50 protein-coding genes, 1 tRNA gene and 1 pseudogene (2 of these 52 cut by a window edge) are annotated in these 56,891 nt (G+C 68.5%); 28 read left to right on the top strand and 24 right to left on the bottom strand.

Annotated features, from left to right (window positions below; genetic code table 11):
* Positions 1-269, bottom strand: the 5' end (the start) of a protein-coding gene (locus M9917_RS06435) for a cobalt-precorrin-6A reductase (RefSeq protein WP_297251950.1). 496 nt of this gene lie to the left of the window's left edge; the window shows 269 of its 765 coding nt (coding positions 1-269); it begins with the start codon at positions 267-269; its stop codon lies beyond the left edge, outside the window.
* Here M9917_RS06435 and cbiE point away from each other — a divergent pair.
* The 5 genes from cbiE to selD all read left to right on the top strand — a co-directional run bounded on the left by cbiE (position 268) and on the right by selD (position 5,108).
* Complete coding sequence (gene cbiE / locus M9917_RS06430) at positions 268-1,515, top strand: precorrin-6y C5,15-methyltransferase (decarboxylating) subunit CbiE (RefSeq protein ID WP_297251948.1); 1,248 nt, start codon at positions 268-270, stop codon at positions 1,513-1,515. The two genes, M9917_RS06435 and cbiE, sit on opposite strands and share 2 nt — an antisense overlap.
* Complete coding sequence (locus M9917_RS06425; protein ID WP_297251946.1) at positions 1,512-1,904, top strand: cobalamin biosynthesis protein; 393 nt, start codon at positions 1,512-1,514, stop codon at positions 1,902-1,904. Before cbiE ends, M9917_RS06425 begins: the two co-directional genes overlap by 4 nt.
* Complete coding sequence (cobM, locus tag M9917_RS06420) at positions 1,901-2,665, top strand: precorrin-4 C(11)-methyltransferase (RefSeq protein WP_297251944.1); 765 nt, start codon at positions 1,901-1,903, stop codon at positions 2,663-2,665. The genes M9917_RS06425 and cobM overlap by 4 nt, the downstream gene beginning before the upstream one ends.
* The gene (locus tag M9917_RS06415) at positions 2,662-3,987 is read left to right on the top strand and encodes a cobyrinate a,c-diamide synthase (RefSeq protein ID WP_297251942.1); all 1,326 of its coding nucleotides are present in this window, start codon (positions 2,662-2,664) and stop codon (positions 3,985-3,987) included. The genes cobM and M9917_RS06415 overlap by 4 nt, the downstream gene beginning before the upstream one ends.
* Before the next feature lie 62 nt (positions 3,988-4,049).
* Positions 4,050-5,108 (top strand): selenide, water dikinase SelD, encoded by a 1,059-nt coding sequence (gene selD, locus M9917_RS06410; RefSeq protein WP_297251940.1) that lies wholly within the window; start codon positions 4,050-4,052, stop codon positions 5,106-5,108.
* A gap of 5 nt (positions 5,109-5,113) precedes the next feature.
* On the opposite strand, the gene M9917_RS06405 is transcribed toward selD, so the two are convergent.
* The 11 genes from M9917_RS06405 to M9917_RS06355 all read right to left on the bottom strand — a co-directional run bounded on the left by M9917_RS06405 (position 5,114) and on the right by M9917_RS06355 (position 19,760).
* Positions 5,114-5,209 (bottom strand) — tRNA-Sec (locus tag M9917_RS06405).
* Between the two features lie 4 nt (positions 5,210-5,213).
* Positions 5,214-7,127: a selenocysteine-specific translation elongation factor gene (gene selB, locus M9917_RS06400; RefSeq protein ID WP_297251938.1), complete on the bottom strand. Its 1,914-nt coding sequence runs from the start codon at positions 7,125-7,127 to the stop codon at positions 5,214-5,216.
* On the bottom strand, positions 7,124-8,512 hold the full coding sequence (gene selA, locus M9917_RS06395) for an L-seryl-tRNA(Sec) selenium transferase (protein ID WP_297251936.1): 1,389 nt from the start codon (positions 8,510-8,512) through the stop codon (positions 7,124-7,126). The genes selB and selA overlap by 4 nt, the downstream gene beginning before the upstream one ends.
* Complete coding sequence (gene fdhE / locus M9917_RS06390; protein WP_297251919.1) at positions 8,512-9,423, bottom strand: formate dehydrogenase accessory protein FdhE; 912 nt, start codon at positions 9,421-9,423, stop codon at positions 8,512-8,514. The genes selA and fdhE overlap by 1 nt, the downstream gene beginning before the upstream one ends.
* Before the next feature lie 51 nt (positions 9,424-9,474).
* On the bottom strand, positions 9,475-10,158 hold the full coding sequence (locus tag M9917_RS06385) for a formate dehydrogenase subunit gamma (protein WP_297251918.1): 684 nt from the start codon (positions 10,156-10,158) through the stop codon (positions 9,475-9,477).
* Complete coding sequence (gene fdxH, locus M9917_RS06380; protein ID WP_297251916.1) at positions 10,151-11,149, bottom strand: formate dehydrogenase subunit beta; 999 nt, start codon at positions 11,147-11,149, stop codon at positions 10,151-10,153. Before fdxH ends, M9917_RS06385 begins: the two co-directional genes overlap by 8 nt.
* The gene (fdnG, locus tag M9917_RS06375; RefSeq protein WP_297251914.1) at positions 11,146-14,226 is read right to left on the bottom strand and encodes a formate dehydrogenase-N subunit alpha; all 3,081 of its coding nucleotides are present in this window, start codon (positions 14,224-14,226) and stop codon (positions 11,146-11,148) included. Before fdnG ends, fdxH begins: the two co-directional genes overlap by 4 nt.
* Before the next feature lie 211 nt (positions 14,227-14,437).
* Positions 14,438-15,283 (bottom strand): ABC transporter permease, encoded by an 846-nt coding sequence (locus tag M9917_RS06370; RefSeq protein ID WP_297254747.1) that lies wholly within the window; start codon positions 15,281-15,283, stop codon positions 14,438-14,440.
* 41 nt (positions 15,284-15,324) lie between these two features.
* Entirely contained in the window at positions 15,325-16,266 is a 942-nt protein-coding gene (locus M9917_RS06365; protein WP_297251912.1) for an ABC transporter permease, read from the bottom strand.
* Between the two features lie 103 nt (positions 16,267-16,369).
* The gene (locus M9917_RS06360; protein WP_297251910.1) at positions 16,370-17,887 is read right to left on the bottom strand and encodes an ABC transporter substrate-binding protein; all 1,518 of its coding nucleotides are present in this window, start codon (positions 17,885-17,887) and stop codon (positions 16,370-16,372) included.
* Positions 17,888-17,927: 40 nt separating this feature from the next.
* Positions 17,928-19,760 carry a gamma-glutamyltransferase family protein gene (locus M9917_RS06355; protein WP_297251908.1) on the bottom strand — a complete coding sequence of 611 codons (1,833 nt, stop codon included), beginning with the start codon at positions 19,758-19,760 and terminating at the stop codon, positions 17,928-17,930.
* 101 nt (positions 19,761-19,861) lie between these two features.
* Here M9917_RS06355 and M9917_RS06350 point away from each other — a divergent pair, with 101 nt between their 5' ends.
* The 4 genes from M9917_RS06350 (at position 19,862) to M9917_RS06335 (ending at position 23,546) form a co-directional block, all read left to right on the top strand.
* Positions 19,862-20,281 carry a YybH family protein gene (locus M9917_RS06350; protein WP_297251906.1) on the top strand — a complete coding sequence of 140 codons (420 nt, stop codon included), beginning with the start codon at positions 19,862-19,864 and terminating at the stop codon, positions 20,279-20,281.
* A 166-nt stretch (positions 20,282-20,447) separates the two neighbouring features.
* A complete protein-coding gene (locus M9917_RS06345) occupies positions 20,448-21,764 on the top strand; it encodes an ABC transporter substrate-binding protein (protein WP_297251904.1) in 1,317 nt (438 codons plus the stop codon).
* Between the two features lie 25 nt (positions 21,765-21,789).
* Positions 21,790-22,725 (top strand): carbohydrate ABC transporter permease, encoded by a 936-nt coding sequence (locus M9917_RS06340; RefSeq protein ID WP_297251902.1) that lies wholly within the window; start codon positions 21,790-21,792, stop codon positions 22,723-22,725.
* Complete coding sequence (locus M9917_RS06335; protein ID WP_297251901.1) at positions 22,722-23,546, top strand: carbohydrate ABC transporter permease; 825 nt, start codon at positions 22,722-22,724, stop codon at positions 23,544-23,546. The genes M9917_RS06340 and M9917_RS06335 overlap by 4 nt, the downstream gene beginning before the upstream one ends.
* 12 nt (positions 23,547-23,558) lie before the next feature.
* On the opposite strand, the gene M9917_RS06330 is transcribed toward M9917_RS06335, so the two are convergent.
* On the bottom strand, positions 23,559-24,149 hold the full coding sequence (locus M9917_RS06330) for a hypothetical protein (RefSeq protein ID WP_297251899.1): 591 nt from the start codon (positions 24,147-24,149) through the stop codon (positions 23,559-23,561).
* Between the two features lie 245 nt (positions 24,150-24,394).
* Here M9917_RS06330 and M9917_RS06325 point away from each other — a divergent pair, with 245 nt between their 5' ends.
* The 3 genes from M9917_RS06325 to M9917_RS06315 are packed head-to-tail and all read left to right on the top strand — an operon-like array spanning position 24,395 to position 27,906.
* Positions 24,395-25,042: a cupin domain-containing protein gene (locus M9917_RS06325; protein ID WP_465246333.1), complete on the top strand. Its 648-nt coding sequence runs from the start codon at positions 24,395-24,397 to the stop codon at positions 25,040-25,042.
* Between the two features lie 4 nt (positions 25,043-25,046).
* Positions 25,047-26,117: a Gfo/Idh/MocA family protein gene (locus M9917_RS06320; RefSeq protein WP_297251895.1), complete on the top strand. Its 1,071-nt coding sequence runs from the start codon at positions 25,047-25,049 to the stop codon at positions 26,115-26,117.
* Positions 26,080-27,906, top strand: coding sequence for a phosphoenolpyruvate hydrolase family protein (locus tag M9917_RS06315; RefSeq protein WP_297251893.1), 1,827 nt, complete (start codon positions 26,080-26,082; stop codon positions 27,904-27,906). The genes M9917_RS06320 and M9917_RS06315 overlap by 38 nt, the downstream gene beginning before the upstream one ends.
* A 9-nt stretch (positions 27,907-27,915) precedes the next feature.
* Here M9917_RS06315 and M9917_RS06310 read toward each other — a convergent pair whose 3' ends face one another.
* The 9 genes from M9917_RS06310 to M9917_RS06270 all read right to left on the bottom strand — a co-directional run bounded on the left by M9917_RS06310 (position 27,916) and on the right by M9917_RS06270 (position 37,202).
* Positions 27,916-28,359, bottom strand: coding sequence for an SRPBCC family protein (locus M9917_RS06310; protein WP_297251891.1), 444 nt, complete (start codon positions 28,357-28,359; stop codon positions 27,916-27,918).
* Positions 28,360-28,393: 34 nt separating this feature from the next.
* Positions 28,394-29,233, bottom strand: a complete 840-nt coding sequence (locus M9917_RS06305) for a phosphoenolpyruvate hydrolase family protein (RefSeq protein WP_297251889.1) — start codon at positions 29,231-29,233, stop codon at positions 28,394-28,396.
* 3 nt (positions 29,234-29,236) lie between these two features.
* On the bottom strand, positions 29,237-30,445 hold the full coding sequence (locus M9917_RS06300) for a Tm-1-like ATP-binding domain-containing protein (RefSeq protein WP_297251888.1): 1,209 nt from the start codon (positions 30,443-30,445) through the stop codon (positions 29,237-29,239).
* 9 nt (positions 30,446-30,454) lie between these two features.
* Positions 30,455-31,177, bottom strand: coding sequence for a ThuA domain-containing protein (locus M9917_RS06295; RefSeq protein ID WP_297251886.1), 723 nt, complete (start codon positions 31,175-31,177; stop codon positions 30,455-30,457).
* A gap of 31 nt (positions 31,178-31,208) precedes the next feature.
* Entirely contained in the window at positions 31,209-32,057 is an 849-nt protein-coding gene (locus M9917_RS06290; protein ID WP_297251884.1) for a carbohydrate ABC transporter permease, read from the bottom strand.
* Positions 32,054-32,941 carry a carbohydrate ABC transporter permease gene (locus tag M9917_RS06285; RefSeq protein ID WP_297251882.1) on the bottom strand — a complete coding sequence of 296 codons (888 nt, stop codon included), beginning with the start codon at positions 32,939-32,941 and terminating at the stop codon, positions 32,054-32,056. Before M9917_RS06285 ends, M9917_RS06290 begins: the two co-directional genes overlap by 4 nt.
* Before the next feature lie 68 nt (positions 32,942-33,009).
* Positions 33,010-34,194 carry an ABC transporter substrate-binding protein gene (locus tag M9917_RS06280; protein ID WP_297251880.1) on the bottom strand — a complete coding sequence of 395 codons (1,185 nt, stop codon included), beginning with the start codon at positions 34,192-34,194 and terminating at the stop codon, positions 33,010-33,012.
* A 430-nt stretch (positions 34,195-34,624) separates the two neighbouring features.
* Positions 34,625-35,773 (bottom strand): ABC transporter substrate-binding protein, encoded by a 1,149-nt coding sequence (locus tag M9917_RS06275; RefSeq protein WP_297251878.1) that lies wholly within the window; start codon positions 35,771-35,773, stop codon positions 34,625-34,627.
* A 22-nt stretch (positions 35,774-35,795) separates the two neighbouring features.
* Entirely contained in the window at positions 35,796-37,202 is a 1,407-nt protein-coding gene (locus M9917_RS06270; RefSeq protein WP_297251876.1) for an FAD-dependent oxidoreductase, read from the bottom strand.
* A gap of 477 nt (positions 37,203-37,679) precedes the next feature.
* Here M9917_RS06270 and M9917_RS06265 point away from each other — a divergent pair, with 477 nt between their 5' ends.
* Genes M9917_RS06265 through prpB form a run of 11 tightly spaced genes read left to right on the top strand, consistent with a single transcriptional unit; the run spans position 37,680 to position 50,646 of the window.
* Complete coding sequence (locus tag M9917_RS06265) at positions 37,680-38,360, top strand: isochorismatase family protein (protein ID WP_297251874.1); 681 nt, start codon at positions 37,680-37,682, stop codon at positions 38,358-38,360.
* Positions 38,361-38,394: 34 nt separating this feature from the next.
* On the top strand, positions 38,395-39,549 hold the full coding sequence (locus tag M9917_RS06260) for an ABC transporter substrate-binding protein (protein WP_297251871.1): 1,155 nt from the start codon (positions 38,395-38,397) through the stop codon (positions 39,547-39,549).
* A gap of 40 nt (positions 39,550-39,589) precedes the next feature.
* Positions 39,590-40,525: a branched-chain amino acid ABC transporter permease gene (locus M9917_RS06255; RefSeq protein WP_297251869.1), complete on the top strand. Its 936-nt coding sequence runs from the start codon at positions 39,590-39,592 to the stop codon at positions 40,523-40,525.
* A 5-nt stretch (positions 40,526-40,530) separates the two neighbouring features.
* The gene (locus M9917_RS06250; RefSeq protein WP_297251867.1) at positions 40,531-41,427 is read left to right on the top strand and encodes a branched-chain amino acid ABC transporter permease; all 897 of its coding nucleotides are present in this window, start codon (positions 40,531-40,533) and stop codon (positions 41,425-41,427) included.
* On the top strand, positions 41,411-42,169 hold the full coding sequence (locus M9917_RS06245; protein ID WP_297251865.1) for an ABC transporter ATP-binding protein: 759 nt from the start codon (positions 41,411-41,413) through the stop codon (positions 42,167-42,169). The genes M9917_RS06250 and M9917_RS06245 overlap by 17 nt, the downstream gene beginning before the upstream one ends.
* A gap of 3 nt (positions 42,170-42,172) precedes the next feature.
* Entirely contained in the window at positions 42,173-42,856 is a 684-nt protein-coding gene (locus M9917_RS06240) for an ABC transporter ATP-binding protein (protein WP_297251863.1), read from the top strand.
* Positions 42,856-44,250: an MmgE/PrpD family protein gene (locus M9917_RS06235; protein WP_297251862.1), complete on the top strand. Its 1,395-nt coding sequence runs from the start codon at positions 42,856-42,858 to the stop codon at positions 44,248-44,250. Before M9917_RS06240 ends, M9917_RS06235 begins: the two co-directional genes overlap by 1 nt.
* Positions 44,247-45,626 (top strand): MmgE/PrpD family protein, encoded by a 1,380-nt coding sequence (locus tag M9917_RS06230; protein WP_297251859.1) that lies wholly within the window; start codon positions 44,247-44,249, stop codon positions 45,624-45,626. The genes M9917_RS06235 and M9917_RS06230 overlap by 4 nt, the downstream gene beginning before the upstream one ends.
* Before the next feature lie 5 nt (positions 45,627-45,631).
* Positions 45,632-47,032, top strand: coding sequence for a dihydroorotase (locus M9917_RS06225; RefSeq protein WP_297251857.1), 1,401 nt, complete (start codon positions 45,632-45,634; stop codon positions 47,030-47,032).
* A 1-nt stretch (position 47,033) separates the two neighbouring features.
* Complete coding sequence (gene acnA / locus M9917_RS06220) at positions 47,034-49,721, top strand: aconitate hydratase AcnA (RefSeq protein WP_297251855.1); 2,688 nt, start codon at positions 47,034-47,036, stop codon at positions 49,719-49,721.
* Positions 49,722-49,737: 16 nt separating this feature from the next.
* Positions 49,738-50,646: a methylisocitrate lyase gene (prpB, locus tag M9917_RS06215; RefSeq protein WP_297251853.1), complete on the top strand. Its 909-nt coding sequence runs from the start codon at positions 49,738-49,740 to the stop codon at positions 50,644-50,646.
* Between the two features lie 63 nt (positions 50,647-50,709).
* Here the strand turns inward: prpB and M9917_RS06210 are convergent, their stop codons facing one another.
* Entirely contained in the window at positions 50,710-51,813 is a 1,104-nt protein-coding gene (locus M9917_RS06210) for a LysR family transcriptional regulator (protein WP_297254745.1), read from the bottom strand.
* Between the two features lie 211 nt (positions 51,814-52,024).
* On the opposite strand from M9917_RS06210, the gene M9917_RS06205 reads away from it, so the two are divergent.
* From M9917_RS06205 to M9917_RS06185, 5 genes and pseudogenes are all read left to right on the top strand, one after another.
* Entirely contained in the window at positions 52,025-52,828 is an 804-nt protein-coding gene (locus M9917_RS06205) for an alpha/beta fold hydrolase (RefSeq protein WP_297251852.1), read from the top strand.
* Positions 52,829-52,869: 41 nt separating this feature from the next.
* Complete coding sequence (locus M9917_RS06200) at positions 52,870-54,042, top strand: CapA family protein (protein ID WP_297251850.1); 1,173 nt, start codon at positions 52,870-52,872, stop codon at positions 54,040-54,042.
* A gap of 249 nt (positions 54,043-54,291) precedes the next feature.
* Positions 54,292-54,897, top strand: a complete 606-nt coding sequence (locus M9917_RS06195) for a PLP-dependent transferase (RefSeq protein WP_297251848.1) — start codon at positions 54,292-54,294, stop codon at positions 54,895-54,897.
* A gap of 1 nt (position 54,898) precedes the next feature.
* Positions 54,899-55,366, top strand: a complete 468-nt coding sequence (locus M9917_RS06190) for a PAS domain-containing protein (RefSeq protein ID WP_297251846.1) — start codon at positions 54,899-54,901, stop codon at positions 55,364-55,366.
* Between the two features lie 61 nt (positions 55,367-55,427).
* Positions 55,428-55,550 (top strand): annotated as a pseudogene (locus M9917_RS06185) (TlpA family protein disulfide reductase); the annotation flags it as partial.
* A 62-nt stretch (positions 55,551-55,612) separates the two neighbouring features.
* On the opposite strand, the gene ctaD reads toward M9917_RS06185, so the two are convergent.
* Positions 55,613-56,891, bottom strand: partial view of a cytochrome c oxidase subunit I gene (gene ctaD, locus M9917_RS06180; protein ID WP_297251844.1) — the 3' portion only. 335 nt of this gene lie beyond the right edge of the window; 1,279 of the gene's 1,614 nt are visible here — the last part of the coding sequence; its start codon lies off the right edge, out of view; the stop codon is at positions 55,613-55,615.

Raw genomic sequence — 56,891 nt, 5'->3', positions numbered from 1 at the left:
GCCTTGCAGGCATGCTCGGCGTTGAACGGCATCACCGCGGCGAAGGGATGGGTCGCGTCGATCACGGCGACGATGCCTTCCTCGACCAGGTAGCGCCGCAAGCCCTCGACGCCGCCGAAGCCGCCGACCCGTACCGGCAGATTCGTCGGACGGGGATCGACGGTATGCCCCGCCAGCGAGATAATGGCGCGGATATCCGGCGCCTGCTCGGCGAGGAGTTGATCGAGCGCGACCGCCTCGCTCGTTCCGCCAAGGATGAGGACCGTCATGACGACACTGTTGCGTGAATCGGATGCGCTGTCGAGCCGGCAGGATGGCCCCTGGCTCACGCTTGTCGGCCTCGGCGAGGACGGCCCCGCGGGCTTGAGCCGCGAGGCGCTCGCGGCTCTGAACGAGGCCGAGATCGTCTTCGGCGGCGAGCGCCATATCGCGCTGGTCGGGGCCGTTCCGGGCGAACTGCGCCCCTGGCCGCAGCCCTTCCGCAATGCCCTGCCGCAGATCCTGAAGGAGCGCGGCCGCAAGATCTGCGTGCTCGCGACCAGCGACCCGTTCCATTACGGCATCGGCAACAGCCTGAGCCGGGCGATTGCGGCCGACGAGATGCGGGTCATCCCGCAGATCTCCTCCTTCGCGATGGCCTGCACGCGGATGCGCTGGCCGCAGGAGGACTGCGCGCTCGTCTCGCTGCACGGGCGCACACTCTACCGGATCGTGCCGCATCTCCAGCCCGGGGCGCGCATCCTCGCTTTGTCCTGGGACGAGACCACGCCGCGCGCCGTCGCGGAATTGATGACCGCGCGCGGCCTCGGCACGAGCCGTATCACCGTGCTCGAGGCGCTGGGCGGGCCGCAGGAGCGCATCCGCGAAACGCGCGCCGACGCCTTCGCGCTCGACGACGTGGTGCCGCTCAACCTGATCGCGGTCGAGGTCGCGGCGAACCGCGATTCCCGTATCCTGCCGCTGGCGCCGGGGCTCGACGAGGAGTGGTTCGCCCATGACGGGCAGATCACCAAGTCGGAGATCCGCGCCGTCACCCTTTCGGCGCTGGCGCCGCGCGGCGGCGAAACGCTCTGGGATGTCGGCGCCGGCTCCGGTTCCGTCGCCGTCGAATGGTGCCAGCGCCATCCGCGCAACCGGGCCGTCGCCTTCGAGGCGAAGCCGGAACGCGCCGAGCGGATCGCCCGCAACAAGCTCGAGCTCGGCGGGCTTACCGTCGAGGTCGCAGGCGAAGCGCCGGCCGGCTTCGTCGGGCGCGCGGCGCCGGACGCCATCTTCATCGGCGGCGGATTGACCGGGGAAGGGCTGTTCGAGGCCGCCTGGGCGGCGCTGAAGCCGGGCGGGCGGCTCGTCGCAAACGTCGTCACCATCGAGGGCGAGGCGAAGCTCGCCGCGCTCCATGCCGCGCATGGCGGCTCGCTGCGGCGGATTGCGATCGACCGCCTCGCCCCCGTCGGCGGCAAGCATGGCTGGCGCCCGGCGATGCCGGTGACGCAATGGCGGGTCGAGAAGCCTTGAGCGCCGGCCGCCTCGTCGCCGGCATCGGCATCAGGCCCGGCACCGGCGCCGCCGACATCCTCGCCTGCCTCGACGCGGCGCTGGCAGGCGCCGGGATCGCCGGCGAGGCGACGCCGCTTTTCGCGACGCTGGCGAGCCGCGCCGGCGAGGCCGGCATCGTCGCGGCGGCGGCCGCACGCGCGGCCGGGATCGTCGCCGTCCCCGACGAGGCGCTGAAGGGCTTCGAGGCTGCCTGCGCCACCCGCTCGACCCGGATCGCCGCGCTCTACGGCGTCGGCTCGGTGGCGGAAGCCGCCGCACTCGCCGCCGCCGGGCCGGGCGGCAGGCTGCTGCAGCCGCGCATCGCGAGCGGGCGCGTAACCTGCGCGCTGGCGCGGAGCGTCGCATGACCGTCCATTTCATCGGCGCCGGCCCCGGCGCGCCCGATCTCATCACGCTGCGCGGTCGCGATCTCATCGCCGCCTGCCCGGTCTGCCTCTATGCCGGGTCGCTGATTCCCGGCGCCATGCTCGGCTGGTGCCCGCCGGGCGCGCGCATCGTCGACACCGCCCCGCTCGATCTCGACGCGATCGTCGCCGAGATGGAAACGGCGCATCGCGCCGGGCAGGAGGTGGCGCGGCTGCATTCCGGCGACCTCTCGATCTGGAGCGCCTGCGGAGAGCAGATGCGCCGGCTCGACCGGCTCGCCATTCCCTACACGGTGACGCCGGGCGTGCCGGCCTTCGCCGCCGCCGCCGCCGCGCTGAAGCGCGAGCTCACCTTGCCGGGCGTGGCGCAATCGCTGGTGCTGACGCGCACCTCCGGCCGCGCCTCGGCCATGCCGGAGAAGGAGAGGCTCGCGACCTTCGCGGCGTCGGGCGCGACGCTCGCCATCCACCTTTCGATCCATGTCGTCGAGCAGGTCGTGGCGGAGCTGACGCCGTTCTACGGCGTGGATTGCCCGGTCGCGGTGGTGTTCCGCGCGACATGGCCGGACGAGACCATCCTGCAAGGCACGCTCGCGACGATCGCCGCGCAGGTGCGGGAAAGCGCGCTGGAGCGGACGGCGCTGATCCTGGTCGGGCCGGCGCTGGCGGCCACGGATTTCGGCGAGAGCGCGCTCTATGCCATCGACTACGACCGCCGCTTCCGGCCGCGCGGTGGCCGATGAGCGCGCGCGGGCTTCTCGTCGCCGCGCCGCGCTCGGGCTCCGGCAAGACCACGGTCACGCTCGGGCTGCAACGGGCGCTCACCCGGCGCGGGCTCACCGTGCGCGGGCTGAAATGCGGGCCGGACTATATCGACCCGGCCTTCCACGCCGCCGCGACGGGAGCGCCGAGCGCCAATCTCGACAGCTATGCGATGTCGGACGGGCTCATCGCGCGGATCGCCGGCGAGGCGGCCCGTGCCGCCGACATCGTCGTCGCGGAAGGCTCGATGGGGCTGTTCGACGCCGTGCCGGGCGAAATCGGCCATACCGGCGCCAGCGCCGACATCGCCGCGGCGACGGGCTGGCCGGCCCTCCTCGTCATCGATGTCTCCGGGCAGGCGCAATCGGCGGCGGCGGTCGCGCTCGGCTGCAGGGCCTACGATCCGCGCATCCGCATCGCCGGCGTGATCCTCAACAAGGTCGCCAGCGCCCGCCACGAGCGGCTGGTGCGGCAGGGCATGGAGCGGATCGCCCTGCCCGTCCTCGGCGCGCTGCCGCGCGAGGCGAGCCTGATCCTGCCCGAGCGCCATCTCGGGCTGGTCCAGGCGGGTGAGACCGCCGATCTCCACGCGCGGCTCGATGCCCTGGCCGAGGCCGTCGCCGCCGCCGTCGATCTCGACGCGGTCATCGCTGCGGCTGGCGAGACGCAGCTTCCGGCCGCTGCCGGCGGCGATGCCCCGCCCCTGCCGCCTCCCGCACGGCGGATCGCCATCGCCCGCGACGCGGCCTTCTCCTTCGTCTACCCGCATGTCGAGGCGGGATGGCGCGCCGCCGGCGCCACCCTGGTGCCGTTCTCGCCGCTGAAGGACGAGCCCCCGCCCGAGGATTGCGACGCCTGCTGGCTGCCGGGCGGCTATCCCGAGCTGCATGCGGGCACGATCGCGGCGGCCGGGCGCTTCCTGACGGGCCTGCGCGCCTTCGCGCAGTCCCGGCCGGTGCATGGCGAATGCGGCGGCTACATGGTTCTCGGGCAGCGCCTGACCGACGCCGATGGCGTCGCCCACGCCATGGCGGGGCTGCTCTCGGTCGAGACCTCCTTCGCCAAACGCAAGATGAATCTCGGCTATCGCCGCGCCGTGCTGGAGGCCGACGGGCCGCTCGGCCCGGCCGGCACGGTGCTGACCGGGCACGAGTTCCACTATGCCAGCATCGCCGCGCAAGGGGCGGACCCGCCCTTCGCGGTGGTGACCGATGCGCATGGCGCGGCACCAGCCCCGGCCGGCAGCCGGCGCGGGCGGGTGACGGGCTCGTTCTTCCACGCCATCGCGGTCGCGAGCGCCTGAATCGTGCCAAAAAGCCCGGTGCATGTCATAAGCAGGCTGACGGCTCAGGAGCGTGAAGACAGATGACGTCCCATTCGGTCGAAGGTCCCGAACCCCGGTTGACCTCGCTCTCCCATGGCGGCGGCTGCGGCTGCAAGATCGCGCCCGGCGTCCTGGAAGCCATCCTGCGCAATGCGACGGCGCTGCCGGTGCCGCCGGAGCTCCTGGTCGGGACGGAGACGGCGGACGATGCCGCGGTCTACCGGCTGAACGACCGGCAGGCGGTCGTCGCGACCACCGATTTCTTCATGCCGATCGTCGACGACCCCCGCGATTTCGGCCGCATCGCCGCGACCAACGCCATCAGCGACGTCTATGCCATGGGCGGCACGCCGCTTTTCGCGCTGGCGATCGTCGGCATGCCGATCAACCGGATCTCGACGACGACGATCGGACGGATCCTCGACGGCGGCATCGAGGCCTGCAAGGCGGCCGGCATTCCGGTCGCCGGCGGCCACACGATCGATTCCGTCGAGGCGATCTACGGGCTCGTCGCCATCGGGCTGGTGAATCCGGCCGCGCTGAAGCGCAATTCCGGCGCTGAGGTCGGCGACAGGCTGATCCTCGGCAAGCCGCTCGGCGTCGGCGTCTATTCGGCCGCGCTGAAGAAGGGCGCGCTGTCGCCGGAGGCCTACGCCGCGATGATCGCCACCACGACGCGCCTCAACACGCCGGGGCCGGAGCTCGCCCGCCTTCCCGGCGTCCATGCCATGACCGACGTGACCGGCTTCGGCCTCGCCGGCCATGCGCTGGAGATGGCGCGCGGCTCGGGCTGCGCGATCCGTATCGCGCTTGCGTCTCTGCCGGCGCTCGCGGAGGCAAGGCAGCTGATCGGCGAGGGCCATGTCACCGGCGCTTCTGCGCGGAACTGGGCGAGCTATGGCGAACGCGTTGCGCTCGGACGCGCCGGAGCGGACGAGCAGGCGCTGCTGACCGACCCCCAGACCAGCGGCGGCCTCCTGGTCGCCTGCGCGCCGGACAGCACCGAGGCCGTGCTCGCCTGCTTCCGCCGCCACGGCTTCGCGGACGCCGCCATCGTCGGATCGGCGGTCGAGGGCGATGGAACGCTGGAGATCATGTAGCTGGATGGCGGAAGGGAATGGGAGTCGAACCCACCCGGGACAGGCTCGCTGCCCCAACCGGATTTGAAGTCCGGCCGCCCCACCGGGGACGATTCCCTTCCGCGTTCAGCCGGCGCCCGGATCGACGAACAGGTCGATGCGATGCGGGTTTATGCGGCGCAGGTCGCCGCGGCGCAAGGTCACGCCGAGGCGGTCGAAGAAATCGAGGATCTCGATCGCGACCTTGCGGCCGTTCTCGACGCGGTCGCGGAAGGCGGGCGCGGTGAACCAGCCATCCTCGGCCTGCGCCGCGATGGCGAGGATGATGCCCGCCATCTCGCGCGTCACCTCGCGCGCGAAGAAATGATCATGCGCGATCTGGTCGGTCAGCCCGAGCTTTTGCGCGAGCTTCAACACCCGCCGCACGATCTTCTCGTCGACGCCGAGCGCCGTGGCGAAATCGCGCACGCGCGGCGGCCGGAAGCGCGTTTCCCCCAACAGGCGGGGATGGATGCGATCGAACAGCGCCTGGTCCTGCGGCGTCAGCTGAACCGCATGGCCGGGCAGGCGCAGGAAGGCGCCGTCGAGCGCGATGCGCCCGGCCTCCGCCTCCTGCCGCAGCAGCGCGAGGAAGGCGGCGCCCGGCAGGCGTGGCGTCAGCCCGAGCCTGAGCTTCTCGCGCCCGAGCCCGGCGAGGTCGGGATTATCGGCGTGGAACTCCCCGAGCCTGGTGAGAAGCGCCTGCCGCAGGCCCCGCATCTGCCCGACGCCGACCGCCCAGCCGGCGAGCCGCTCGGCCCCGGCCTCGCGGCAAAGCGCGGCCTCCCCCGCCGCCGGCAGGCAGCGGTCGCGCAGGAAGGCCGCAAGCTCCACCGGCCCGACCGCGAGCTGGCCCCGCAACGCCGCGACCGGATCGGGGCTGCCGGCGGCCTTAAGCAGCGCGAGCCGCTCCGGCGTGCCGCGCCGGCGCGCCGGCGCGCGCAGATCGAGGAAGCGGCCGCCGCCGATGGTGCGCGAGGCCGATACGTCGCGCAGGATGAAGCGGTCGCCGACGGCAGCCGCGATCGGCCGGTCGAGCACGAGCTGGACCAGCCCGGTCTCACCGGGCCCGATCGCCGGCCCGAGCGGCACGATGCGGGCCCCGGCCTCGACGGCATGGGCATGCAGCCGCGCCGGGAACCATGTGCCGATCGGCTTCGGCTCGCCGGCCAGCACATCAAGCCTTGCATCGATGCGCACGGTCGGCGCGTGCAGGGCAGGGTCGAGGACCACGTCGCCGCGCGCGATCGCCTCCTTGGTCACGCCCTCGCCGGCGAGGTTGAGGGCGCAGCGCTGGCCGGCATGGCCGCTCTCCGACGCCTTGTTCTGCGCGTGGATGGCACGCAGCCGGGCCGTGAGGCCGGACGGGCTGACGACGACATGGTCGCCGACGCGCGCCGCGCCGCCGAGCACCGTCCCCGTCACCACCGTCCCGACCCCGCCGAGCGTGAAGCTGCGGTCGACGGCGAGCCGGAACAGCCGCTCGCGCTCCGGCCGCGCGACGCCTGCGGCCTCGGCGCGCAGCAGGGCGGAAAGTTCGGCGATACCCTCGCCGGTCAGGGCCGAAACCGGGACGATCCGCACAGCAGCGAGGCCGGAGCCGGCGAGCAGGGCGCGGATCTCGGCCTCTACCGCGAGGCGGCGATCGGCATCGGCCAGGTCGACCTTGGTCATCGCCACGACGCCGCGCTTCAGGCCCAGCAGGTCGAGGATCGCCAGATGCTCGCGCGTCTGCGGCATCACCCCGTCATCGGCCGCGACGACGAGAAGCGCGAGGTCGATGCCGGCCGCGCCCGCCAGCATGGTGTGGACCAGCCGCTCATGGCCCGGCACGTCGACGAACCCGATGCTCTCGCCGCCGAGATCGGCATAGGCGAAGCCGAGATCGATGGTGATGCCGCGCGCCTTCTCCTCGGCCAGCCGGTCGGCATCGACACCGGTCAGCGCCTTCACCAGCGCCGTCTTGCCATGGTCGATATGGCCGGCGGTCCCGACGATCATAGGCCGGCCAGCGCGTCGGTGAGATCGCCGTCGCGCTCCAGGCAGCGCAGGTCGAGGATCAGCGCGCCGGCATGGATGCGCCCGACGACGGGCCTGTCCAGGCGCCTGAGCCGCGCCGACAGCCGCTCGGGCGCATCGCCGCCGGCGCCGGACAGGCTGAGGCCGGCCGAGGGGATCGTGTCGGTCGGCAGCGCGCCGGAACCGACCTGGCTCGCGCAATCGCAGGCTTCGGCCGCAAAGCCATGCGGCCGCAGCAGGGCGTCGACCGGCGCGGCGAGCCGCTCGGCCTGGGCCCGGATCTCGGCCTGCGGGCGCGCCAGCAGGCGCAGCGTCGGCAGGCGCTCGGGCAGGCGCTGCGGGTCCCGATAGAGCCGCAAGGTCGCTTCCAGCGCGGCGATGCGGATCTTGTCGAGCCGCAAGGCGCGCTTCATCGGGTTGCGGTCGATCGCGGCGATCAGATCGCGCCGCCCGACGATGAAGCCGGCCTGCGGCCCGCCCAGGAGCTTGTCGCCGGAGAAGGTCACGAGGTCGGCGCCCTCGGTCACCGCCTCGGCGACGGTCGGCTCGCGGCGCAGGCCGTGGTCCGACAGGTCGGCGAGCGAGCCGGAGCCGAGATCGTTGAGCAGCGGCAGGCCGGCCTTGCGGGCGATGGCCGCAAGCTCCGGCGCGCGCACCTCCGCGGTGAAGCCCTCGATGCGGTAGTTGGAGGTATGGACCTTGAGGATCACCCCGGTCTCGGGCGTGATCGCATCGGCATAGTCGCGCGGATGGGTGCGGTTGGTCGTGCCGACCTCGACGAGCCGCGCGCCTGCCCGCGCCATGATGTCGGGCATGCGGAAGGCGCCGCCGATCTCGATCAGCTCGCCGCGCGAGACAATGGCCTCGCGCCCCGCCGCCAGCGTGTTCAGCGCGATCAGCACGGCGGCGGCGTTGTTGTTGACGACGGTGGCGTCCTCGGCACCGGTGAGCTCGCACAGAAGCCCGCGCAGATGGTCGTCGCGCTGGCCGCGCCCGCCGCCGTCGAGGTCGAACTCCAGCGCCAGCGGGTTCGCCATGGCGATCGCGGCGGCGCGGATCGCCTCCTCGGCCAGGACGGCGCGGCCGAGATTGGTGTGCAGCACGGTGCCGGTCAGGTTCAGCACCGGGCGCAAGCTGCTCTGCCTTCCCGCCGCGAGATCGGCGGCGAGCTGCCCGGCCAGACCGGCGGCGAGGGCTGCCCCGTCCTCCCCGGCGCGGATCGCGGCGCGGGCGTCGTCGAGGCGCGCCCGGAGCGCGGCAAGCGTCGGGCCGCGGCCGTAGATGGCGGCGAGCCCCCTGCCGGCTTCGGAGAGCAGGAACTGGTCGGCGGAGGGCAGCGCGCGGAAGCCTGGAACCGGGCGGGTCATCAATAGCCCGCGAGATAGAGGTTGACGCCGCCGCGCACCACCCCGGTTTCCTTCATCAGAGCGTCGAGCCCGAGGCTGCCGACATCGTCGGCGACCGGGTCGAGCGTCGGGTTCTTCTCCTCGCGCAGGATCTTCACCCAGTGATTGCAGTCGGAGCAGACCTCGGCCTTGACGGTGGCGTCGACCGTCTCGACCGAGCGGTAGCTGATCGCCTTGGTCGAGCCGCAGCACAGGCATTTGATGCGGACCTCGTTCCAGCGCGTGGCGCAGCAGGAGCAGGTGGCATAGCGCAGGTTCTCGATGCCCATCGTGCCGGTGACCGATGAGGTGACGGGGCGCCCGCCGCAAGCCGGGCAGACACCGGTCCGGACCGGAACGAGCGCGTCGGGATCGAGCGTCGCGGCGAGCCTGGCGAGATGGACCTGAACGGCCGCACCGGCGAAGAGATGCACGGCGGCGCTGTCCTCAGGGATCACGTCGGCCAGCAGGTTGTCGAAAAGCCAGAGACGGTCGTCCTCGCCGGCCGCGCCGAGCGCCTCCAGCGCCAGCCGCGCCGGCTCCGGCATGTCGATCTCGCCGGCGCCGTCGCAGAGCGCGGTCAGCGTGGCCGCAAGCAGCGGATCGGCCGCCAGCGGCGCGCGGTCGATCGGCGGCATGCCGCCGGCCGCGGCGAGCCGGAGCGTATCGGCTGCGACCGGCTCGACGGGCGGCAGGGTCGCGCAAAGCCTGGCCTGCAGCATCGACAGCCTGCCGAGAAAGGCGAGATAGGGCGCAAGCCGGCTGGTCTCGGCGAGGAAGGCGAAGCGGCGCGCCCGCGTCTGGAACAGCTTGACCGGCTCGGGCGGGAAGGCGAATCGCGCCCTGGGCACGCCGCCAATCAGCGAGGGATCGGGTTGCAGGGTCGCAGACATGGCTTCTCCGGGCCGACCGGCCACTTCGCGCCCTGTTGAAAGGCGGCAGGCTTATTTTGGTTGGCTCGGGCTCGCGCGTCCAGCCAGTTCCCTGAGCCATTTGCGATGATGCTTCCAGGCCCAGCCGCCGGTGACGGTGCCGCGCGTCATCGCGCTGATCGTGCCGCGCGTCCAGAAGACGGCGTAGACATGGGCGATGAAGATCAGGCAGACGCCGACGGCCGCCGTCGCATGCACCGCCACGGCGATGCGCCGCGTCGGGATCGAGACGATATCCGGGAAATATTCCTGCCAGATCATGATTCCCGTGGCGATCAGCACGACGATCAGCACGGACATGCCCCAGAACACGACCTTCTGGCCGGCATTGTATTTGCCGAGCTCCGGCAGCTTCTCCTCGTCGCCCCTGAGCAGGTCGCCGATATGGCGGCTCCAGGTCACGTCCTCGGGGCGCGGCAGGTTGAGCCGCCACATCTGCAGGAACAGCAGGAAGAAGCTCAAGAACATCGCCACGCCGACGATCGGATGCAGCCAGCGCGTCGCCTGCCCCCCGCCGAACAGCCCGGTCAGGAAGAACAGCCAGGGATGGAACAGCGAGAAGCCCGAGACCAGCAGCACGATCATGCAGATCGCCGTCACCCAGTGGTTGGCCCGGGTGAAGCCGCGATAACGGCTCACCACCACCGGCTCCCTGGAGACGATCCTGTCGCCGGGCGCTGCGTATCGCTCAGGCATCGGGCTGCTCCCGGCCAGCGGCGGGCCGGTCCTCCGCACGCTCGACCAGCTCCTCGGCCTCCTGCTCGTCATGCTCCGACACGGTATTGGCCTTGCCGAACAGGCCGTTGAGCACCGCGCCCGCGGCCGCCAGGCCGACGGCCGCCAGACCCACCGCCTTGGCCGGGCCCTTCCAGCCCTGGACCACCGGCGAGATCCGCGGATCGTCCGGCAGGCCGGAATAGAGCGACGGCCTGTCGGCGTGATGCAGCACATACATCACATGCGTCCCGCCGACCCCTTGCGGGTCGTAGAGACCGGCCTTGTCGTAACCGCGCGACTTCAGATCCTCGATGCGCTCGGCGGCGTGGGCCTTCATGTCCTCCTTCGTGCCGAAGACGATCGCCTGCGTCGGGCAGGCCTTGGCGCAGGCCGGCCCCTGGCCGACGGCGACGCGGTCCGAGCAGAGCGTGCATTTCTTCGCGACATGCGCGGTTTTCGAGATGCGCGGGATGTCGAACGGGCAGCCGGCGACGCAATAGCCGCAGCCGATGCAGTTCTCCGAGATGAAATCGACGATGCCGTTGGAATACTGCACGATCGCGCCGGGCGACGGGCAGGCCTCGAGGCAGCCGGGATCGGCGCAATGCATGCAGCCGTCCTTGCGGATCAGCCATTCCAGATCGTTGGTCGCGGGGTTCTCGAATTCCGAAAACCGCATCAGCGTGAACATGTCCGGCGTCAGGTCGTGCGGGTTCTCGTAGACCCCGACGTTCCATTCGATCTCCGGATGCGTGTCGTTCCATTCGATGCAGGCGCTCTGGCAGGCCTTGCAGCCGATGCATTTGGAGACGTCGATCAGCTTGGCGACCTCGGCCAGCGCGCGCTCGGGCGCCGGCACGGCTGCCGTCGCCGAGACCCGCACGACGTCGCCGGGCAGGAGGTTGGAGGCAAGCGGCTGGACCGGAGGGTTCGCCGCCGCCGTCACGGGCTCCGGCGCTCGTTGCGTCATGACACCGCCTCCCCGGCCGCTTCGATGTTCACGAGATAGGCCTTGAACTCCGGCGTGTTGATATTGGCGTCGCCGACGAATGGCCCCAGCGTGTTCGAGCCGAAGCCCTTGCGCGCCGCGCCCTTGAAGCCCCAGTGGATCGGGATGCCGACGACATGGACCGGCTTGCCGTTGCAGATCAGCGGCCTGATCCGCTTTGTGACCACGGCCTTGGCCCAGACCTGGCCGCGGCTCGACCACACCCGCACCCGGCCGCCCTTGACGATGCCCTTCTCCGCCGCCAGCTGCTCGCTGATCTCGACGAAGAACTCGGGCTGGTTCACGGCATTCACCCGGTTGTGCTTGGTCCAGTAGTGGAAGTGCTCGGTCAGCCGGTACGAGGTCGCGACATAGGGGTAGTCGGCGCTGGAGCCGAGGCCCGCCAGATCGTCCGGGAATATCCGCGCCACCGGATTGCCCTTCATCTTCGGGTTGAACGGATTGGCGACCGGGCTTTCGAACGGCTCCATATGGGTCGGGAACGGCCCGTCCCGCATCAGCCGCCGCGAGAACAGCCGGCTCGTGCCTTCGGGATTCATGATGAACGGCCCGACCTCGCGCGGCTTGGCGTTCGGCGCGATGTCCGGCACGTCGACGCCGGCCCATTTCGCGCCGTCCCAGGCGATCAGCTTGCGGCTGGGGTCCCAGGGGTTGCCGTCGAGGTCGCAGGAGGCGCGGTTGTAGAGCACCCGCCGATTGGCCGGCCAGGCGAACGACCAGTTCTGGAACGTGCCCATGCCGCCCGGATCGCTGTTGTCGCGCCGCGCCATCATGTTGCCGGCCTGCGTCCACGAGCCGGTGTAGATCCAGCAGCTTCCGTTGGTCGAGCCGTCGTCGCGCATCAGGCCGAAAGTCGGCAATTGCTGCCCGGCCTCGAGCAGGACCTTGGTCGGATCGGCCGGGTCGTAGAGCGTCTGCAGCGCCCGCCCGTTCATCTCCTTGGCCAGCTCCGCCGCCGTCGGTTCCGAGGGATGCGCATAATCCCAGGTCAGGTTGAGGATCGGTTCCGGCGCGCGCCCGCCCTCGCGGCGGTAGAGCTCCCGCACGCGCAGGAAGATGTTGGCCATGATCCAGACATCGGTCCTGGCCTCGCCCGGCGGGGTCGCCCCCGCCCAGTGCCATTGCAGCCAGCGCCCCGAGTTCACCGTGGCGCCTTCGTCCTCGGCGAAGCAGGTGGACGGCAGCTCCAGCACCTCGGTCTGGATCTTCGCCGGGTCGACGTCGTTGTAGATGCCGTGGTTCTCCCAGAAGGAAGCGGTCTCCGTTTCCAGCGGGTCCATGACCACGATGAGCTTCACCTTCGAGAAGGCTTCCGTCAGCTTGGCGCGGTTGGGGAACGCCATCAGCGGGTTGAAGCCCTGGAAGAAGTAGATGTTGACCTTGCCCTGGTTCGCCATCTCGAACATGCGCATCGCGTCATATTCGGGCACGTCGAGCTTGGGCAGCCAGTCATAGCCCCAGCCGTTCTCCGCCGTGGCCTTGTCGCCCCACATCGACTTCATGAAGCTGACCATGAACTTGCGGTAGTTCTGCCAGTAGCTCATCTGGTTGGGGCGCAGCGGCTTGTTGCCCCTGGTCGACATATAGGTCTCGAAGTCGGGCTCGCTCTCCTTGGGGATCGCCAGATAGCCGGGGATCAGGTTCGACATCAGGCCGATATCGGTCAGGCCCTGGATGTTGGAGTGGCCGCGCAGCGCGTTCATGCCGCCGCCGGCGATGCCGATATTGCCGAGCAGGAGCTGGAGCATCGCCATGCCGCGGATGTTCTGCGCGCCCTTGGAATGCTGGGTCCAGCCGAGCGCGTACATCGAGGTCATCGCCTTGTCGCGGGCCGATGTCGCGCCGATCATCTCGCAGATCTTGAGATAGCGCTCCTTCGGCGTGCCGCAGACGTTCTCGACGAACTCCGGCGTATAGGGCTCGACATGCTGCTTGAGCAGGTTCCAGACGCAGCGCGGATGCGTCAGCGTCTCGTCGGTCAGGACGAAGCCGTCCTCGCCGATCTGGTATTCCCAGCTCGACTGGTCGTAGTTGCGCGTCTTCTCGTCGTAGCCGGTGAACATGCCGTCCTGCCAGCCGAAGTCGTCACGCACCAGATAGGACACATTGGTGTAGTTGCGGACATAGTCCCACTGGATCTTGTCGTTGGCGATGCACCAGCGGATCACCCCCATCAGGAAGGCGATGTCGGAGCCCGGGCGGATCGGCGCGTAATAGTCCGACACCGAGGCGGAGCGGTTGAAGCGCGGATCGACGACGATCAGCTTCGCGCCGCGATGCGCCTTGGCTTCCGTCACCCATTTGAAGCCGCAAGGATGGGCTTCGGCGGCGTTGCCGCCCATGATCACGACGAGATCGGTATTCCGGATGTCGGTCCAGGAATTCGTCATCGCGCCACGGCCGAAACTCGGGCCCAAACTGGACACCGTGGGGCCGTGTCAGACTCGCGCCTGGTTGTCGAAGCCGACGATTCCCATGGATCTGACCGCCTTGTAGGTCAGCCATGCCGTTTCGTTCGTGGTGGCGGACGCCGCGAGGAAGCCGGTGCTCGTCCAGCGGTTGACCGTCACCCCCTTCTCGTTCTTCTCGATCAGGTTGGCGTCGCGGTCGTCCTTGAGGGCGCGGGCGATCTTGTCGAAGGCCTCGTCCCAGGAGATGTCCTGCCAGCGGTCCGAGCCCGGCGCGCGGCGGCGCGGGCGGGTCAGGCGCGTCTCGGCCTTGACGTAGTCCTTCAGCGCCGCGCCCTTGGGGCAGAGCGTGCCGCGATTGGTCGGATGGTCGGCGTCGCCTTCGACATGGATCAGGTCGGCCTTCTCGCCCGCCTTGTAGTCGCCCTTGGAATACATGATGATTCCGCAGGCGACCGAGCAATAGGTGCAGATGTTGCGGGTCTCGGTCATCGTGGCGAGCTTGAAGGGCCGCACATGGGCCGCGACCGCCGCCTCGGCCTCGCCGAAGCCCATGGCCCCGACCACCGTGGCGGCACCGCCGGCTCCCGCCAGTTTAAGAAAGCCTCGTCGTGAAAGGTTTATGTTCATCAGACCGTCCTTTGCCTGACTCAACGAGTTCGCTTCGGAAGATTGTTATTCATCTAAACTGGAAGTCAAGTTTTTCGCATCCGCCCGAAAAAGGGCTTCCGGAGGCTACGACTTTCGTCGATGCCGACCGCTCATGCGTGCGCAAACATTCAAAGGACGAAACCTTCGGCCGACGGGCGCGCATACTTCGCCCGCCGTTCCCGAACCGGGGTCAGCGCGAGCGCGGATCGAGGGCGTCGCGCAAGCCGTCGCCGAGCAGGTTGAACGACAAAACCGTCACGAAGATGGCGATGCCGGGCCAAAGCGCCATCCAGGGCGCATTGCCGAGGAAGCGCTGGGCCGAATTCAGCATCGACCCCCAGGACGGCGCCGGCGGCTGAAGGCCGAGGCCGAGGAAGGACATGCTCGCTTCCGCGATGATCGCCGCGGCGATCGTCAGCGTCGCCTGGACCATGAGCTGCGGCAGGATGTTCGGCAGGATGTGACGGACCGCGACGCGCCATTGCGGATTGCCAACGGAGCGTGCCGCCTCGACATAGTCCTCCGCCTTGATCGACAGGACCTGGCCGCGCGTCAGACGGATGAAGAACGGCGTGGCGGTGATGCCGATCGCCAGCATCGCATTGGTCAGGCTGGGCCCGAGGAAGGCGGCGAGCGCGATCGCGAGGATGAGGAAGGGGCAGGCGAGCATCGCATCGGTGAAGCGGCTGATGAAGCCGTCGACGAAGCCGCCGAGGAACCCCGCCGCAAGCCCGAGCGGGACGCCGATCGCCATGGCGATGCCGACCGAGGTGAGACCGGCGAGCAACGAGGCCCGGGCGCCCCAGATGATGCGGGACAACAGGTCGCGGCCGGCTTCGTCGGTGCCGAGCCAATACGCGGCGGAGGGAGGCTTGCGCACCGCAGTCCAGCTCTGGGCGGTCGGGTCATAGGGCGCCAGAAGCGGCGCGAAGACCGCCACGAACACGACGAGCAGCACCACGGCCAGGCCGATCAGCGCGCTCCGGCGCTTCGACAGGCGCCGCCACAGGCCGCCGCGGAAGAAAGTCGCGATCAGGTTGGCCGGGGTTCCGGTTTCGGCGGGCGTCGACACGGGGGTCAGCTTCTCAGTCTCGGGTTGACGAGGATGTATCCGATGTCGGCCAGCAGGTTGAGGACGATGTAGAACAGCGAGGTCACCAGCACGACGCCCTGCACCACGGGATAGTCGCGGGTGAAGACGGCATCGACGATCAGCTTGCCGAAGCCCGGAATCGTGAAGATCTGCTCGGTCAGGACCGCGCCGGACAGAAGCGCGCCGAACTCCAGGGCCCCCAGCGTGATGATCGGCGTCAGCGCGTTGCGCATCGCGTGCTTGAGCACCACCGTCCGTTCGCTGAGTCCCTTGGCGCGGGCGGTGCGGACATAATCGCTTCCGAGCGCCTCGAGCATCGCGCCGCGTGTGTGGCGCATGATGACCCCGGCGATCCCGGTGCCGAGCACGAAGGCCGGCATGATCGTGGTGGCGAGGTTCATCCTCAGATCCTCCCAGGGGCTGACGAAGCCCGACGCCGGCAGCCAGCCGAGATGGACCGAGAAGAACAGGACGAGCATGATGCCCAGCCAGAAATTCGGCACCGAGATCCCGGCGAGCGCCGCGATGTTGGCGGTGTAGTCGACGGCGCTGTTGTGGCGCAGCGCCGAGATCACCCCGGCCGCGACGCCGACCACCAGCGCGATGCAGATGCCCATCACCGCCAGTTGCAGCGTCACCGGCAGCTTGAGCAGGATCAGCTCGAGGACGGGGCGGTTGTGGCGCATCGATTCGCCGAGATCGGCGGCCGCCACGCCCTTCAGCCAGTAGAGATACTGCACGATCAGGGGCTGATCGAGATGGTACTGGGCGCGCACGGCTGCGAGCGTCGCCTCGTCCGGGTTCTCGCCGGCGAGCATCAGCGCCGGATCGCCCGGCAGGAGATGCTGCAGCGAGAAGATGATGATCGACAGAAGCAGGACCGTCGGCACGAGTTGCGCGAAGCGGCGGGCGAGAAGGGCTGGCATGGTTCAACCGATCGTCACGGCCGGGACCGGCGGCCAAGGGCGCCGATGCGCCCGTGGCCTGAACCGATCGCGGGTGGGGAGGCTCATCGCTGCCGGTGCCGGCTCAGCTCTTGCGGCTGAGATTGGTCAGGCGGATGATGCCGTCCGGCGCCGGCTTGAAGCCGGTGAGCGCGGAATTATGCGCGAAGATCCACTGCGAATGGTAGAGATAGACGATCGGCAGGTCGGTGAGCAGGATCGCGACGGCCTTGGCGTATTCGGCCTTGCGGGCCTCGACCTCCCCGAGCGAGCGGGCTTTCGCCAGGACCGCGTCGAGCTTCTCGTTGCAATAGCGGGCATCGTTCGTGGGCGCGCCGCAGGAGAGCATCGGCGTGATGTTGAGGTCGGGGTCGACGCGGCCGCTCCAGCCGACGAGATGGGCCTGGAACTTGCCCTGGCGGGCGACGTCGAGCAGCGTCATCAGCTCGGTCGGCTTGATCGAGACCTTGATGCCGATCTCCTGCACCATCGCCTGGATGAGCTGGGCGACCTGCTGGCGCTCGGCATCGGTGGGGACGAGCAGCTCCAGATCGACCGATTTCACTCCGGCCTCGGCCATCTTCTTCTTGGCGGCGTCGAGATCGCGGGGCGGGACCGGGAATTGCTTGTCGTAGAACGGGCTCGATGGCGGGAAGGGCTGGTTGCCGGTGCTGGCCTGGCCGTCGAAGACGACGTTGCTGATCGCCTGGCGATCGATCGCGAGGCTGAAGGCGGCGCGGACCGCGGCCTTCTTGCCGGCGTCGAGATTGGCGCCCTCGCCGCCGATGCTGAAGGTGATGCCGTAATAGCCGAGACCGACGACGGGGTTCACCGCCAGGGCCTTGTCGCGCTTGACGGCGTCGACATCCGTCGCGGCGAGGCGCTCGATCAGGTCGAGCTGGCCGGAACGGAGGTTGAGCAGCCGGACGTTGGAATCGGGCATGCCGCGATAGACGAGCCGGTCGAAATGATATTTCGCCGCATCGTAGTATTGCGGGAACTTCTCGAGGACGATGCGGTCCTGGATGACGCGCTCCATGAACCTGTAGGGGCCTGAGCAGACCGGCGCCTCGGTGAACTTGTCGCCGAGCTTGGCGCCGGCGGCCGGGCTGATGATCATGCCGGCGCGATCGCTGAGCGCGGCGAGCAGCGGAACCGAGGGCTCCTTGAGCGTGATCCTGACGGTGGTCTGATCGACGGCGTCGACGGTCTTGATCGCGCTGATCTCGGGCTTGCGGCGCGAGATGCCCGAGGTGAGCGCGCGCTCGAGGTTGTACTTGATCGCCGCGGCGTCCACGCTCGTCCCGTCATGGAAGAGCGCGTCCTTGCGCAGCTTCAGGGTGAGCACGGTGCTGTCGGGGCTCCAGTCCCAGCTTTCCGCCAGCATCGGGATGATCTTGCCGGTTTCGTCGATGTCGACGATCTTGTCACAGAGCGATTGCAGCACGTGGCGGCCGACGAAGCTCCAGTTGGAGACGGGGTCGAGCGTGTCCGGGTCGTCCTGCAGGCCGATCCTGAGAACGGATTGGGCGGCGGCGGGAGACGCCGTCGCCAGGTTGCCGAGCCCGAGGGCGGTCGCGAGAGCAAGGATAGCCAGTTTCATCGATATCTCCCCTTTTCGTCGTGCTGTGCCGGCCGCGCGATCAGCGGGCGACCGCGTAACCCTGGACGCCGCGCGGATTGGCGCCGGCCTTCACCAGCTGCACGTCTCCGTCCATCTCCCGTGCGACCGCCGCCAGGCGCCCCTCGGACCAGGCGTCGGCGACCGTGATCTTGTGCCCGCGCGCCGCAAGCTCGTTCCGGACCGTCTCCGGGAAGCGGGCCTCGAGGGTAACGGCACCATAGCTGATCTCGCGCGGCCAGAAGGAAGCGACCAGATGGTCCGTATGGAGGGACGGGGCATCGATCGCTTCCTGCAGATTCATTCCCTTGTGGAGATGGCGCAGCAGCATGATCAGCTGCCATTGGTCCTGCTGGTCGCCGCCGGGCGTGCCGAAGGCCATGTAGGGCCGGCCGTCGCGGTAGACGGTGGAGGGCGTCAGCGTCGTGCGCGGCCGCTTCGACGGCATCAGCGTCGCGTTCAGGCCCTCCTCGAGCCAGAACATCTGGCCGCGGGTCGTCAGGCTGAAGCCGAGGCCCGGAATCACCGGGCTCGACTGGAACCAGCCGCCGGAAGGCGTCGCGGAGACCATGTTGCCCCAGCGGTCGACGACGCTGACCTGCACGGTGTCGCCGCGCTGCGCGCCTTCGCGGGTCAGCGCCGGCTCGCCCTGCCCGTCGTTCGGCAAGGCGGCTTGGCGGGCGACGGTCGGCTCGCCCCCGCCGAGACCGGGCTGCGCGGTCGTGCCGGCCTCGCGCAGCGGCGGCAGTTTCGGCGCGCGGCCGTCGGGAGCGCCCGGACGGACCTCCATGGAGGCCGAAGCCGTGATCAGCGCCCGCCGGATATCGGCGTAGCCCGAGGACAGGAGCGCCTTCACCGGCACATCGGAACTGTCGCCATACCAGGAATCGCGGTCGGCCATCGCGAGCTTGGCCGTCTCGACGACGAGGTGCACGAAATCGGCGCCCATCGGATCGAGATCGGCGATATCGGTGCCCTTCAGGATCTGCAGCATCTGCAGCAGGACGGGCCCCTGGGACCACGGCCCGCATTTGAAGACCTCGCAGTCGCCATAGCTCACCGAGACCGGCTTCTCGATCGACGGCGCGTAGGCGGCCATGTCCTGGGCGGTGATCAGGCCCTTGTGGCGGCGGCCCGAGACGTCCCAGACCGCCTCGCTCGCGCAGAACGCCTCGATCCGCTCGGCGACCGGCCCGCGATACCAGAAGTCGAGCGCCGCCGCGATGCGCGCCTCGCGGTCCTTGCCGGATTTCGCATGGTCGAGGATCTGCTGGTAGAGCGCGGCGATCTGCGGATTGCGGAAGAGCCTGCCGGATTGCGGCGCCACGCCCCCCGGCAGGTAGAGCTCAGCCGAGCTCGGCCAGTGCGTCTCGAAGAGCTCGCGCATCTCCCCGATCGTCCGGGCGATCCGCGGCACCAGGGGATGGCCCGTCCTGGCGTAATGGATCGCCGGCGCCAGCACCTCCTCGAGCTCGGCCGTGCCGTGGTCGCGCAGCAGGGCGAGCCAGGCGCCGAAGGCGCCGGGAATGCAGGCGGCGAGCAGGCCGGTGCCCGGAATGATGTCGAGGCCGAGGCTCCTGAAATGGGCGACCGTCGCCTTCGCCGGAGAGGGCCCCTGGCCGCAGATCACGATCGGCGCGTCGGCGCCGGCCGGCGTGACGATGATCGGCACCTCGCCGGCGGGACCGTTGAGATGCGGCTCGACGATCTGCAGGACGAAGCCGGTCGCGACCGCGGCGTCGAAGGCGGTGTGGCCCTTCTCCAGGATGGACATGCCCACGCTCGACGCCAGCCAGTGCGTCGAGGAGACCGCCCCGAATGTGCCCCTGAGTTCCGGCCGCGTGGTGAAGGTCATGACAGCTCCTCGTCTCGACCAGCAGACGACAACTGGCTAGGATTGTCCACAACGGCGATCCGACCGCCGCCGCCCGACACGAGCTGAAAGGCGGGTTCGACATGTCCCGTGCAACGGAAGCGGACGCCATCCGCGCGGTGATCGCCGCCATGCAGGCGGCCTGGAACCGCGGCGATTTCGAAGGCTATATGGCGGGATTCGCCAATCCCGACGTGGTCTTCGTCTCGCGCGGACGCATCCAGAAGGACTGGCAGGCGACGCTGGACCATTACATCGCCGATTATGGCGGCGCTCCCGGCTCGCAGGGAGAGCTCGCCTTCTCGAATATCCGCATCGAGATGCTGGCGCCGGACGCCGCGCAACTGATCAGCGACTACAGGCTGGTGCGCGCCGCCGGCCACCAGGCCGGCGTCAATACGCGCCTGATGCGCAAGCGTGACGGCAAATGGCTCATCGCGCTCAACCACGTTTCCCAGATCGAGGACGATCGCGCCGCAGGGAAAGCCGGGACCGGGGACTGAGCGCGCCGGCAGGCCGCGCCCTGCCGCCTGCATGCGCCGGCGCCCGTCGTCGGATTTGGCCGCCCTTTACCCAGATTTACTCGGCCGGCCCGGTCAAGCCGATTGAGGCTTGCGGATGCCTTTGATCTCCTGCCGCCAACAACAAGCACTCTGGGAGGGATCGACGATGACAGCGCTTTCGCGCCGCCAATTCACGCTGGGCGCTCTCGCCGCCGGCGCATCTTACAGCGCTCTGATCGAGCATTGCGCCGCGCAGGCCGCCGCGGCGGCCGCGACCCGCAACCTGCCGCGCACCCATGCCGGCAAGACGGTGAAGGTGGTCTGGGGCAACACGCCCGCCTATGTCGCCGCCGCCGAGGTCGCCAAGGAGTTCACCGCCGCCAGCGGCATCAATGTCGAGTTCTCGGCGCTTCCGACGGCCGAGCGCTACCAGAAGATGGTGCTGGACACGACGACCAACACCAATTCCTTCGACATCTACCTGGTCGCCTACCAGTGGAAGGAGCAGGTCGCGCCCTTCGTCATCGACCACACCAACATGGACAAGGAGGTCGCCGGCATCCCCGCGCCGGACTGGAGCGACTATGCGCCGCGTGCGCTCGCCGCCTATTCCAAGGTCGGCGACAAGCTCGCGACGATTCCGATCAACGGCGACACCTCCTTCACCGTCTGGAGCAAGGAGGCCTTCCAGAAGGCCGGGCTCGACCCCGAGCAGGCGCCGACGACCTGGAAGCAGCTGGTCGAGAACGGCCACAAGCTGAAGCAGGGCGACCAGTACGGCTACAACATGCCGGCCGGCAAGACGATCCAGACCGGCTGCGTCTGGATCACCCTGTTCCACTCCTTCGGCGGGCAGTATTTCGACCAGGCCGGCAAGCCGCTGCTCGACAGCAAGGCGAGCGTCGAGGCCTTCCGCTACATGAAGGAGCAGCTCGGGCCGATCAGCCCGCCCGGCAACCTGACCTGGGATTTCCCGGAGATGATCGCCGCGCTCTCCTCGGGGCAGGCCGCGCAGGGCTACATGTGGACAGGCGGCGTCAGCGCGCTCTACGACCCGACGAAATCGCGCATCTCCAAGGGCGTCGGCTACGCGCCGACGCCGGAGACGGTGCTGCTCGGCGGCTGGGGCCTCTCGGTCGGGTCGAAGTCGCGCAGCCTCGACGCGGCCAAGCTCTTCCTCGGCTGGTTCACCTCGCCCGAGATCGTCAAGCAGACCGCCCTGCTCGGCCTCTCGCCGGTGCGCCGCTCGGCCCTGCTCGACCCCGACACCAACAAGAAGTTCCCCTACTTCCCCTCGGTGCTGAAGGGCATGGAGGGCAGTGTCGCGACCTATGCGCCGATCAAGGACGCCGAGCAGGTCAACATCCAGATCTACGACGAGGCCAATGCCGTCTGCTCCGGCACCAAGACGCCGGAGGAGGGCGCCGCCGCCTTGCAGGAGCGCGTGACGACGCTGATGAAGCGCCGTGGCTATTTCCAGTAAGCGGCCGTCCGTGACGAGTTCGCCCATGCTCGCGACCGGGCGCCCGGCCCTTCCCGCCGGCGCCCGCACGGCACAGGCCCACCGCCGCGCGCGGGTGCCGCTCGAACCCTACTGGTTCATGGCCCCGGCGGTGGTGATGCTGGCGACCGTCTATCTCGGGCCGATGATCTATGCGGTCATGACCAGCACCACCCATTGGGTGCTGACCGAGCCCGGCAGCGAGACGATCCGCGCCGGGCTGCAGAACTACAAGGACGTGCTCGGTGCGCCCTCCTTCTGGCAGGCGGTGAAGATCACCCTGCTCTACACCCTGACCTCGGTCTCGCTCAGCCTCACGCTCGGCACGCTCCTGGCGCTGCTGCTCGACAACGAGCTGCATTTCGCCTCGTTCTTCCGCTCGATCATGCTGATCCCGATGGTGATCACGCCCGCGGTGATCGCGATCTTCTGGAAGCTGCTCTACGAGCAGGAACAGGGCGTGCTCAACTCGCTCCTGATGGCGCTCGGCTTCGGCAAGGTCGCCTGGCTCGGGTTGGAATACGCCTTCTTCTCCATGGTGATCATGGATTCCTGGCAGAATACCCCGTTCTTCATGCTGGTCATCCTCGCCGGGCTGCAATCGGTCGACGGCAACCTGATGGATGCAGCCCGCGTCGACGGCGCCAACGTCTTCCAGCGCTTCCGCTATGTCACCTTGCCCCATCTCGTGCCCTACATGCTGATCGCGGCCGCCTTCCGCGGCATCGCGACGATGAACGACTTCGACAAGATCTGGCTCCTGACCCAGGGCGGGCCCGGCGAGGCGACGACGACGATCACGGTCTATACCTACAAGATCGCCTTCTCCTCCTTCGACATGGGCCGCACCACCGCGATCGCGCTGATCTTCGTCGTCATCGTCCTGATCGCCTCCGCGCCGCTGCTCAGGCATCTGTTCCGCGCGGCCCGGAGGCAGGCATGACGCTCGCAGGCTCGCACAACACGAAGCGGCTGCTGCTCAGCACGCTCTGCCTCGCCATCGGCGTCGTCTATCTCTTTCCCTATGCCTGGATGGTGCTGACCGGCTTCCGCTCGGCGCTCGACACGCTGTCGCTGCGCTTCGTCTTCGAGCCGACGCTGGAAGGCTTCCGCGCCGTCATCGGCGACAGCATCTTCCGCGCCTATATGCTCAACAGCATCATCGTCGCGACGGCGACGACCGCGCTGGTGCTGACGGTCGCGGCACCCGCCGCCTTCGCCCTGGCGCATCTGCCGATCCGCGGCACCGGCTTCCTGCTCTTCGTGCTCATCGTGCGCATGGTGCCGGGCATCGCCATCCTGATCCCGATCTACCTCGTCGCCTCCCGGCTCGGCCTGCTCGACACCCATGGCGTGCTGATCGTGCTCTATTCGACCTTCAACCTGCCCTTCGCGATCTGGCTGCTGCGCGGCTTCTTCTGCGACGTGCCCGGCGAGATCCGCGAGGCGGCGATCATCGACGGCTGCTCGGAGCGCCAAGTCTTCCTCAAGATCATGCTGCCGCTGACCTCGAGCGGCATCGTCGCCACCGGCGTCTTCGTCTTCATCGCGGCCTGGAACGAGTTCCTGTTCGCCCTGGCACTGACCAACAACTTCGCCGCGACGGCGCCGCTCGCCATGGTCGCCTTCCGCAGCGAGTACGGCGTGCAATGGCCCTCGATCGGCGCCGCCGCCTTCATCATCTCGACGCCGGTCGTGCTCTTCGCCGTGGTGATGCAGCGCTTCCTGGTGCGCGGGCTGACCATGGGCTCGGTCAAGGGCTGAGGCGGGGGACGTTCAGCCCTCCGCGATCGTCAGCGGATGGCCCGGCCCGTTATGGCGCAGCACGAAGTCGAACGGCTGCCCCGGGGCCGGGGTGTCGGGGCGGGCGCAGAGCGCCGTGCGGAAGCCCGCGGCGCGCGCCTGCGCCAGGAAGGCGATCTCGCTCTCCAGGGTGAAGGCGAGCCGGCCGAAGGTCTGCGCCGTGGCGCCGTCGAAGAAGCCGACGCTCGGCAGGTTGATCAGGCGCGAGACGCCCTTGTCCCGCAGCGGCCCGAAGATCTGCTGGCCGGAGCGCAGCCGGTCGAGCGCGAAGACGCCGACATAGCAGCGCTCGCGCAGAGGCGCCGGCGCGTCCAGCATCCAGCGATCGTCGATGAAGGCGTTGCAGTCATGGATCGGCAGCGCCGAGAGCCAGAGGCCGCTCAGTGGATCGAGCCCGCTCAGCCAGGGGCAGACCAGGACGATCTCGTCCGTCGCGAGATCGTCCCAGTCGCCGCTCCCGCCGGCGACGATCCGGAAGGGTCGCCCCGCCGGCCCGGCCGGCATGGGCTGCCCGACATCTGCTGCGACCTGCGACGCCCTCGATCCGGCCCGAGCCCGTGCCATCGCCGCCCTCCTCCTCGGCAAGGGTTGCAAGGCAGGCCCTGCGCCAGCGCCCGCTTTCCCCAATTCTACCCAGCTTTCCCGGTTTTGTCCTATCGGCCGCGCCGCGGGTCGGCCATTCTCTGGGCGGGGATTCACTTCGGTCGCCAAGGCCGCGGGCAGGATCTTCACCGGGAGGCCGCCAGGACGCGCGCAAGCGTGCCGCCATCGCTTCACGCCTCTCGGATCGCCGTTCGTCCCGTCCCGAGGTGCCGATCTTGTCGCTCTTCCGCAGCCATGAAGCGCCGCCCCCCTGGTGCACGCTCCGCTCCTTCGAAATCATCGATCTCGCCGAGGCCCAGACGGCCACGCGCCGCCAGGCCACCGCCAGGGAACGCCTGCTCTGCACCGGCGGCACCGCGCAGATCGGTGGAGAGAAGGGCTCCGTCGTCCTGAAGGAGGGCCAGTTCCTCGATATCCACGAGAAGCCCGGCTTCGCCGCCTGGACCGTGACCGGCCACGGCGCAAGAACCCAGCTCGTGCGCCTCGGCGGCTCCTGGGGGCAGGACATGGCCGGCTGCGGCATCTTCCGCGTCGCCCACGAGCCGGAGGCGACCAACAACGGCGACCCGGTCTCCTATCCCAAGTCGACGCGGGTCGATTCGCACTATCATGACTGCGACGAGTACTGGCTGATCCTCGAGGGCCGCGGCACCGTCGTCGTCGGCGGCCGCTTCTTCGACGCCGGCCCGGGCGATTGCGTCGCCCTCGGCATGGGCCATCACCACGACATGGCGAGCGTCTCGGAGCCGGTGAAGGCCGTCTTCTTCGAGACCTCGCTCGAGGGCCGCAAGCGCGTCGGCCATCTCTGGAACCACACCCACGGCCCTGCCCAGCCCCAGCCCGAGAGAATCTAAAGCCATGACGAAGAAGGTCATCCATGTCGGCGTCGGCACCTTCGGCCGGCGCTGGTGCAACGAGTTCCTGGCCTCGAACGTCGCCGACGGCACGATCGAGGTGGTGGCGCTGGTCGATGTCGATCCCAAGGCGCTGGAATTCGGCCGCAAGGCGCTGAAGCTGCCGGAAGCCGCCTGCTATACCGACCCCAAGGCCGCCTTCGCCGCGCACAAGGTCGATTTCTGCACGATCGTCGTGCCGCCCGGCTATCACGAGGCGATCATCGACATCGCGCTCGCGCACAATGTCGACATCCTCTGCGAGAAGCCGATCGCCGACACGATGGCGGCCTGCGCCCGCATCGTCCGCAAGGTCCGCGCCGCCGGCCGCAAGATGGCGGTGACGATGAGCCACCGCTTCGACCAGGACAAGACGACGCTGCGCCAGATCATCCGCTCCGGCCAGCTCGGCCGGGTCAACAATGTCAGCTGCCGCTATTTCGCGGACATGCGCGAGCATCTCGCCTGGGGCGCGCTCTTCCGCCATACCATGCAGGACCCGCTGATGATCGAGGGCGCGGTCCACCATCTCGACCTCGTCGCCGATTTCGCCGGCGCGCAGTGCCGCACGCTGACCGCCTCGACCTGGAAGCCCGAATGGGCGAAATATGCCGGCGATACCGACGGCATCGTCATGATGGTGTTCGAGAACGGCGTGCGCGGCATCTATGAGGGCTCGTCGGCCGCCGCCGTCGGCCTCAACGACTGGATGAAGGAGTATGTCCGCGTCGACTGCGAGTTCGGCACGGCGATCCTCAACAACCGCGAGATCGAGACCTTCTCGCGCAGCCAGCTCGTGCGCCAGCGCTGCCGCGAGGGCCAGGGCCAGAAGATCCAGCTGATCACCCAGCCGAAATGGCTGAACCACTGGCTGATCGAGAAATTCTGCATCTGGCTTGACGGCGGCGCCGAGATGGAGACCCATGTCGAGGCGAACCTCCACGCGGCGGCCCTGATCTTCGCGGGGATCGAGAGCGCGCGCAGCGGCAAGACCATCGATGTCCAGGACTATATCCGCTCCTTCGACGGATCGTAACGCCGGGGCGCCGGCACCGCTGGGGCCGGGCTCCCAGCGCGATCAGCCGCGCTTCATCGTCGGTGCCGCGATCGGCACCGGCATGGCGGCCCAGTCGGCGACGCGCGGCGGCGCCGATTTCCTGATCGCGCTCAGCGCCGGCCGGATGCGCTGCATCGGCGAGCCCTCGGTCGCCGCCATGCTGCCGCTGCGCGACAGCAACGAGTTCGTGCTGAGCTTCGCCCGCTCCGAGATCCTGCCGCGCGCCACCGTGCCGGTCTATTTCGGCGCGGCGAGCTTCGACCCGCGGCTCGACCTGCGCGAGCTGGTCGAGCGCATCGCCAGGGCGGGCTTCGCCGGCATCGCCAATTTCCCGACCTCGATCCTGATCGACGGCCAGTACCGCGCCTTCCTGGAGCGCAGCGGCGTCGGCTTCGGCCGCGAGCTCGAACTGCTCGCGGTCGCGCGCGAGCGCGGGCTCTCGACCCTGGCCTATACCCATACCGCCGAAGAGGCGGCCGAGGCCGCCCGGCAGGGCGCCGACATCGTCAATATCGATCTCGGCTGGAATGTCGGCGGCGTGCTCGGCGCGGTTTCGCATCTGCGCGTCGAGGATGCCGGGCTGATGGTGAACGCCATCGCCCGGCAGGTCCGCGCCGTCTCGCGCAAGACGCGCTGCCTGGTCGAGGGCGGTCCGATCGTCAGCCCGCGCCAGCTCGAGGAGCTCTGCCAGATCGCCCGCGTCGACGGCTATATCGGCGGCTCGACCATCGACCGCGTGCCCTCGGAGAGCGCGATCGAGGTCGTCACCGCCGCCTTCAAGGCGATCGGCGTGCGCCAGAAGGCCGACGGGCTCGACGCCCGCTTCAATCCGCGCCGCTTCCCGCGCCCGCTCTGGGGCCATTCACAGGCGGCGGAGACGGCGCGCGCCCTATTCAACCGGCTGATGAGCACCGACTACCCGGTCGTCATCGCCGGCGAGCCCGGCAGCGGCCGGCGCGAGATCGCGCGCGCGCTGCACCGCTTCGGCCCGCGCCAGGCGCGCGACATGGTCAGCCTGCCCTGCGCCAATCAGGGCGCCGAGCGCTTGCGGCTCGATCTGTTCGGCTGCATGGCCGGGATGCATCCGAGCGCCGTCAAGCACCGGCTCGGCTGGCTCGAGATCGTGCATGCCTCCTCGCTGATGCTCGACGATGTCGAGGAGATGCCGCCCGAGGTGCAGCGCGCGCTGCTCGACGCGGTCGAGGCCGGCTCGTTCTGGCGCCATGGCGGCGAGACGCCCTCGCCGCTGAATGTCCGCTTCCTCGCCGTCGCGCGGCAGGATCTGCGCCATCTCCCGGACGAGAAGGTCGATCCGCGCTTCGCCGAATGGCTCGGCTGCTTCACCATCGTGCTGCCGCCCTTGCGCGAGCGCAGCGAGGACCTGCCCTCGCTGATCGACGAATCGCTGCGCATCATCGCCAATCGCCGGCAGGGCGAGCCGAAGAGCCTCGACCCCGCCGCCTATCGCCTGCTGTCGGCGCATCATTGGCCCGGCAACCTGCGCGAGCTCGATTCCGTGCTCGAGCAGGCCGTGCTCGCCTGCCCGAGCGGCGTCATCCTGGAGCAGCATCTGCCGCCGCTCGGCGCCGAGGCCGCCGCCGCGCCGCGCCATTTCTCATCGGAGAAGGAGTGGATCCTGCACGGGCTGAAGAAGAACCGCTTCCGCCGCAGCCAGACCGCCGATTATCTCGGCATCTCGCGCAAGACCCTCTACAACAAGATGCGCGCCTACGGGCTGCAATCGGCGGCCGGGCCGGAGGGGGAGTAGGCGCGGGGCTCAGCCTCGCGCCTTGACCGCCTTCTCCAGCGCCCTGATCCCCTCGGCGAAGGTCCCCTGCCCGACCTTCTCCCTGATCTCGGCCTCGTCGGCCGGGGCAACGTCGAACTCCGCCATCCACTCGACGAAGGTCCTGCCGCCCTCGGTGACCGGCTTGACGCCGAAGGTCGCGACATAGTTCTCGATCGGCATCGGCGAGACGATGATGTTGTAGGTGAAGCGGCGCTCCAGATCGCTGAATGAAAGCAGCCGCTCGCGCAGATGCCCGCCATTGGTGAGCGTGAAGTTGCGCACGCAGCCGACCTGGTCGCTCGGCAGGCCGTCCTCGATATGGCTCTCGGCGATCAGCGGATGCCACTCGCCATGGCCGTTGAAGTCGCGGGCATAGGCCCAGACCTTGTCGACCGGCGCATCGATGATGCCGCTGACATAGACTTTCGCCATTTCTTTCCTCCTGTCCTGTTCCGTCCGGCCGCGCCTATTCGGCCGCGCGCGCGATCGCCTTGAAATTGCGGGTCTGCTCCGTCAGCGAGGTCTCCGTCGGCAGCCGCTCCATCGAGCTCGCGCCGTAGAAGCCGTGGCAGTGACGGCAATGCGAAAGGATGTAGCGCGCGTCCGTCGGCGAGGCGATCGGCCCGCCATGGCACAGGATGATGATGTCCGGCCGCAGCTTCAGCGCGGCGGCGGCGATCGCATCGATGCGCGGCACGCAATCGGCGAGGCTGAGCGCCGTCTCGGCGCCGATCTTGCCGCCGACCGTCAGCCCCATATGGGCGACGAGGATGTCGGCGCCGGCCTCGGCCATCGCGACGGCCTCGCTCTCGTTGAAGACGTAAGGGGTCGTCAGCATCTCCTTGGCGCGGGCCATGCGGATCATCCCGACCTCATGGCCATAGCCCATGCCGGTCTCCTCGAGATTGGCGCGGAAGACGCCGTCGATCAGCCCGACCGTCGGAAAATTCTGCACGCCGGAGAAGCCCATGCGCTTCAATTCGTCGAGGAAGCTGTCGAACAGGCAGAACGGATCGGTGCCGTTGACGCCGGCCAGCACCGGCGTGCGCTTGACCACCGGCAGGACCTCGCGCGCCATCTCCATGACGATCTCGTTGGCGTTGCCATAGGCGAGGACACCGGCGAGCGAGCCCCTGCCCGCCATGCGGTAGCGGCCGGAATTGTAGATGACGATCAGGTCGATCCCGCCCTCCTCCTCGCATTTGGCCGAGAGCCCGGTCCCGGCTCCGCCGCCGACGATCTTCTCGCCGCGGCGGATCATGTCGTGGAAGCGGTCCACCAGTTCATCTCGCTTGAATGGGGGCATGGCTCAGGCCTCTTTCAGGGCTTCGTGCATCGCGGCGACGAGGGCGTCGGCGAATGCCGGATCGTTGATGGCGTAAGGCAGACGCTGAAGCTTGCGGCGCGGCCCGGGCTTCACTGTCCGTTCGAGCGCGTCAAACAGCGCCGCGTCCGCCACCGGATCGTGGAAGGCTTGCCCGGGGCTGTCGAGCAGGGAGACGCCGCCCTCGGGGATGAGGAACCGCACCGGCCCGCCGCAACGGTTGAGCCGCTCGCCGAGCCATTCGCCCATGCGGGCGTTCTCGTCCGGCGTGGTCCGCATCAGCGTCACCTGCGGGTTGTGCCGGTAGAACAGCCTTCCGGCATAGCGGGAGGGCACGCTCTCCGGCGGCCCGAAATTGACCATGTCGAGCGCCCCGCAACTGCCGACATAAGGAGTGCCGGTGCGGGCGAAGGCGCCGAGCCTGTCCTCGGTGCAGGGGAAGATGCCGCCCATCAGGAGATCGCAGAGCTCGGTCGTGGTCGCGTCGATCGCGGCGCCGATCAGGCCGGAATCGACCAGCTTCTCCAGCGACTGGCCGCCCGTGCCGGTGGCATGGAAGACGAGGCATTCGAACGCGCCGGAAAGCCGCTCCACCACCTGGTTCACGCAAGGGGTGGTGACGCCGAACATGGTCAGGCCGAGCACCGGCTTGTCCCCGGCCGCGGGCGAAATCGCGGCCTGCCCCTTGACCATCCCGGCGACGGCATGGGCCGCATTGGCGATGACGAGGCGCGAGATCCGGTTCAGCCCGGCGATATCGGTGACCGAATACATCATCGCGATGTCGCTCGGGCCGACATAGCCGGCGACATTGCCGGAGGCGACGGTCGAGACCAGCATCTTCGGCACGCCGACCGGCAGCCCCCGCATCGCCGGCGCGATGAGCGCCGTGCCGCCCGAGCCGCCGAGCCCCAGCACCCCCGCGACGTCGTTTTGTCCCGGCAGGAAGCGGGCGAAAGCCTCGGTCATCGCCGCGACCGCCGTGCCGCGGTCGCCGGTAAAGACCGCCTTCGCGCCCTCGGGATGATGCGCCGCGACCTCGGCCGCCGGAATGTCGGCGGCATGGGGATGCGGCTGCGTCGACAGGTCGACGAGGGCCGCCTCCTCGCCCAGCGCGCGGATGGCGTCGCGGGCATAGGCGAGCTCGGCATGCTTGGTGTCGAGGGTTCCGGCTATGTAGATGCGCCCGGCCATGGCCCGCCCTCAGATCGGTTCGAGCGGCGGCATGATCCGCCGGTTCTGGAAGGGTTCGCTCTCCATCGCGACCGGCGCGGCCCAGCGCACGGCATTGGCGACGACCTTGCGGATCGTCGCGTCGTGATAGGTCGGGAAGGTCTCGTGGCCGGGCCGGAAATAGAAGATCCGGCCGCGCCCGCGCCGGTAGCCGCAGCCGCTGCGGAAGGCCTCGCCCCCCTTGAACCAGCTCAGGAAGACGAGCTCGTCGGGCGGCGGCACCTCGAAGGGCTCGCCATACATCTCCTCGCGCTCAAGCTCGAAGAAGGGCGGGATGCCGGCGGCGACGGGATGGGCCGGATCGACCACCCACAGCCGCTCCAGCTCGCCCTCGGCGCGCCAGCGCAGGGTGCAGGGCGTCCCCATCAGCCGCTTGAACACCTTGGAGAAATGCCCGGAATGCAGGACGACGAGGCCCATCCCGGCATTGACCCGCTCGCAGACCGCGGCGGCGAGCGCGTCCTCGACCGCGTCATGGTGGCGGTGGCCCCACCAGACCAGCACGTCGGTCTCGGCCAGGCGCCGCGCCGGCAGCCCCTGCTCCGGCTCGTCCAGCGTCGCCGTGGTCACGTCCGCAAGGCCGTTCTCGGCGAGGCCGGCGGCGATCGCGCCATGGATGCCGTCCGGGTAGATGCCGGCGACGACCGGATTCGCTTTCTCGTGGCGGAACTCGTTCCACACCGTCACGCGCATGGCGCTGGTCTCCGCAAGGCAGGTTTCGGGCTCATTTCAGCGCCCCCGCCGTCAGGCCGGAGACGATCCGGCGCTGCATCGCGAGGAAGATCGCCAGGATCGGCAGGACGAAGATCGAGGAAAACGCCATGACCCGGTGCCAGTCGGCGTACTCGGCGCCGACGAAGCTGTAGATGCCGACCGTCGCCGGCTGCAGCTCCTGCTGGCTGAGCAGGGTCAGCCCGTAGACGAACTGGCCATAGGCCTGGACGAAGCAGAGCGTGCCGACGACGATCAGCGGCACCCGCATCAAGGGCAGCACGACGAGCCGGAAGGTCTGCAGGCGCGTGCAGCCATCGACGAAGGAAGCCTCCTCCAGCTCGACCGGCACCTGCCTGAACATCGGCCGCAGGATCACCAGCGCGAAGGCGAGCGTCTTCGAGGTCGTCGCCAGGATGACGGCGGTGAAGGTGTTGAGCAGGTCGAGCGTGCGGAAGATGATGAACATCGGCGTCGCCAGCAGCGCCTCCGGGAAGACCTGGAGCAGGAGCACGACGACGATCGCGACATCGACCACGCGGTTGCGCAGCCGGCTCATCGCGTAGGCGCCCATCGAGCCCAGCACCAGGGTCAGCACCATCACGGGGATGGCGATGACGAGGCTGTTGCGCAGGTAGCGCAGCACGTTCTCGCGCACGAACACATATTCGAAGGCGGCGAGCGAGGGCGCGCGCGGCACGAATGTCGGAGGGTTGGCGAAGATCTCGGCCGAATCCTTCAGACCGGAGATCAGCATCCAGTAGATCGGGAACAGGTATATCCCGACGCCCAGGGCGGCGATGACGGTGACCGGCCAGCCGCCGAGCGGCAGCGCACCGAGGCGGCGCAGCGTCAGGCTCATCCCGCCACCTCCTCGTGCTTCAGGGTGCGCACATAGATGAGCGCCACGGCGAAGACGATCAGGAAGGCGAAGGAGCCCATCGCCGAGCCGGTGCCGAAATCGAACTGGTTGAAGGAGAACTGGTAGGAGAGCAGCGGCAGCACGTTCGAGGCGTCGAGCGGCCCGCCCTGCGTCATCGCGAAGATCAGGTCGAAGGCGCGCATCGTGTAGATCGTCACCAGGCTCGCGACGGCGAGCAGGGCAGGCCTCAGCGCCGGCAGGGTGATGTACCAGAAGCGCGCGCCGGCGCCGGCGCCGTCGAGCGAGGCGGCCTCGTATTGCTCCTTGGGGATCGCCGTCAGCGCCGCCGCGATCAGGATCATGCTGAAGGGCATGCCGAACCAGATATTGGCGAGCGTCACCGAGGTCAGCGCCACGGCGGGATCGGAGAGCCAGTGGATCGGCGAGCCGGTCAGCTGCAGCCCCTGGAGCACGTAGTTGGCGACGCCGTATTCGGTGGCGAAGATCCATTTCCACAGCGCGCCGACGACGAGGGCCGGCAGCATCCAGGAGCACAGCAGGAGGCCGCGCAGGAAGCCGGCGCCGGGAAAGCCCTGGGCGAAGAACAGCGCGACGGCAAGCCCGATCCCGATCTGCGCGACGACGTTGAAGCCGACGAAGAGGAGCGTGTTGACCAGCACCTTCCGGAAGGATTCGTCGGCCAGCACGGTACGGTAGTTGTCGAGCCCGACGAAGGGGCGGGCGAACTCGGTGATGTTGCCGAGATTCACCTCCTGCACGCTCATCATCAGGTTGTAGGCGATCGGGAAACCGACAAAGCCGACGAGATAAAGAACCGGCAGCGCCAGGAAGACATAGAGCAGCGCTGGTTGAGATCCCGGCATATCCTTTTGGCTCCGCACTCGGCTTCAGGCGGGCGGGGCGGCGCGCCGGCCGCCCCGCCCGCGTCGGATCACAGCGGCGTCTTGGCCAGGATCGGCTTGATCTTGCGTGCCGCGTCGGCGAGCGCGGCGGCCGGGGGCTTGGCGCCGGTGATCGCCTCCTGCATCGCCATCTGGATCGCGCGCGAGATATCCGGCCATTGCGGATGCGGGCCGCGGGCGCGGGCGCTCTCGAGTTGCTTGCGGTAGATGGCATAGGCCTGCGGCCAGAGCGGATCGGCGACGGTGACGTCGGTGCGCGGCGCCAGCCGGCCGGTCTTCCAGCCCTCGTTCAGGATCTTCGGGTCCGACATGAACTCGATGAAGCGGAAGGCGCCATCGGCACTCTTGGCGCCCTTGGGCACGACCCAGTTGTATCCGCCTAGCGCCGAGGCGGCGATGTCCTTGCCCGCCTTGACCGGCAGCAGCGCCAGGCGCCACTCGAACTTCGCTTCATTCTGCAGGCGCGGCAGCTCCCAGGGCCCGCACAGCGCCATCGCGGCGTTGCCGGCCATGAAGGTGTTGGTCACCTCGTACTGGCGCTGGTTGATGACGTCGCGCGAGGCGATGCCGTCCTTGACCATGTCGGCCCAGAAGGCGAGCGCCTCGGCGGCCTCAGGGGCATCGAGCTTGTCGACCGCGCCGCCCGCCTGATGCAGGAAGGGCAGGAACTGGAAGACGCCCTCCTCGGCCTGCACCGCGCTGAAGCCGAAGCCGTAGACGTTCTTGGCCGGATCCTTCAGCGCCTTGGCGGCGTCGAGCAGCTCGGTCCAGGTCTTGGGCGGCTTGTCCGGATCGAGCCCCTTCGCCTTGAACATGTCGGCGTTGTAGCAGAGCGCCAGGGTGTTGGCGTCGCGCGGCACGGCGAAGATGCGCTGCTTCCACAGGCCCGATGCCCAGGGCCCCTTGAAGTAGACATCGGGCTTCACCGTCGTCGATTTCGCGACGCGCTCGGTGAGGTCGGTCAGGGTGCCCTGCGCCGAGAAGCTGGCGACGACGGGATTGTCGAGGGTGACGAGATCGGGCACCGAGCCGCTGGCGATCGCCTTGATCAGCTCGGTCACCATCTGCGGCGCCGGCACGATGCGCGCATCGATGCGATAGTCGTTCTGCGATTCGTTGAACGTCTTGATCCCGCCATGGATCATGTCGGTCTCGAGCGTGAACGGATGCCAGAGGCTGACCGTCTTCGGCTGCGCGGCGACCGGTCCGGCCAAGGCGCACGCCATCGCGCCAACGAGAATTCCCCATCGTCTCAGCACGGCAACCTCCCTGGTGAGCCATTCTTCTTCGTGCTCATCGCAGGAGTTGGCCGGCCCGCGCCGCGGGGCGCAATCGCCTTTGACCCGACAATGGGTAAAACCGGGCAACCAAGCCAGCCAACCGGCCGGGGATCGGAAAGAGATCGGGGCCCGATGCCCGGCCGCAGGACATCCGCGCCCACGCCCTGCACCTGGCATTGGGCTGATCCGCCCCTGCCGAAAGGTCCAGGGTGATTGTCAGTGGACGGTTGGTCTGGGCGCGGGCGTCGGCGACCGCGACGTACCGCTCGGAATGATCGGGAGCGTCGCTTCCTGCTGCGCTCCACGGTCTGCGCGATCCGGGGCGGGCCTCAACCCGGGCCGGCAGGCCCGGGATAAGTCAGGTTCAGTCGACGATTGCCTTCTTCTCCCAGCGATTGTTCCTGACTTCCATCAGGATGACCGGCTTGCTCACGGTGTGATCGCTCTTGATCTCCAGCATTCCGGTCAAAGGCAGGTCGAACTTTCTCAGCGCGATCATCTCCTGGCGGAAGTTCTCGCCGGTGATCGGCATGTTCTTGGCCGCGAGGCTGCGGAAGACGGCGGCCGTGATGTAGACCGCGTCATGGATGAACTGCGTGTAGGGCAGGCCGTTCGGCTCGCGCCCCTTCTCGCGCTTCCAGCGCTCGACATAGGCCTTGACGGCCGGGGAATCCTCGGCGCTCGGGGCCATCGACGTCGCGATGATGCCTTCCGCCCCGGCGCCGAGCTGCTCCAGCAGCTTGGGGTGATAGATCGTCGTATTCGAGGCGACGAGCTGGCGCAGGCCGAGCTGGCGCATCTGCGCGATGACGAGCGGGGAATCCGGCACCAGCCCCTGCAGCTGGATCACGTCCGGATTGGCGGCGCGCAGCTTGAGCAGCGGCCCGGTCCAGTCCGTGGCCTTCTGGTCATAGGCTTCGAAGGCGACGATGGTGCCCCCGGCCTTGGTGAAGGCGTCGCGATAGCTCTGCGCGGCCGTGATGCCCGTCTCGTTGTTGATGTAGATGACGGCGGCCCGCTTCTTGCCGAGCGTCTCGACCTGGTAGCGTGCGATGGCGCCGATATCGACATCGGCGAGCGGCGATGTCGTGTAGACGTAGTCGCCGAGCTTCGAGATATCGGCCGCGGTCGCCGCCACGGAAAGCTCGACGACCTTGGCTTCGTTGGCGATCGGCGCCACGGCCTTCACGACGGAGGAGAAGCCGGTGATGAAGACCGGGACCTTGTCGACCGTGGCGAGGCGGGTGACGGCCGAGATCCCGATCTGCGGATCGGCCTGGGTGTCCAGCACGATCATCTCGAGCTTCTTGCCGTTGATGCCGCCGGCGGCGTTGATGTCGGCGACGGCCCATTCGGCCGCCTGGACCTGGTCGCCTCCATAGAGCGCCTGGCCGCCCGAGGTCGGTAGCGCGAGCCCGAAGCGGAAAGGTGTCGTCTGTGCCTGGGCTGCATGGGTCAGCCCCATCGCGGCGGCCAGCACGGGCACCGCGAGCATCCTGGTGAATGATCTCATGTTTTTTCTCCCCTCTTGTTGGTCAGGCGGCTTGGCGCTGCGTCTGTTCGGCGGCCGCCTCGCCCGCCAGGCGGCCCAGATTGACGGCCATCATCAGGCCGGAGCCGGACATGTAGCCCCAGTCCGCCGGGCCCGAGACGCCGCGCGCCGCGCCGCCCCCTGCGAAAAGGTTCGGAAAGGCGCTGCCGTCCGGCCGCAGCACCCGGCCTGCGGTATCGACCTCCAGCCCGCCCTGGGTGTGGAACAGCGCGCCCGTGATCTTCGCGCAGAAATACGGGGCTTCCAGCGCGGGAAAGCCGCCGAAATCCCGCCCCCAGGGACACGCCGCCTCGCGCCGCGCGATGGCCGCGACCTCGTCCAGCGTGCCTTGGATCGTCGCCGGGTCGCAGCCGATGAAGCCGGCGAGCTCGCCGGCGCTGTCGAAACGCTTGATCGCGCCGCGCTCCTTGGCCTCGACATGGCTGTGCATCTGCATGGCGATGTCATCGCAGCGCTTGTCCCAGATCGCCCATGCCAGGCCGTCCGTCTGCGTCAGGACCTTGAGCGCCTGCTCTGAATAGCCGGCATTCTCGTTCGAGAAGCGGCGGCCCTCCTTGTTGACCTGGAAGCCGCCCTGGGTGAACACCGGCCAGCCGAGATGGACCATGTGCGGCGTGCAGACGGCGCCGTGCCCCTGATAGGATCCGAGATCCTTGATCGAGGCGCCGAGCTGCTCGCCCCAGATCACGGCGTCGCCCCGGTTGCCGGGATGGCCGTGATAATGAGCCTGGCTCATGCCCGGGATGTAGCGCGCGACCAGCTCCTTGTTGCCGCCATAGCCGTTGCAGGCCAGGATCAGCGCCTGGCAGCCGACATCCTCCTGCGAGCCGTCCGGCCGGGCGATCCGCACGCCACGGATCGTCCCGTCGCGCGCGGCGAAGAGGTTCACCACCGTCGCCGAGGTCAGCAGGTCGATATCGCGCTCCGACAAGCGCTGCGTCAGCACATCCATCAGCTCCGCGCCGAAGCGGCTCGGCGAGGCGTGCATATGCATGCGGGAATGGCCGGGATACTGGAAGTCGTCGATGCAGGAGAGCGGCAGCACGACATCCTCGACCAGCCAGTCGACGGTATCGCGGGCGGCCAGCGCGATATGTTTGGCGATCACCGGATCGCACTGGTTCTTCGCCTTGGCCAGGATATCCTTCTCGAGGATCTCCGGGGCGTCCTCGATGCCGGCCTTCTGCTGCAGGCGCGTGCCGCCCGCCGGGATCTGCCCGCCCGACAGCGCCGTATTGCCGCGCGGGACCGGATCGCGCTCCAGAACCAGGACCTCGGCGCCCTTGCCATGAGCGGCGAGCGCGGCGACCGAGCCGCAGGCCCCCGCGCCGACGACGATCACCGCCACCGAGAAGGCGAAGTCGTCGCTATCGTCGAAAAGCACTGTCATCGCGTTCCTCCATGCGCATTCCGCCCGCCAGCGGCGCCCGTCGGCTGCGCGACAAGATTAAGGCGGAAGATTGCTTCGCGTTGCACTGTCGCGAGAAGAGGCCCGCGGGAGAAACCAGATATGCTCGGGGCCGGCAAGGCGGCCTGCGCGGGCGGGCACGCAAATCAGATAGCTGGTTTCGCCAATGCCCCCCTAGCCAGTGCGGCCGTCCGGCGAAGACAATTTGGCATGGTTGAACGGTCTCGGATCGACAGCTCCCGGAGCCTCACGCGTTGCATTGTCCGCATGCCGGCCCCTGCTCGATCGTCCTGCATGGCCAATGGCCGCATCCTTCGTGCCGGAGCTTGCGCGAAGCCATTGCGGGCGCGACGCTGCGCGAGCCCGCTTCGCGCGCGAAGCGGGCCGCCTTTTCACCGCGGCGGGGCGCGATTCCGGCGGCCGACGCCCGCGCCCTCGAGCACATGACGGGAGGATCCGATGAGCAAGCCCTGGGACAACGTGATCACGGCCGAGGAGCTGAAGCGCTACGAAGCCGCCGGCTTCGGCAAGCCGGGCGGCCTCGGCAAGCGCCCGGCGCTGATGATCATCGATGTGCAGTACCGCACAGTCGGGACCGAGCGGAAGCCCTATTGGGAGGCGATCAAGGAGTTTCCGACCTCCTGCGGCGAGGCCGCCTGGGATGCGGTGCCGAACATCGCACGGCTGCAGGCGCTGTTCCGCGAGCGCGGCTGGCCGATCCTCTACCCTTACATCTCGCCCAAGCAGAGCTTCGACTACGGACGGATCGCCGACAAGATTCCGGCGCTGATGACCGTGACCGAGCGCGGCTATGATTTCGTCGACGAGATCGCCCCGCGCCAGGGCGAGATCCTGCTGCCGAAGAAGCATCCCAGCGCCTTCTTCGGGACGCCGCTGACGAGCTATCTGATCGATGCCGGCGCCGATACGCTGGTCGTCACGGGCTGCAGCACCAGCGGCTGCGTCCGCTGCAGCGTGGTCGATGCCTTCGCCTATAATTTCCGGGTCATGGTGCCGCACGACGCCTGCTATGACCGCAGCCCGACGTCGCATGCCGTCAATCTGTTCGACATGGCCTCGAAATACGCCGACGTCGTCTCGACCGCGGAAGCCGAGACGGCCCTCCGCAACATCGCCTGAACTCAAAAAACAGCAAACAACAGGGGGAAACACCATGAGCGCGTTCGTATCCACGACCCGTCGCACCGTTCTCGCCGGCCTTGTCGCCGGCGGGCTCGTTCCCGGTGCGGCGCTCGCCCAGGACAGCTTCAAGTTCGGCCTCGCCATGCCGCTTTCGGGCAGCCAGGCGCTCTACGGGGCCGACCAGGTCAAGGCCGCCGAATGGGCCGTCGCCAAGATCAACGCCGAGGGCGGGATCAACGGCAAGAAGCTCGAGATGATCTCGCTCGACACCCAGGGCGATCCGCAGCTCGGCATCAAGGCCGTCAACCGCCTCGTTTCGGTCGACAAGGTGCCGGCGATCGTCCTCGCCTGGTCGGCCGTGGTCAAGGCGACGGCACCGATCATGAACGACGGCAAGACGCTGGGGCTCTCGGTCGGGGCGAACTCGGCCGATGTCGCCAGGCTCGGCGACTATGTCTACACCACCTATCCGCTCGCCGACGTCGACATCACCGCCGTCGCCAACTACGCCGCGACCACGATGGGGAAGAAGAAGGCGGCGGTCGTCTTCATCAACAACGAGTCCGGCGTCGTCGCCGCCGATGTCTACAAGGATGCCTTCACCAAGGCGGGCGGCCAGGTCGTCGCCTTCGAGGCCTATGATCCCAAGGCCACGGACTGGACCGGGCCGCTGCTCAAGGTGCGCGCCGCGCAGCCCGACATCATCCATGTCCAGGGCGTGGTCGGCGACATTCCCCAGGTCATCGCCCAGATGCGCCAGCTCGGCATGAACCAGACCATCAGCTCCTATTCGGCGATCTACAATCCGAAGTTCCTGGAGCAGCTCGGCAAGGGCGCCGAGGGCGTGATCGCGACCTCGCTGGCGCCGGGCGCCGACGACGCGCCGGCGGTCAAGACCTATCTCGAGCGCTGGGCCAAGGAAGTCGGCCGCGAGCCCAACGGCCTGCCCTACACCCAGTATCTCTACGACGCGGCCTATGTCGTGGCCGCGGTCTTCAAGTCGCTGGACGACAAGAAGATTCCGGTCACCGGCGAAAACTTCCGCAAGGAGCTCCTGGCGGTCAAGACCTTCGAGCTGCCGCTGACCGGCAAGCTCGTGGTCAACGACAACCACACCGTCAGCAAGCCGGTGATCCTGATGGAGGTGAAGGACGGCAAGTGGACCAAGAAGGCGGTGGTCAACTGATCGCCCCGTCGATACGCCAGCCAATCGAGCCGGACCGGACATGTTCACCTTCGATGTGATCGGACAGATCCTCTGGAGTTCGTTCGCGAACTCCAGCTACGCCATGCTGTTCGCATTGGCCTTCTCCCTCGTGCTGAAGGTGAACGGCGTCTTCAACTTCGCCCAGGCGGCGATGATGACGGCGGCCTTCTACGGCGCCTTCACCATGGTGGCCAAGCTCGGCCTGCCCGGCTGGGCCGGCTTCGTCGTCGCCCAGGTGCTGGCGATCGGGGCCGGCATGGCGATCGAGTGGTTCGGCTATCGCAGCCTGCGGCTGCGCCGCGCCTCGCCGCTCTTCGTCTTCATCTTCGCGCTGATCCTGTCGGAGCTCGTCGCCTATACGACGATGCTGATCTTCGGCACCTGGCCCTCGACGATCTTCGCCTCGCTCCTGTGGCCGGTGACGCTCGTCGGCAACATCGCGATCAGCGACTGGGACATCCCCGCCGTGCTCTCGGCGCTGGCCTCATGCGCCGCCCTCTTCCTGTTCCTGCGTTACACGCGCCCGGGGCAGAGCATGGTGGCGGTCGCCGACAATGCCGATCTCGCCGAGCTCTACGGCATCGACAAGGCCAGGATCTACGTCATCGCCATCGCGATCGCCGGCAGCCTCGTCGGCCTGGGCATGTTCCTCTACGGGACGCGGGCCCAGGTTCAGCCGATGAGCGCGATCGAGCTGATGCTGTTCGCCGTCATCGCCACCATCGTCGGCGGCATCGGCAACATCTGGGGCGCGGCGCTCAGCGCGCTGGCGCTCGGCATCGTCCAGAACAGCAGCGTGCTCTTCATCCCCTCCGAATGGCAGGGGCTGCTGATCTACATCCTGCTGTTCGTGGCGATCATCTTCTTTCCGAACGGCGTCCGGCTGCCCTCGCCACGGCTCGGCCGTCAACGGACACCGACCCCCGTCCTCACCGACGACCAGCCTGGGAGCTGACCGCCGTGGACTACATCTATTCCATCATCATCCTGGTCAGCCTGTCGATCATCATGGCGTCCAGCTTCAACCTGAGCATCGGCTATGGCGGGCTGATCTCGATCGCCCACCCGGTCTTCTACGCCATCGGCGCCTATGCCTCGGCGCTGCTGGCGCGCAATCTCGGCGTGCCGGTGCCGCTGGCCATGCTGGCGGGCACGGCGGTCGCGGTCGCCTGTTCCCTCTTCCTGGCGCTGTCGTCGCTGCGGGTCTCGGGCGACTATCTGATGATCGCGAGCATCGGCTTTCAGCTCGGCGTGCTCGAGCTGATCAAGAACATGGCCTGGACCGGCGGCGCCGGCGGGCTGACCAACATCCCGGCCTTCCTGACGCCGACGCTCGGACGACTGTCCTATGTGGTCCTGGTCGTGCTCGTCGCCATGCTCGTCGTCTTCATCGTCAACCGCATCGCCCACGGCCCGGCCGGGCGCGCGCTCAGCGCGATGCGTGACGACGAGCTCGCCTTCTCCAGCCTCGGCCGCGACGCGACCGGGCTCAAGCTCGGGGTGTTCGCGCTGAGCTCGGGCCTCGCCGGCTTCGCCGGCTCGCTCTACGCCCATTATTTCCGCTACCTCACGCCGGAGCAGTTCGACGTGCTGCAATCGGCGGCGCTGCTGACGATGATCGTGGTCGGCGGCATCCGCTCGACCTGGGGTCCCGTCGTCGGCGCGGTGATCCTGCAGGTCCTGCCGCAGGCCATCACCTTCCTCGATCTGCCCACCAGCGTGCTCGGCCCCTTGCAGGGCTTCCTGTTCACGGGCCTCGTCCTCGTCTTCATGTTCGTGCGCCCGCAGGGCCTCGTGGCGGCGGGCGATGTCTGGCGTTCCCATTCAGCGACGGTGCCGCATGGCCGCCATTCTTGAAGTCCGGCGCCTCTCGAAGCGCTTCGGCGGGATCGTGGTCGCCGATGCGATCGATCTCGACCTGACCGCCGGGCGCGTGCTCGGCCTGATCGGGCCCAACGGCGCCGGCAAGACCTCGCTGTTCAACCTGATCTCCGGCGCCGTCCGGCCGGATGCCGGCACGCTGAAGCTCGACGGGCGCTCGATCGACCGGATGGAGGTCCATCGCCGGGCCCGGCTCGGCCTCAGCCGGACCTGGCAGAACCTGCGGCTGTTTCCGTCGCTGACCGTGATCGACAACCTGATCGTGGCGCCCCGCGCCTATCCCAGCGACAGCCTGTTCCGCATGGTCTTCGCGCCGGGCCGGGCGGCGGGCGAGGAAAGGGCGATCCGCGCCAAGGCCTATGAGATCCTGGAACGGACCGGCCTTGCCGATGTCGCCACCCAGCCTGCGGCCGATCTGACCTATGGCCAGCAGAAGCTCGTCGGCGTCGCCCGCGCGCTGATGAACGATCCGCGCTGCCTGTTGCTCGACGAGCCCATGGCCGGTGTCGAGGGGCAGGCCTATCGCACCGTCCAGGCCGTGGTCCGGTCGCTGGCCGAGAGCGGTATCGCCGTCTGCGTCGTCGAGCACAACGTCGCCTTCGTGCGCGACCTTTGCGACGAGGGCGTCTTCATGTTCGCGGGCAAGGTGCTCGCGCGCGGGCCGGTCGAGACTCTGATCGCCGATCCGCGCCTGACCGAACTCTATTTCGGGACCTGAGCGATGTTGGAAACCCGTTCCCTCGTCGCGAAATACGGCACGCTGACGGCGCTCGCCGACATCTCGCTGAAGCTCGAACCCGGCGTGCGCCTGGGCGTCTTCGGGCATAACGGCGCCGGCAAGACCACGCTGCTGCGCTGTCTCGTCGGCGCGCACGCGCCGGCTTCCGGCGAGGTGGAGTTCGACGGCCGGCCCGTCGAGGCCGGGCATGTCGCGACCAATGTGCGCCGCGGCATCGCCTTCGTGCCGCAGGGCCACAACGTCTTCCCCAACCTGTCGACCGAGCAGAACCTGCGGATCTCGGGCCTGCTCTTCGACCAGTCCTTCATGGCCGAGATCCTGAAGATCTTCCCCGTCCTCGCGGAACGCCGCAAGCAGCGCGCCGGCTCGATGTCGGGCGGCGAGCAGCAGATGCTGGCGCTCGGCATGGCGCTGATGACGCAGCCGAAATGGCTGCTGCTCGACGAGCCGTCGACCGGGCTCGCCCCGGTCATCGTCCGCAACGTGATGGCGCGGCTGAAATCGATCAACGAGTCGCTCGGCACCGGCCTGGTGATCGTCGAGCAGAACGTGCCCGCCACGCTGAAGACGGTCGATCGCGCGCTGATCCTGAAATCCGGGCGTGTGGTCTTCTCCGGGACGGCCGAGGAGCTGTCCGGATCGCCCAATCTCTGGGAGTGGTTCTGATGGGCAAGCAATCCCCCGAGCGCAGCCGGAGCGGCGAGGAGGTCCGGGAGCTGATGGAATGGGCGGTCGCCGCGCGCCGGCGGCCCCTGCGGGAGGATGTGCGCCGGCGCGCCGCGCTGATCCTCGCCGACGATATCGGGGCGATGGTCGCCGGCTCGCAGGAGAATCAGGTCGTCGCCGCCCAGGCCAAGGTGCTCGCCGATGCCGCCCCGCGCGCCGAGGCTCATGTCTTCGCGGCCGGCGTCGCGCGCTGCGACCGCTACACCGCGGCCGTGGCCAACGGCCTGGCCGTGACCTGGTGCGAGCTCGACGAAGGCTTTCGCAACGCCTCCTGCCATGCCGGCGCCTACACCCTGCCGGCCCTGCTCGCCGAGGCGGAGGTTCGCGGCCCGACGGTCGAGGCGCTGCTGCGCGACATCGCCATCGCCTATGAGGTCACCACGCGCTTCGCGCTGGCTTTCCCCTTTCCGCGCTTCACCGTGCATCCCCACGCCGCCTTTCCCACGATCGGCGCCGCCGCGGGCAGCGCCGTGGCGCGCAGGCTCGATGCGCAGGCGATGCTGCGGGCGGTCTGCGGCGCCGCGAGCATGACCTATGCCGGGCATTTCGACACCGCGGTCGAGGGCGCGCTCGTGCGCAATGCCTGGACCGGCGTCGGGGCCTGGATCGGCCTGCGCGCGGCCGATTGGGCCGATTGCGGCATCGGCGGCCTCGCGACGAGCCCCTACGACACCTTCACCGATTGCCTGTCGACCGAATATCGACCCGGCGCGATGGTCGAGGCGCTCGGCGAGCGCTGGTCGGTGAGCAACGGCTACCACAAGGTCTTCGCCTGCTGCGGCTACGCCCATGCGGCGGTCGAGGCGACGCTGGAGCTGCTGGGCCGGCTCGGCGAGCGGACGATCGACGACGTCGCCGAGGTCGAGATCGCGACCAGCCCCGGCGGCATGGCGCTCACCACGGTGAAGCCGGAGACCGTGCTCGCGGCGAAATTCTCGATCCCGCATTCGGTCGCCGCGACGATGGTGATCCGCGACGCGGGCCGGCGCGCCTTCGTCGAGGACACGCTGACCGATCCGCGCATCGCGCGCCTGCGCGAGGCCATCCGCCTGGTGCTGCATCCCGATATCCGGCCCTGGCCGAACGACCGCCCGGCGAAAGTGACGTGGCGCTTCCGCGACGGCACCGTCTGGACCGCGGCTTGCGACAATGCGCGCGGCGGCGCCGACCAGCCCTTCGACGACGAAGCCCTGTTCGGCAAGCTGCGCGACAATGCCGAGGCGGTGTTCCCGGCGATGCCGCGCCTGTTGTGGTCGGTCGTCGAAGGCGATCCGGCGACGCTGGCGCGCCCCTGGCCCGCCCTTGCGGCCGCGCTGACAGGACCTGCCCGATGACCCTGGCGCGCGCGCTCGTCGAGGCCTCCGCCGCCATGGCCTCGGCGCCGATGCCGGCGCAGGCCCGCCACGCGGCCCTGTTGCATCTGCGCGATGCCGTCGGCGTCGGCCTCGCCGCCGCCGGCTCGCCCGTGGGCCGGCCCTATCAGGTCCTCGCAGCGCGCCAGACCTCGCGCGGTGCCGCGACGATGTTCGGGCTTTCGACCGGCGCGGAACCGGAAATGGCGGCGCTGATCAATGGCGGGCTGATCCACAGCCTGGAATATGACGACACCCACACCGCCTCGATCGTGCATGGCAGCTCGCTCGCGGCCGCCGTCTCGCTGGCGATGGCCGAGGATCGCGATCTCTCCGGCGCCGATCTCATCGGCGCCTTCGCGCGCTGCTGGGAGATCATGATCCGCATCGGCCTCGCCACGCCCGGCGGCTTCCAGCAGCGCGGCTTCCACATCACCTCGGTGGCCGGGACCTTGGCGGGCGCCCTGATCGCCGCCGAGATGCTCGACCTGAGCCATGACGAACGCGTCGCGGCGATCGGCATCGCGCTGAGCCAGGCCGCCGGCGTCTTCGAATTCCTCAGCAACGGCGCGGCCAGCAAGTCGCTGCATCCGGGCTGGGGGGCCCATGCCGGCATTCTCGCGGCCAAGCTCGCGGCCGCCGGCCTGACCGGCCCGGAAACCGCGCTGGAGGGCCGCTGGGGGCTGTTCCCGCATTTCGCCGGCGACGCGGCGGCTCCCGCGGCCTTCGCGGCGCTCCTCGGCGACCTCGGCCAGCGCTGGCATATCGGCGAAGCCGCCTTCAAGCTCTCGCCCTGCTGCCATTTCCTCCACCCCTTCCTCGAGGCGGCCGGGCTCGCCGCCGCCGCCGGCTATACGCCGGACAGGATCGCGCGGCTGCTCTGCCGGGTGCCGCGCGGGGCGGCGCCGATCATCTGCGAGCCCTGGCCCGACAAGCAGAGGCCGGCGACCGGGCATGCGATGCGCTGGAGCCTGCCGGCGACCGTGGCGGCGCGCCTGGTCGAGAACGAGATCACGCTTTCGACCTTCGAGCGCGCGCCATCCCCGGCGGTGCTGGACCTCGCCCGGCGCATCGCCTGGGAACCGCTCGAGCCCTCGGCCTTCCCGACCCGCTTCGAGGCCGAGATCGTGGTCGAGGGCACCGATGGCAGCCGCGAGACGATCAGCATCGCGGATGCCTATGGCAACGCCTCGCGCCCGGCCGGACAGCGCGAGCTCGACGCCAAATTCACCACCAACGCCGCCCGTGTCCTGTCCGCCGACGCGGTCGCGGCGCTGCAATCGGCTCTGGACGGCCTGGCGGACGCGCCGCGGCTTGCCCCCCTGTCCAGCGCGATCCGGCAGACTCGACAAGGATAATCCGCATGAACCCGTACGACCTGATCATCCGTCACGGTGACGCCATCCTGCCGGGAACCGGGCGCACCGCCTGCGACATCGCCATTCGCGACGGCCGCATCGCCGCGATCCTCGCCCCGGGCGAGCCGGCTTCGGCCAGCCGCGAGATCGCGGCCGGGGGGCTGGTGATCCTTCCGGGCGTGATCGACGCGCATCTGCATCTCGGCCACGGCAAGGACATCTCCCGGCCGCGCGAGCCGCTCGACGCCGACCGCGAGACGGCCGCCGCCGCCAAGGGCGGCGTGACCTGCTGCATCCCGTATCTGCTCTCGACCGAGCCCTATGAGACCCTGTTCGACGAGGTCATCGGCGTCACCGAGGCCGGCGCGCGCATCGATTTCGGCTACCACCTGATCATCTCGACCGAAGAGCAGCTCGCCGGCATCCCCGGCTATGTCGGGCAGGGCACGCCGACCTTCAAGATCTTCATGAACAACCGCGGCGGCGAGGGCAAGCGCCTCAACATGCCCGATCTGGACGACGGCTATCTGCTGCGCCTCTGCGAGGCGGCGGCGCAAAACGGCGGCATGGTCTGCCCCCATCCCGAGACCATCGAGCTCGCCTGGGTGCTGCGCGACCGCGTCATGGCCGCCGACCCCGAGGGCAAGGGCGGGCTCGCGACCTGGAACGCCACCCGCCCGCCCTTCGTGGAGGCCGATGCGGTGCAGCGCGCCGGCTATATCGCGCGCGTCGCCGGCGCGCCGGTCTATATCGTCCACACCTCCTCGGAAGAGGCGCTGAAGGCGGCGCTGCGCCAGCGCCGGGACGGCTCGGAGATCTATATCGAGACCTGCCCGCAATACCTCACCCATGACGTCACCGCGAAGGAAGGCGTCATCGCCAAGGTCAACCCGCCGCTGCGCGAGCCGAGCGATCGCGAGGCGCTCTGGCAGGCGATCCTGAGCGGCGATGTCGACACCGTCGCCACCGACCACGCCCATCGCGATCTCTCCTCCAAGGAAGGCGGCATCTGGGGCGCCTCGCCCGGAGGGCCCGGCATGGACACGCTGCTGCCGGTGCTGTTGAGCGAGGGCTATCACAAGCGCGGGCTGTCGCTGGAGCGGATCGCCGCGCTGACCTCGGCCAATCCCGCCCGCATCATGGGCTTCGGCGACCGCAAGGGCGCGATCGCGCCGGGCCTCGACGCCGATCTCGCCATCGTCGATCTCGATGCGAGCTGGACGCTGAGGCGCGAGGACGTGGTCTCCAGCGCCGGCTATTCGCTCTATGAGGGCTGGACTTTCAAGGGCCGCGTCCTGCACACGCTGGTGCGTGGCAAGGCGGCGCTGACCGACGGCGTGCTCGACGACGCGGCGGTCGGGCATGGCCGCTTCGTGAAGCGCAAGCTTACCGGCCGAGGCCAATGAGATGAGCCGGCCTTCCGCCGCCGACGCGCTCGCCGAGCTTGAGGTCGGCGGCCGCAGGCTCGGGTTCTTCAGCCTGGCGCAGATGGAGCGGCGGGGGCTCGGGCCGGTCTCGCGCCTGCCGCGCTCGCTGAAGATCCTGCTGGAAAACCTGCTGCGGCATCATCATCTCGGCAAGGCGGTCGAGAGCGGGGATGTCGCGGCGCTGGCGAACTGGACGGCCGATCGCAAGGGCGGGCGCGATATCGCCTATCACCCGGCGCGCATCATCATGCCGGATTCCTCCGGCATTCCGCTGCTGGCCGATCTCGCGGCGATGCGCGACGCGATGGTCGATCTCGGCGGCGATCCGAGATCGATCAATCCGCTCTCGCATGTCGACATCGTGGTCGACCATTCGGCGATCGTCGACGTCTTCGGCAGCGCCGATGCCGCCGCGCGCAATCTCGCGATCGAATATGAGCGCAACGGCGAGCGCTACGCCTTCCTGCGCTGGGCCCAGAGCGCTTTCGCCAATCTCAGGATCGTGCCCTCGGGACAGGGCATCATCCATCAGGTCAATATCGAGTATCTGGCCAAGGTCGTCCTCGTCGACGAGACGGCGCTGCCGGGCACGCCGCTCGCCTTCCCCGATACGGTCCTGGGGATGGACAGCCATACCCCGATGGTCAATGCGCTGGGCGTCGTCGGCTGGGGCTGCGGCGGCATCGAAGCCGGCGCGGCCATGCTCGGCCAGCCGGTCTCGATGGCGATCCCCGAAGTGATCGGGGTACGCTTCGTCGGCAAGCTGGCGCCGGGCGTCACCGCGACGGATCTCGTCCTGACCGTGACCGAGCGCCTGCGCAAGCACGGCGTGGTGCAGAAATTCGTCGAGTATCTCGGCCCGGGCCTGACGCATCTGACGATGGCGACGCGGGCGACGATCGCCAATATGGCGCCCGAATACGGCGCGACGATCGGCTTCTTTCCGATCGACGCCGAGACGCTCGCCTATCTCGCCGGCACCGGCCGGAGCCAGGAACAGATCGACCTCGTCGAGGCCTATGCCAAGGCGCAGGGCCTGTGGTTCGACGCGCAGGCCGCCGAACCCGATTTCACCGATCTGATCGAGATCGACCTCTCTCAGGTCGTCACCAGCCTCGCCGGCCCCAAGCGCCCGCAGGATCGCGTCGCGCTGCCGCAGGTGAAGGCCGCGCTGGACGCGGTCCTGGATGCGGCGGGCACGCCGCGCAAGCAAAGCCGCGTCACGATCGGCGGCACGGAGCATGTGCTGGCCGACGGCCACCTCGCCATCGCCGCGATCACCAGCTGCACCAACACCTCCAACCCCAACGTCATCATCGGCGCGGCCCTGCTGGCGCGCAACGCCGCGGCCCGCGGGCTGACGACGAAGCCCTGGGTCAAGACCTCGTTCTCGCCGGGCTCACGGGTGGTCGCCGAATATCTCAGGCGGGCCGGCCTGCAGTCGGATCTCGACCGGCTCGGTTTCCAGGTCGTCGGCTTCGGCTGCATGACCTGCATGGGCAATTCCGGGCCGCTCGACGACGGCGTCGCCCGCGCCGTCGACGAGGATGGGCTGGCGCTGGCCGCCGTGCTCTCGGGCAACCGCAATTTCGAGGGCCGGGTCCATACGCGCTGCCGGATCAACTATCTGGCCTCGCCGCCGCTGGTCATCGCCTACGCGCTCGCCGGGCGGATGACGCTCGATCTGACGCGGGAGCCCATCGGCACGGATCGCGCGGGAAAACCCGTCTACCTCGCGGATATCTGGCCTTCGGACGAGGACATCGCCGCGATCATCCAGAAAGTGGTGACGCCGGACCTCTATCGCGAGCGCTATGCCGATGTCTTCGCCGGCGACGAGCACTGGCGCAGGCTTGCCGTGCGCGGCGGCGACACCTTCGCCTGGAAGGATGAATCCCGCTATATCCGCCGCCCGCCCTTCTTCGGCGGCATCCAGCGCGAAGCCGTGCCGCCCGGCGACATTTCGGGCGCGCGCATCCTGGCCATGTTCGGGGATTCGATCACCACCGACCATATCTCGCCGATCGGCGTGATCGCGAATGACAGCCCGGCCGGGGCCTATCTGTCGAGTCAGGGCATCGCGCCGAAGGACTTCAACTCCTACGCCTCGCGCCGGGTCAATCACGACGTGATGGTGCGCGGCACTTTCGCCAATATCCGCATCCGCAACGAGATGGCCGGCGGCCGCGAGGGCGGCCACACCCTGCACATGCCGGATGCCGCGCCGATGTCGATCTATGACGCCGCCATGGCCTATCGCCGCGAAAAGGTGCCGCTCGTCATCGTCGCCGGCTGCGATTACGGCGCGGGGTCCTCGCGCGACTGGGCCGCGAAAGGCACTTTGCTGCTCGGCGTGCGCGCCGTCCTGGCCGAGAGCTTCGAGCGCATCCATCGCTCCAACCTGATCGGCATGGGCATCCTGCCCTGCGAGTTCCAGGCCGGGCAGTCGCGCAAGACGCTTGGCCTCGACGGCAGCGAGACGATCGACCTGATCGGGATCAAGGCCCTGAAGCCGCGCGCCCCGCTCGTTTGCGTGATCCACCGCGCCGATGGATCGCGCCGGCAGGTCACGCTGACCGCCCGCATCGATACCGCCTACGAGCTCCAGTATTTCCGCAATGGCGGCATCCTGCAGCTGATGCTGCGCCAAATGCTGAAAGCCGCCTGATCACGAGGATTGCGCCATGACCTGGCTTGTCGAACAGAAGATGCCCACCCCGCCCGGCGACCGCATGGCCGAGCTCTGGCGCCGGCCGAACATCCTGCGCATCCCCGGCGCCCATCACGCCTATGCCGGCATCGTCGCGAAACGGGCCGGCTTCGAGGCGCTTTATCTGTCCGGCGGCGCGCTCTCCCAGATGCTGGGGTTGCCGGATCTCGGCATCATGACGCTCGAGGAGGTCTGCTTCTTCGCGCGCAGCATCTACCGCGCCACCGGCCTGCCGATCCTGGTCGACGGCGATACCGGCTATGGCGAGGTGCTGAACGTCGTGCGCATGGTGCGCGAGCTGGAGGATGCCGGCGCGGCGGCCGTCCAGATCGAGGACCAGATCCTGCCGAAGAAATGCGGGCATCTGAACGACAAGAAGCTGGCCTCGCCGCAGGAGATGGCCGCGAAGATCGCCGCGGCCCGGAAAGCACGCCGTCATCTGCGGATCGTCGCGCGCACCGATGCCCTGGCGCAGGAAGGGATCGAAGCCGCGATCGCCCGCGCCAGGCTCTACCTCGAGGCCGGCGCCGATGCGATCTTCCCCGAGGCGCTGACCTCGGAGGAGATGTTCCGCACCTTTGCCCGCGCCGTCGACGCTCCCCTGCTCGCCAACATGACCGAATTCGGCCGCACGCCGTTCTTCACGGCCGAGCAGTTCGAGGATTTCGGCTTCAAGATGGTGATCTGGCCCGCGACCTCGATGCGCGTCGCCTCCAAGGCGCTGCACGAGCTTTACGCGACGCTGGCCGAGGCCGGCACCGTCGAGGGCTATCTGCAGCACCTCTCGACCCGCGCCGAAGTCTACGATGTCATCAAATATTCCGATTACGAGGCGCTGGACAGCACCATCGCACAGAGCATCGTGCCGCCGCCGCTGTCCTAAGGGCCACCCGGGCGGCCGATCCGCCGCCGCTGCGGGCGGTCCCGGTCAGCCTCCTTCATAATCTCATCGGACCGGTAGCACGGCCGGTCCGGCCAGAGGGGCGGGTGCGAACTGCCCGTGCCAGAAGCCGTTGCGCACCAGTTCGTTGACCTGGGTGCGGATGAGATGCGCGACCTGGCGCGTGGCGCGGCTGGGCGGGCGCTCGTTGGAGGTCGCGAGCCTGAGGCGCCGGCTGATCGCCGGGGCGACGATGGGCGAGGCGGCGATCAGCCCCGCGGCGACCTCGTTGAAAACGGCCGAATAGGGCAGGATGGCGTGAACGCCCCCGGCCCTGATCAGGTTCTTGACGGTGCCGAGCCCGTTGATCTCGACGACCACGTTCAGATTCACCTTGGCCTTGGCGCAGGCATCGTCGATGAGCACGCGCAGCCCGTGCGGACGGCTCGGCAGGACGAAGGAGATGCCGGTCAATTCGGTAAGCGAGACGGGGCGGCCGGGTTCGAGCGGCCCGCCGGTCGGACCGACGACATACATCTCCTCGACGACCAGTTCATCGCCCAGCAGCGTCGGCATCCGCCGCGTCTCGTAGAGGACGCCGATGTCGAGCTGCCCGTTGAGCAGGTATTCCTGCACATAGCCGCTGAAGGTCTCGACGATCTTGATCCGGACGTCCGGGAAATCGAGCAGCACCTGGGCCAGCAGCTTCGGCAGGATGATCTCGGTGACCGAGGGCGGGACGCCGATGGTGACGTTTCCCGCCGCGGTCATATTCTTGATGTCGACGAGGATGGCTTCGGAATCGCGCAGCAACTGCTTGGCGCGCTCGAAAAAATGCTGTCCTGTCTCGGTCAGGACGACGCCGCGGCCGTTGCGATAGACGAGCGCGGTGCCGAGTTGCTCCTCGATCTCGCGCACCTTTCGGCTCAGGGCGGACTGGGCGACGGACAACTGGGCCGCGGCACGGGTGAGACTGCCCGCTTCGACGATCTTCACGAAAACATCCAGCTTGCGGAGATCCACGAGTTCCAAGCGCTCCTCGCTCAATCGGGCCGACCTTCGGCCTTGTAATTGATCGCATTCTCCTTTGTCCGAGGCAAATGCCGAGGGCGCGGCCCGATCGGAGCTTCGCCACCCGGCGCCCCCGACGCCGCGCGCAGGCGAGGCCATGATCGCGCCGATAGTCGAAATCGCATCATACCTGATTGCAGGCTTTGGCGATTGAAGCACGACATGGCGGCGCAATAGCCTAGAGCTCCGGACCGAACGGGGGATTCCACTCTTCGGAAAAATCCGGTGCCAAGACAAAAGCTCAGACCGCCACCTTGCGCCCGGCAGGACGCAACGGCGGTCTGGCTCCGCTATCCGCGGTGGAGTTCCGATGCAGCGCAGCTTCGTCGACATCCGGGAAGGGCAGGTTCATTACCGGGCGGCTGGAGCGCGCGGACGGCCGCTCGTCATGATTCACAACTCGCCGGGTTCGAGCCGGAGCCTCGTCCCCCTGCTGGCGGCCCTGGCGCGGAACCGGCGCGTCATCGCGGTGGATACCCTGGGCAACGGCGATTCCGCCGCGCCGGCACCGTTGCGGCCCAATATCGCCTATTTCGCCGATGCGCATATCCGCACCCTGGACGCGCTGCGGCTGAAGGAGGTCGATCTCTACGGCTACGGCGTCGGCGCGAGCATCGCCTGTGAGATGGCCATCGCCCTGCCGGACCGTGTCGGCCGGGTGCTGCTTCACGACATGCCGGCCTGTCCGGCAGCCGACAGGGAGGGGCTCCTGGCAAGCTCCGAGCGCCGGATCCTCCCGGATTCGGAGGGCACGCAATTCCAGAGGCTCTGGACCATGGTGCGCGACGCCCACCTGTTCTCGCCCTGGTCCATGCGCGATAGCGCCCATCCGCGCGGACCGGACTTCTCATCGGCGGACGAGATGCATTACGAGGCCGTCGAGCTGCTGAAGGCCATCGACACCTATGATCTGCCGGCCCGGGCCGACGTCCTGTATTCACGCAGTGATCGACTGTCCATCTTGCCGAGCCAGAAGGTGTTCATCTTCCAGTTCGACCACTCCCTCAAGAAAACTCTCGCGACGATCGCCATGACGGGCCGGGCTGATATCCTTGAAATGTCCGAGAACGATAATCTCTATGAGCTCATCGGCGAGCTTCTTGAAGCAGATTGAGGTACCGCAGCCATGGCTGCGATAACGGCGGGTGGGGAATAATGACCAAGAACAGCTTCCTGATCGGCGCGGTCGGCGATGTCTTCATCGACCGGCCTGACAATGCGCTCGATCTGTTTGCGCCGGTGCGCGGCATTTTCGGCGAAATCGACCTGCTGATCGGCAATTGCGAGGGTGCGTTCTCCAGTCGCCCGGCCTATGCGCCGAGCTCGACCTGGCGCGTCGTCTCGGATCCGCGGAATGCCGAGCCCCTGGGCCCCGCGGGCTTCCATGTGATGTCCTGCGCCAACAACCACACCATGGATGCAGGCTATGTCGGGCTCGCCGACACGCTCGAGGCGTTGCAGGGACAGGGCATCCTGACGCCGGGCGCGGGCCAGAATCTGGAGGAGGCCAACCGCCCGGTGACGCTCGAAAGGCAGGGATGCCGCGTTGCCGTCACCTCCCATGCCTCGGTCTTCCAGTCGGGCTACGGGGCGCGGCCGCAGATGCCCGGCATCGCGACCATGCGCGTGCATTCCCATTACTACTTTCCGGAATGGGACGAATCCGGCCGGATCGAGCCTGGTGCCAGGCCGCATGTGCGCACCTTCGCCTGGCCCGAGGACATCGCCTCGCTCGGGGAGACCCTCGCCGGCGCCAGGGCCCAAAGCGACGTCGTCGTCGCCTCCTTTCACTGGGGCTCGGCCTGGAAGCGCGGCATGATCACCGACTATGAGCGCGAGATCGCCCGGGCCGCCATCGACGCGGGGGCGGATCTGGTGCTGGGCCATCATCACCATTTCCTGCGGGGGATCGAATTCTACAAGGGCAAGCCGATCTTCTACGGCCTCGGCCATTTCGTCTTCGACCTCGCCTGGATCGGCAAGATGCTGCCCGCCGCGGAGATCGAGCGTCTCAAGGACGCCTACGGCGATTATGCGATCTATCCGCGCGAGGGCTATCCGCTGCTGCCCTTCCACCCCGATGGTCGCCTGACGATGATCGCGCTCGCGGCGGTCGAGGACGGGCGGATCGGCGAGGTCGGCTTCGTTCCATGCATCATCGGCCCGGATAACCGCGCAAGCCCCGTATCGCTCGACTCCGAAGGCGGCCGTATGGTGCTCGACTATGTCAGGTTGGTGACGCGTGAAGGCGGACATCCGACAGAGTATCGGCCGAGCGGTCGAACGATCGGCGGATATGGCATCATATCCGCGCATCAGTGCGCTTAGGCGGATTTGCGGTGTCGGGCCGGCGGTTTCGTCGATTACGGTCGCTCGGCGCGACCGAGCCGAGCGGCCCACTTTTATATGAAAATTCATGCACTTGAACTGCAATGAAATGAAATTGCCCGACTTCCGGCCGGATGACACTCTGCCACGAGCCATCAACCCTGTTCAGGCCGCCGTCTGTTGTTCGTCCTCACCCGAACGGACGAGCCACGCGAGGCCTGTTCGCAAGGGGATATGAAAGGACGCGGAGTGACGAACGTGCAGGGCGCAGGCGGACCGCAGGATCGTGCCCCCAGAACCGTGGCGGCGGCCAATGGCGTCGCGGCGGATGAACGCTTCGGAGCCGTCGCCCCGCCACTCTATCTCTCCAGCAGCTTCGCTTTCGCCGGCTACGATGCGATGCGCGACTACGACTATTCGCGCACGGCCAATCCGAGCCGGGACCTGCTGGCCGACACGCTGGCGAGGCTTGAAGGCGGGGCCGGGGCGATCATCACCGCTTCGGGCATGGCGGCCGCCGATCTCGTTCTCTCCCGGCTTGGCCGGGACGACCGCGTGATCGCGTCTCACGATTGTTATGGCGGAACCTGTCGGCTGCTCGCGGCCCGCCGCGACCGCGGGCAGTTCGACCTTGCCTTCGTCGACCAGACGGACGAGACGGCGATGGCAGCCGCCCTGGAAGCCGCCGCCGCGCTCGTCTTCATCGAGACGCCGAGCAACCCGACGATGGCCCATGCCGGCATCGGCGACAGCCTGCTCCGGCTCTCGGTCGGGCTCGAGGCCGAGGCCGATCTGCTGGTCGATCTGGCGCGCGGCCTGGATGCGATCGGCACCGCGGAGGCGAAGGTCGCATAGGATGGTGGAGACCTCGGAGAAAATTGCCGAGAAGCTCGGCGCAGCGCTCCTCGCGAGCGCGGCCGACGCGATCCTGGCGACCGATCGGGACGGCGTCATCCGCTTCTGGAATCCGGGCGCGGCGCGGCTCTTCGGCTTCACCGCCGAGGAGGCTGTCGGGGCCTCGCTCGACCTCATCATCCCGGAGCGGCTGCGGCAGCGGCATTGGGACGGCTGGGACAAGGTTATCGCTTCGGGCGTCACACCACGCTACGGCGCCGGCGACCTGCTCTCCGTCCCGGCTCTCGCCAGCGACGGCCGGCAGATCTCGGTCGAGTTCACCATCGCCCTGCTGAACGGCCCCGACGGGCGGATCGACGGCATGGCGGCCATCCTGCGCGACGTCACGCCCCGTTTCGAGGAGTTGCGCCGGCTGCGGCGTGCGCTGGCCGAACAGGCCAGGCCCGCGCATCCGGAAGCGGATCGGTGATGACGGCCTTCCCCAACCCGGCGCCGGCCCCCGATGTGGCGCGCTGGTTCAGCACGCCGGAGCCGCGGTGATCGGGCTCCACACCGTCTTCGAGCATCATGCGGCGATGACGCCGGTCTCGCTCGAAGCCTTCGTCCACGAATTCCGCCTGACCTTCCCGATCGGCGTCGACCGCCCGTCGGAGCAGATCAGCCAGAGCCGCGTGCCCAGTCCGGTTCCGGCATGGCCTGCCTCGCGTCTGCGACGTCAGGCCTCGTGGCCGGGCTCTGCGATGCGCGGCAGCGTCTCGAACTGGTGGAATGGCGGCGGCGAGGACAAGGTCCATTCCAGCGTCGTCGCGGCCTCGCCCCACGGATTGTCGCCGGCCGGGCGCTTGCGCCAGAACGCCTCGGCGACCGTCACGAAGAAGACGACGAGGCCCGCCGCCGCGGTGTAGGAGCCGAGCGACGAGACGAGGTTCCAGCCGGCGAAGGCGTCGGGATAATCGGCATAATGGCGCGGCATGCCGGCGAGCCCGAGGAAATGCTGCGGGAAGAACACCATGTTCACGCCGACGAACATCAAGGCGAAATGCAGCCGCCCAAGCGCCTCGTTGGTCAGGTAGCCGCTCATCTTCGGGAACCAGTAGTAGAAGCCGGCGAAGATGCCGAACACGGCGCCCAGCGACAGCACATAGTGGAAATGCGCGATCACGTAATAGGTGTTGTGCAGGACGCGGTCGATCGCGACATTCGCCAGCACCACGCCGGTGACGCCGCCGATGGTGAACAGGATGATGAAGCCCATCGCCCAGAGCATCGGCACGCGGAAGTGGATCGAGCCGCCCCACATCGTCGCGAGCCAGGAAAAGACCTTGATGCCGGTCGGCACCGCGATCACCATCGAGGCGAAGGCGAAATAGCGCTGGGAATTGAGCGACATCCCCACCGTGTACATGTGGTGCGCCCAGACCAGGAAGCCGACGATGCCGATCGCCACCATTGCATAGGCCATGCCGAGATAGCCGAAGATCGGCTTCTTCGAGAAGGTCGAGACGACGTGGCTGACGATGCCGAAGGCCGGCAGGATCATGATGTAGACCTCCGGGTGCCCGAAGAACCAGAACAGGTGCTGGTAGAGGATCGGATCGCCGCCGCCGGCCGGGTCGAAGAAGGTCGTGCCGAAATTGCGGTCGGTCAGCAGCATGGTGATCGCGCCCGCCAGGACCGGCAGCGCGAAGAGCAGCATGAAGGCCGTCACCAGCATCGCCCAGGCGAAGAGCGGCATGCGGTGCATGGTCATGCCCGGCGCGCGCATGTTCAGGATCGTGGTGATGAAGTTGATCGCGCCCAGGATCGAGGCCGCGCCCGAGAGATGGATCGACAGGATGACGAAATCGACCGCCGGGCCCGGCTGCCCGGTCGCGGCCGAGAAGGGCGGGTAGAGCGTCCAGCCGCCGCCATGGCCGGTGGTCCCCGGCGCGCCCTCGCTGAAGAGCGAGCAGAGGAACAGCACGAAGGAGGCGGCGAGCAGCCAGAACGAGATG

It is taken from the genome of Bosea sp. (in: a-proteobacteria) (assembly GCF_023953965.1).
In the GTDB taxonomy this organism is placed as follows: Bacteria; Pseudomonadota; Alphaproteobacteria; order Rhizobiales; family Beijerinckiaceae; genus Allobosea.
Note: the sequence above shows the minus strand (reverse complement) of the source record. Positions and strands in the feature narration are given on the sequence as shown.

Coding starts and splice junctions, on each gene's coding strand:
- cbiE (WP_297251948.1), top strand. CDS start 268: ATGACGACACTGTTGCGTGAATCGGATGCGCTGTCGAGCCGGCAGGAT.
- cobM (WP_297251944.1), top strand. CDS start 1,901: ATGACCGTCCATTTCATCGGCGCCGGCCCCGGCGCGCCCGATCTCATC.
- M9917_RS06415 (WP_297251942.1), top strand. CDS start 2,662: ATGAGCGCGCGCGGGCTTCTCGTCGCCGCGCCGCGCTCGGGCTCCGGC.
- selD (WP_297251940.1), top strand. CDS start 4,050: ATGACGTCCCATTCGGTCGAAGGTCCCGAACCCCGGTTGACCTCGCTC.
- selB (WP_297251938.1), bottom strand. CDS start 7,127: ATGATCGTCGGGACCGCCGGCCATATCGACCATGGCAAGACGGCGCTG.
- selA (WP_297251936.1), bottom strand. CDS start 8,512: ATGACCCGCCCGGTTCCAGGCTTCCGCGCGCTGCCCTCCGCCGACCAG.
- fdhE (WP_297251919.1), bottom strand. CDS start 9,423: ATGTCTGCGACCCTGCAACCCGATCCCTCGCTGATTGGCGGCGTGCCC.
- M9917_RS06385 (WP_297251918.1), bottom strand. CDS start 10,158: ATGCCTGAGCGATACGCAGCGCCCGGCGACAGGATCGTCTCCAGGGAG.
- fdxH (WP_297251916.1), bottom strand. CDS start 11,149: ATGACGCAACGAGCGCCGGAGCCCGTGACGGCGGCGGCGAACCCTCCG.
- M9917_RS06365 (WP_297251912.1), bottom strand. CDS start 16,266: ATGCCAGCCCTTCTCGCCCGCCGCTTCGCGCAACTCGTGCCGACGGTC.
- M9917_RS06360 (WP_297251910.1), bottom strand. CDS start 17,887: ATGAAACTGGCTATCCTTGCTCTCGCGACCGCCCTCGGGCTCGGCAAC.
- M9917_RS06355 (WP_297251908.1), bottom strand. CDS start 19,760: ATGACCTTCACCACGCGGCCGGAACTCAGGGGCACATTCGGGGCGGTC.
- M9917_RS06350 (WP_297251906.1), top strand. CDS start 19,862: ATGTCCCGTGCAACGGAAGCGGACGCCATCCGCGCGGTGATCGCCGCC.
- M9917_RS06345 (WP_297251904.1), top strand. CDS start 20,448: ATGACAGCGCTTTCGCGCCGCCAATTCACGCTGGGCGCTCTCGCCGCC.
- M9917_RS06340 (WP_297251902.1), top strand. CDS start 21,790: ATGCTCGCGACCGGGCGCCCGGCCCTTCCCGCCGGCGCCCGCACGGCA.
- M9917_RS06335 (WP_297251901.1), top strand. CDS start 22,722: ATGACGCTCGCAGGCTCGCACAACACGAAGCGGCTGCTGCTCAGCACG.
- M9917_RS06330 (WP_297251899.1), bottom strand. CDS start 24,149: ATGGCACGGGCTCGGGCCGGATCGAGGGCGTCGCAGGTCGCAGCAGAT.
- M9917_RS06320 (WP_297251895.1), top strand. CDS start 25,047: ATGACGAAGAAGGTCATCCATGTCGGCGTCGGCACCTTCGGCCGGCGC.
- M9917_RS06315 (WP_297251893.1), top strand. CDS start 26,080: ATGTCCAGGACTATATCCGCTCCTTCGACGGATCGTAACGCCGGGGCG.
- M9917_RS06310 (WP_297251891.1), bottom strand. CDS start 28,359: ATGGCGAAAGTCTATGTCAGCGGCATCATCGATGCGCCGGTCGACAAG.
- M9917_RS06305 (WP_297251889.1), bottom strand. CDS start 29,233: ATGCCCCCATTCAAGCGAGATGAACTGGTGGACCGCTTCCACGACATG.
- M9917_RS06300 (WP_297251888.1), bottom strand. CDS start 30,445: ATGGCCGGGCGCATCTACATAGCCGGAACCCTCGACACCAAGCATGCC.
- M9917_RS06295 (WP_297251886.1), bottom strand. CDS start 31,177: ATGCGCGTGACGGTGTGGAACGAGTTCCGCCACGAGAAAGCGAATCCG.
- M9917_RS06290 (WP_297251884.1), bottom strand. CDS start 32,057: ATGAGCCTGACGCTGCGCCGCCTCGGTGCGCTGCCGCTCGGCGGCTGG.
- M9917_RS06285 (WP_297251882.1), bottom strand. CDS start 32,941: ATGCCGGGATCTCAACCAGCGCTGCTCTATGTCTTCCTGGCGCTGCCG.
- M9917_RS06275 (WP_297251878.1), bottom strand. CDS start 35,773: ATGAGATCATTCACCAGGATGCTCGCGGTGCCCGTGCTGGCCGCCGCG.
- M9917_RS06270 (WP_297251876.1), bottom strand. CDS start 37,202: ATGACAGTGCTTTTCGACGATAGCGACGACTTCGCCTTCTCGGTGGCG.
- M9917_RS06265 (WP_297251874.1), top strand. CDS start 37,680: ATGAGCAAGCCCTGGGACAACGTGATCACGGCCGAGGAGCTGAAGCGC.
- M9917_RS06260 (WP_297251871.1), top strand. CDS start 38,395: ATGAGCGCGTTCGTATCCACGACCCGTCGCACCGTTCTCGCCGGCCTT.
- M9917_RS06255 (WP_297251869.1), top strand. CDS start 39,590: ATGTTCACCTTCGATGTGATCGGACAGATCCTCTGGAGTTCGTTCGCG.
- M9917_RS06245 (WP_297251865.1), top strand. CDS start 41,411: ATGGCCGCCATTCTTGAAGTCCGGCGCCTCTCGAAGCGCTTCGGCGGG.
- M9917_RS06240 (WP_297251863.1), top strand. CDS start 42,173: ATGTTGGAAACCCGTTCCCTCGTCGCGAAATACGGCACGCTGACGGCG.
- M9917_RS06235 (WP_297251862.1), top strand. CDS start 42,856: ATGGGCAAGCAATCCCCCGAGCGCAGCCGGAGCGGCGAGGAGGTCCGG.
- M9917_RS06230 (WP_297251859.1), top strand. CDS start 44,247: ATGACCCTGGCGCGCGCGCTCGTCGAGGCCTCCGCCGCCATGGCCTCG.
- M9917_RS06225 (WP_297251857.1), top strand. CDS start 45,632: ATGAACCCGTACGACCTGATCATCCGTCACGGTGACGCCATCCTGCCG.
- acnA (WP_297251855.1), top strand. CDS start 47,034: ATGAGCCGGCCTTCCGCCGCCGACGCGCTCGCCGAGCTTGAGGTCGGC.
- prpB (WP_297251853.1), top strand. CDS start 49,738: ATGACCTGGCTTGTCGAACAGAAGATGCCCACCCCGCCCGGCGACCGC.
- M9917_RS06210 (WP_297254745.1), bottom strand. CDS start 51,813: ATGGCCTCGCCTGCGCGCGGCGTCGGGGGCGCCGGGTGGCGAAGCTCC.
- M9917_RS06205 (WP_297251852.1), top strand. CDS start 52,025: ATGCAGCGCAGCTTCGTCGACATCCGGGAAGGGCAGGTTCATTACCGG.
- M9917_RS06200 (WP_297251850.1), top strand. CDS start 52,870: ATGACCAAGAACAGCTTCCTGATCGGCGCGGTCGGCGATGTCTTCATC.
- M9917_RS06190 (WP_297251846.1), top strand. CDS start 54,899: ATGGTGGAGACCTCGGAGAAAATTGCCGAGAAGCTCGGCGCAGCGCTC.